The organism is Aurantimicrobium sp. MWH-Uga1, from assembly GCF_003325955.1.
Taxonomy (GTDB): domain Bacteria; phylum Actinomycetota; class Actinomycetes; order Actinomycetales; family Microbacteriaceae; genus Aurantimicrobium.
The window spans coordinates 1538458-1593977 of record NZ_CP030929.1; the positions used below are offsets into that span (position 1 = coordinate 1538458).

Annotated in this window: 59 protein-coding genes and 1 tRNA gene (1 of these 60 running past the window's edge); 18 read left to right on the forward strand and 42 right to left on the reverse strand. The window is 52.5% G+C overall.

Going from position 1 to position 55520, the window contains the following annotated elements; translation table 11 throughout:
• Positions 1-10 precede the first annotated feature (10 nt).
• Both AURUGA1_RS07625 and AURUGA1_RS07630 read right to left on the reverse strand, forming a co-directional pair.
• The gene (locus AURUGA1_RS07625) at positions 11-109 is read right to left on the reverse strand and encodes a 30S ribosomal protein bS22 (RefSeq protein WP_003792170.1); all 99 of its coding nucleotides are present in this window, start codon (positions 107-109) and stop codon (positions 11-13) included.
• A gap of 81 nt (positions 110-190) precedes the next feature.
• The gene (locus AURUGA1_RS07630) at positions 191-664 is read right to left on the reverse strand and encodes a helix-turn-helix transcriptional regulator (RefSeq protein WP_114129590.1); all 474 of its coding nucleotides are present in this window, start codon (positions 662-664) and stop codon (positions 191-193) included.
• A 65-nt stretch (positions 665-729) separates the two neighbouring features.
• Between AURUGA1_RS07630 and AURUGA1_RS07635 the strand changes: the two genes are divergently transcribed.
• A complete protein-coding gene (locus AURUGA1_RS07635; protein WP_114129591.1) occupies positions 730-2148 on the forward strand; it encodes a TrkH family potassium uptake protein in 1419 nt (472 codons plus the stop codon).
• Positions 2141-2812 carry a TrkA family potassium uptake protein gene (locus AURUGA1_RS07640; RefSeq protein WP_114129592.1) on the forward strand — a complete coding sequence of 224 codons (672 nt, stop codon included), beginning with the start codon at positions 2141-2143 and terminating at the stop codon, positions 2810-2812. The genes AURUGA1_RS07635 and AURUGA1_RS07640 overlap by 8 nt, the downstream gene beginning before the upstream one ends.
• Here AURUGA1_RS07640 and proC read toward each other — a convergent pair whose 3' ends face one another.
• Positions 2813-3664 carry a pyrroline-5-carboxylate reductase gene (gene proC / locus AURUGA1_RS07645; RefSeq protein WP_371412358.1) on the reverse strand — a complete coding sequence of 284 codons (852 nt, stop codon included), beginning with the start codon at positions 3662-3664 and terminating at the stop codon, positions 2813-2815. It lies immediately after the preceding gene.
• A gap of 46 nt (positions 3665-3710) precedes the next feature.
• Here proC and AURUGA1_RS07650 point away from each other — a divergent pair, with 46 nt between their 5' ends.
• Entirely contained in the window at positions 3711-4673 is a 963-nt protein-coding gene (locus AURUGA1_RS07650; protein WP_114129593.1) for a cation diffusion facilitator family transporter, read from the forward strand.
• On the opposite strand, the gene tadA is transcribed toward AURUGA1_RS07650, so the two are convergent.
• The gene (gene tadA, locus AURUGA1_RS07655; RefSeq protein WP_114129594.1) at positions 4670-5140 is read right to left on the reverse strand and encodes a tRNA adenosine(34) deaminase TadA; all 471 of its coding nucleotides are present in this window, start codon (positions 5138-5140) and stop codon (positions 4670-4672) included. The two genes, AURUGA1_RS07650 and tadA, sit on opposite strands and share 4 nt — an antisense overlap.
• Positions 5141-5376: 236 nt before the next feature.
• Here tadA and AURUGA1_RS07660 point away from each other — a divergent pair, with 236 nt between their 5' ends.
• Together AURUGA1_RS07660 and AURUGA1_RS07665 are read left to right on the forward strand one after the other, a co-directional pair.
• The gene (locus tag AURUGA1_RS07660; protein WP_114129595.1) at positions 5377-5994 is read left to right on the forward strand and encodes a winged helix-turn-helix domain-containing protein; all 618 of its coding nucleotides are present in this window, start codon (positions 5377-5379) and stop codon (positions 5992-5994) included.
• Positions 5995-6178: 184 nt separating this feature from the next.
• A complete protein-coding gene (locus AURUGA1_RS07665; protein ID WP_114129596.1) occupies positions 6179-7600 on the forward strand; it encodes a deoxyribodipyrimidine photo-lyase in 1422 nt (473 codons plus the stop codon).
• A gap of 48 nt (positions 7601-7648) precedes the next feature.
• Here the strand turns inward: AURUGA1_RS07665 and AURUGA1_RS07670 are convergent, their stop codons facing one another.
• From AURUGA1_RS07670 to AURUGA1_RS07685, 4 genes are read right to left on the reverse strand one after another with little or no spacing between them, the layout of a single operon-like run.
• The gene (locus tag AURUGA1_RS07670; RefSeq protein ID WP_114129597.1) at positions 7649-8011 is read right to left on the reverse strand and encodes a rhodanese-like domain-containing protein; all 363 of its coding nucleotides are present in this window, start codon (positions 8009-8011) and stop codon (positions 7649-7651) included.
• A 38-nt stretch (positions 8012-8049) separates the two neighbouring features.
• Positions 8050-8895: a transglutaminase family protein gene (locus AURUGA1_RS07675; protein ID WP_114129598.1), complete on the reverse strand. Its 846-nt coding sequence runs from the start codon at positions 8893-8895 to the stop codon at positions 8050-8052.
• Positions 8892-9821 (reverse strand): alpha-E domain-containing protein, encoded by a 930-nt coding sequence (locus AURUGA1_RS07680; protein ID WP_114129599.1) that lies wholly within the window; start codon positions 9819-9821, stop codon positions 8892-8894. Before AURUGA1_RS07680 ends, AURUGA1_RS07675 begins: the two co-directional genes overlap by 4 nt.
• Positions 9815-11509 (reverse strand): circularly permuted type 2 ATP-grasp protein, encoded by a 1695-nt coding sequence (locus AURUGA1_RS07685; RefSeq protein WP_114129600.1) that lies wholly within the window; start codon positions 11507-11509, stop codon positions 9815-9817. The genes AURUGA1_RS07680 and AURUGA1_RS07685 overlap by 7 nt, the downstream gene beginning before the upstream one ends.
• 113 nt (positions 11510-11622) lie before the next feature.
• Between AURUGA1_RS07685 and AURUGA1_RS07690 the strand changes: the two genes are divergently transcribed.
• Positions 11623-12201: a DUF1349 domain-containing protein gene (locus AURUGA1_RS07690; RefSeq protein ID WP_114129601.1), complete on the forward strand. Its 579-nt coding sequence runs from the start codon at positions 11623-11625 to the stop codon at positions 12199-12201.
• Between the two features lie 18 nt (positions 12202-12219).
• On the opposite strand, the gene AURUGA1_RS07695 is transcribed toward AURUGA1_RS07690, so the two are convergent.
• Genes AURUGA1_RS07695 through AURUGA1_RS07705 form a run of 3 tightly spaced genes read right to left on the reverse strand, consistent with a single transcriptional unit; the run spans position 12220 to position 13953 of the window.
• Complete coding sequence (locus tag AURUGA1_RS07695) at positions 12220-13305, reverse strand: alpha/beta fold hydrolase (protein ID WP_114129602.1); 1086 nt, start codon at positions 13303-13305, stop codon at positions 12220-12222.
• A gap of 49 nt (positions 13306-13354) precedes the next feature.
• Entirely contained in the window at positions 13355-13546 is a 192-nt protein-coding gene (locus tag AURUGA1_RS08140; RefSeq protein WP_371412359.1) for a DUF2256 domain-containing protein, read from the reverse strand.
• On the reverse strand, positions 13537-13953 hold the full coding sequence (locus AURUGA1_RS07705; protein WP_114129604.1) for a hypothetical protein: 417 nt from the start codon (positions 13951-13953) through the stop codon (positions 13537-13539). The genes AURUGA1_RS08140 and AURUGA1_RS07705 overlap by 10 nt, the downstream gene beginning before the upstream one ends.
• A gap of 117 nt (positions 13954-14070) precedes the next feature.
• On the opposite strand from AURUGA1_RS07705, the gene AURUGA1_RS07710 reads away from it, so the two are divergent.
• Complete coding sequence (locus AURUGA1_RS07710) at positions 14071-14616, forward strand: PadR family transcriptional regulator (protein WP_240187363.1); 546 nt, start codon at positions 14071-14073, stop codon at positions 14614-14616.
• Between the two features lie 39 nt (positions 14617-14655).
• Entirely contained in the window at positions 14656-16350 is a 1695-nt protein-coding gene (locus AURUGA1_RS07715; RefSeq protein WP_114129765.1) for an AarF/ABC1/UbiB kinase family protein, read from the forward strand.
• On the opposite strand, the gene AURUGA1_RS07720 is transcribed toward AURUGA1_RS07715, so the two are convergent.
• Positions 16347-17096: a DUF429 domain-containing protein gene (locus tag AURUGA1_RS07720; RefSeq protein ID WP_114129605.1), complete on the reverse strand. Its 750-nt coding sequence runs from the start codon at positions 17094-17096 to the stop codon at positions 16347-16349. The genes AURUGA1_RS07715 and AURUGA1_RS07720 overlap by 4 nt on opposite strands.
• 97 nt (positions 17097-17193) lie before the next feature.
• Between AURUGA1_RS07720 and AURUGA1_RS07725 the strand changes: the two genes are divergently transcribed.
• Positions 17194-18693, forward strand: a complete 1500-nt coding sequence (locus tag AURUGA1_RS07725; protein ID WP_114129606.1) for an APC family permease — start codon at positions 17194-17196, stop codon at positions 18691-18693.
• 8 nt (positions 18694-18701) lie between these two features.
• Positions 18702-20033 (forward strand): NAD(P)/FAD-dependent oxidoreductase, encoded by a 1332-nt coding sequence (locus AURUGA1_RS07730; RefSeq protein ID WP_114129607.1) that lies wholly within the window; start codon positions 18702-18704, stop codon positions 20031-20033.
• On the opposite strand, the gene AURUGA1_RS07735 is transcribed toward AURUGA1_RS07730, so the two are convergent.
• The 4 genes from AURUGA1_RS07735 to AURUGA1_RS07750 form a co-directional block, all read right to left on the reverse strand.
• The gene (locus AURUGA1_RS07735; protein ID WP_114129608.1) at positions 20030-20962 is read right to left on the reverse strand and encodes an L-threonylcarbamoyladenylate synthase; all 933 of its coding nucleotides are present in this window, start codon (positions 20960-20962) and stop codon (positions 20030-20032) included. The genes AURUGA1_RS07730 and AURUGA1_RS07735 overlap by 4 nt on opposite strands.
• Positions 20963-20982: 20 nt before the next feature.
• Positions 20983-21810: a DUF6671 family protein gene (locus AURUGA1_RS07740; RefSeq protein WP_114129609.1), complete on the reverse strand. Its 828-nt coding sequence runs from the start codon at positions 21808-21810 to the stop codon at positions 20983-20985.
• Between the two features lie 58 nt (positions 21811-21868).
• The gene (locus AURUGA1_RS07745) at positions 21869-23077 is read right to left on the reverse strand and encodes a serine hydrolase domain-containing protein (protein ID WP_114129610.1); all 1209 of its coding nucleotides are present in this window, start codon (positions 23075-23077) and stop codon (positions 21869-21871) included.
• A gap of 97 nt (positions 23078-23174) precedes the next feature.
• A tRNA-Arg gene (locus AURUGA1_RS07750) sits at positions 23175-23247 on the reverse strand.
• A 103-nt stretch (positions 23248-23350) separates the two neighbouring features.
• Here AURUGA1_RS07750 and AURUGA1_RS07755 point away from each other — a divergent pair.
• Together AURUGA1_RS07755 and AURUGA1_RS07760 are read left to right on the forward strand one after the other, a co-directional pair.
• Complete coding sequence (locus AURUGA1_RS07755) at positions 23351-24184, forward strand: exodeoxyribonuclease III (protein WP_114129611.1); 834 nt, start codon at positions 23351-23353, stop codon at positions 24182-24184.
• Between the two features lie 4 nt (positions 24185-24188).
• A complete protein-coding gene (locus tag AURUGA1_RS07760) occupies positions 24189-24521 on the forward strand; it encodes a hypothetical protein (RefSeq protein WP_114129612.1) in 333 nt (110 codons plus the stop codon).
• A 4-nt stretch (positions 24522-24525) separates the two neighbouring features.
• Here AURUGA1_RS07760 and AURUGA1_RS07765 read toward each other — a convergent pair whose 3' ends face one another.
• Both AURUGA1_RS07765 and AURUGA1_RS07770 read right to left on the reverse strand, forming a co-directional pair.
• Positions 24526-25128, reverse strand: coding sequence for a hypothetical protein (locus tag AURUGA1_RS07765; RefSeq protein ID WP_114129613.1), 603 nt, complete (start codon positions 25126-25128; stop codon positions 24526-24528).
• Positions 25129-25212: 84 nt separating this feature from the next.
• Positions 25213-26046: an SDR family NAD(P)-dependent oxidoreductase gene (locus AURUGA1_RS07770; RefSeq protein ID WP_114129614.1), complete on the reverse strand. Its 834-nt coding sequence runs from the start codon at positions 26044-26046 to the stop codon at positions 25213-25215.
• 127 nt (positions 26047-26173) lie between these two features.
• On the opposite strand from AURUGA1_RS07770, the gene AURUGA1_RS07775 reads away from it, so the two are divergent.
• From AURUGA1_RS07775 to AURUGA1_RS07785, 3 genes are read left to right on the forward strand one after another with little or no spacing between them, the layout of a single operon-like run.
• Entirely contained in the window at positions 26174-27532 is a 1359-nt protein-coding gene (locus tag AURUGA1_RS07775; RefSeq protein ID WP_114129615.1) for a DUF6421 family protein, read from the forward strand.
• Positions 27533-27565: 33 nt separating this feature from the next.
• Positions 27566-28618, forward strand: a complete 1053-nt coding sequence (locus tag AURUGA1_RS07780) for a low specificity L-threonine aldolase (RefSeq protein ID WP_114129616.1) — start codon at positions 27566-27568, stop codon at positions 28616-28618.
• Positions 28618-28983 (forward strand): hypothetical protein, encoded by a 366-nt coding sequence (locus AURUGA1_RS07785; protein ID WP_114129617.1) that lies wholly within the window; start codon positions 28618-28620, stop codon positions 28981-28983. Before AURUGA1_RS07780 ends, AURUGA1_RS07785 begins: the two co-directional genes overlap by 1 nt.
• 53 nt (positions 28984-29036) lie before the next feature.
• On the opposite strand, the gene AURUGA1_RS07790 is transcribed toward AURUGA1_RS07785, so the two are convergent.
• On the reverse strand, positions 29037-29618 hold the full coding sequence (locus AURUGA1_RS07790; protein WP_114129618.1) for a nitroreductase family protein: 582 nt from the start codon (positions 29616-29618) through the stop codon (positions 29037-29039).
• Positions 29619-29723: 105 nt separating this feature from the next.
• Between AURUGA1_RS07790 and AURUGA1_RS07795 the strand changes: the two genes are divergently transcribed.
• Positions 29724-30452 (forward strand): SDR family NAD(P)-dependent oxidoreductase, encoded by a 729-nt coding sequence (locus AURUGA1_RS07795; RefSeq protein WP_114129619.1) that lies wholly within the window; start codon positions 29724-29726, stop codon positions 30450-30452.
• A gap of 2 nt (positions 30453-30454) precedes the next feature.
• Here the strand turns inward: AURUGA1_RS07795 and AURUGA1_RS07800 are convergent, their stop codons facing one another.
• From AURUGA1_RS07800 to dnaK, 9 genes are all read right to left on the reverse strand, one after another.
• Positions 30455-32653, reverse strand: coding sequence for an ATP-dependent Clp protease ATP-binding subunit (locus AURUGA1_RS07800; protein WP_114129620.1), 2199 nt, complete (start codon positions 32651-32653; stop codon positions 30455-30457).
• A gap of 163 nt (positions 32654-32816) precedes the next feature.
• The gene (locus AURUGA1_RS07805; RefSeq protein WP_114129621.1) at positions 32817-36425 is read right to left on the reverse strand and encodes a carboxypeptidase-like regulatory domain-containing protein; all 3609 of its coding nucleotides are present in this window, start codon (positions 36423-36425) and stop codon (positions 32817-32819) included.
• 117 nt (positions 36426-36542) lie between these two features.
• Positions 36543-37703, reverse strand: coding sequence for a class I SAM-dependent methyltransferase (locus AURUGA1_RS07810; protein WP_114129622.1), 1161 nt, complete (start codon positions 37701-37703; stop codon positions 36543-36545).
• A gap of 9 nt (positions 37704-37712) precedes the next feature.
• The gene (locus tag AURUGA1_RS07815; RefSeq protein ID WP_114129623.1) at positions 37713-38084 is read right to left on the reverse strand and encodes a nuclear transport factor 2 family protein; all 372 of its coding nucleotides are present in this window, start codon (positions 38082-38084) and stop codon (positions 37713-37715) included.
• A 28-nt stretch (positions 38085-38112) separates the two neighbouring features.
• Positions 38113-38355: a hypothetical protein gene (locus AURUGA1_RS07820; RefSeq protein ID WP_371412360.1), complete on the reverse strand. Its 243-nt coding sequence runs from the start codon at positions 38353-38355 to the stop codon at positions 38113-38115.
• Positions 38356-38467: 112 nt separating this feature from the next.
• Entirely contained in the window at positions 38468-38884 is a 417-nt protein-coding gene (locus tag AURUGA1_RS07825) for a heat shock protein transcriptional repressor HspR (RefSeq protein ID WP_096382989.1), read from the reverse strand.
• 29 nt (positions 38885-38913) lie between these two features.
• Entirely contained in the window at positions 38914-39891 is a 978-nt protein-coding gene (locus AURUGA1_RS07830; RefSeq protein ID WP_114129625.1) for a DnaJ C-terminal domain-containing protein, read from the reverse strand.
• Positions 39892-39923: 32 nt separating this feature from the next.
• On the reverse strand, positions 39924-40547 hold the full coding sequence (locus tag AURUGA1_RS07835) for a nucleotide exchange factor GrpE (protein WP_114129626.1): 624 nt from the start codon (positions 40545-40547) through the stop codon (positions 39924-39926).
• A 2-nt stretch (positions 40548-40549) separates the two neighbouring features.
• Complete coding sequence (gene dnaK / locus AURUGA1_RS07840; protein WP_114129627.1) at positions 40550-42421, reverse strand: molecular chaperone DnaK; 1872 nt, start codon at positions 42419-42421, stop codon at positions 40550-40552.
• Positions 42422-42651: 230 nt separating this feature from the next.
• On the opposite strand from dnaK, the gene AURUGA1_RS07845 reads away from it, so the two are divergent.
• Positions 42652-44028: an MFS transporter gene (locus AURUGA1_RS07845; RefSeq protein ID WP_240187364.1), complete on the forward strand. Its 1377-nt coding sequence runs from the start codon at positions 42652-42654 to the stop codon at positions 44026-44028.
• Here the strand turns inward: AURUGA1_RS07845 and AURUGA1_RS07850 are convergent.
• Genes AURUGA1_RS07850 through AURUGA1_RS07880 form a run of 7 tightly spaced genes read right to left on the reverse strand, consistent with a single transcriptional unit; the run spans position 44025 to position 50249 of the window.
• Entirely contained in the window at positions 44025-45116 is a 1092-nt protein-coding gene (locus AURUGA1_RS07850; protein WP_114129629.1) for an NADH:flavin oxidoreductase/NADH oxidase, read from the reverse strand. The genes AURUGA1_RS07845 and AURUGA1_RS07850 overlap by 4 nt on opposite strands.
• A gap of 23 nt (positions 45117-45139) precedes the next feature.
• Positions 45140-46024 carry a prenyltransferase gene (locus AURUGA1_RS07855; RefSeq protein WP_114129630.1) on the reverse strand — a complete coding sequence of 295 codons (885 nt, stop codon included), beginning with the start codon at positions 46022-46024 and terminating at the stop codon, positions 45140-45142.
• The gene (locus tag AURUGA1_RS07860) at positions 46021-46344 is read right to left on the reverse strand and encodes a lycopene cyclase domain-containing protein (RefSeq protein WP_114129631.1); all 324 of its coding nucleotides are present in this window, start codon (positions 46342-46344) and stop codon (positions 46021-46023) included. Before AURUGA1_RS07860 ends, AURUGA1_RS07855 begins: the two co-directional genes overlap by 4 nt.
• Complete coding sequence (locus AURUGA1_RS07865; protein WP_114129632.1) at positions 46341-46652, reverse strand: lycopene cyclase domain-containing protein; 312 nt, start codon at positions 46650-46652, stop codon at positions 46341-46343. The genes AURUGA1_RS07860 and AURUGA1_RS07865 overlap by 4 nt, the downstream gene beginning before the upstream one ends.
• 5 nt (positions 46653-46657) lie before the next feature.
• On the reverse strand, positions 46658-48271 hold the full coding sequence (crtI, locus tag AURUGA1_RS07870) for a phytoene desaturase family protein (protein ID WP_114129633.1): 1614 nt from the start codon (positions 48269-48271) through the stop codon (positions 46658-46660).
• A complete protein-coding gene (locus tag AURUGA1_RS07875; protein ID WP_114129634.1) occupies positions 48268-49182 on the reverse strand; it encodes a squalene/phytoene synthase family protein in 915 nt (304 codons plus the stop codon). Before AURUGA1_RS07875 ends, crtI begins: the two co-directional genes overlap by 4 nt.
• Complete coding sequence (locus tag AURUGA1_RS07880; RefSeq protein WP_240187365.1) at positions 49179-50249, reverse strand: polyprenyl synthetase family protein; 1071 nt, start codon at positions 50247-50249, stop codon at positions 49179-49181. The genes AURUGA1_RS07875 and AURUGA1_RS07880 overlap by 4 nt, the downstream gene beginning before the upstream one ends.
• Before the next feature lie 34 nt (positions 50250-50283).
• Here AURUGA1_RS07880 and idi point away from each other — a divergent pair, with 34 nt between their 5' ends.
• Complete coding sequence (idi, locus tag AURUGA1_RS07885; protein ID WP_114129635.1) at positions 50284-50829, forward strand: isopentenyl-diphosphate Delta-isomerase; 546 nt, start codon at positions 50284-50286, stop codon at positions 50827-50829.
• Between the two features lies 1 nt (position 50830).
• Here idi and AURUGA1_RS07890 read toward each other — a convergent pair whose 3' ends face one another.
• The 7 genes from AURUGA1_RS07890 to rplI all read right to left on the reverse strand — a co-directional run.
• Positions 50831-51103 (reverse strand): response regulator transcription factor, encoded by a 273-nt coding sequence (locus AURUGA1_RS07890; RefSeq protein WP_162784097.1) that lies wholly within the window; start codon positions 51101-51103, stop codon positions 50831-50833.
• Between the two features lie 43 nt (positions 51104-51146).
• Positions 51147-51818, reverse strand: coding sequence for a TetR/AcrR family transcriptional regulator (locus tag AURUGA1_RS07895; protein WP_114129637.1), 672 nt, complete (start codon positions 51816-51818; stop codon positions 51147-51149).
• 11 nt (positions 51819-51829) lie between these two features.
• The gene (gene dcd, locus AURUGA1_RS07900; RefSeq protein WP_114129638.1) at positions 51830-52435 is read right to left on the reverse strand and encodes a dCTP deaminase; all 606 of its coding nucleotides are present in this window, start codon (positions 52433-52435) and stop codon (positions 51830-51832) included.
• 75 nt (positions 52436-52510) lie between these two features.
• Positions 52511-52765 carry a hypothetical protein gene (locus AURUGA1_RS07905; protein WP_114129639.1) on the reverse strand — a complete coding sequence of 85 codons (255 nt, stop codon included), beginning with the start codon at positions 52763-52765 and terminating at the stop codon, positions 52511-52513.
• Positions 52762-53322 carry a hypothetical protein gene (locus tag AURUGA1_RS07910; RefSeq protein WP_114129640.1) on the reverse strand — a complete coding sequence of 187 codons (561 nt, stop codon included), beginning with the start codon at positions 53320-53322 and terminating at the stop codon, positions 52762-52764. The genes AURUGA1_RS07905 and AURUGA1_RS07910 overlap by 4 nt, the downstream gene beginning before the upstream one ends.
• 39 nt (positions 53323-53361) lie before the next feature.
• A complete protein-coding gene (gene dnaB, locus AURUGA1_RS07915; RefSeq protein WP_096382952.1) occupies positions 53362-54729 on the reverse strand; it encodes a replicative DNA helicase in 1368 nt (455 codons plus the stop codon).
• Positions 54730-55179: 450 nt separating this feature from the next.
• Positions 55180-55520, reverse strand: partial view of a 50S ribosomal protein L9 gene (gene rplI / locus AURUGA1_RS07920; RefSeq protein ID WP_096382950.1) — the 3' portion only. It continues 112 nt past the right edge of the window; only the last 341 of its 453 coding nucleotides appear in the window; its start codon lies beyond the right edge, outside the window; the stop codon is at positions 55180-55182.

The window sequence follows — 55520 nt, forward strand, 5'->3', positions numbered from 1 at the left end:
AGTAGGCTGACTACTTCTTGTTGCGACGCTGGTGACGAGTCTTACGAAGCAACTTACGGTGCTTCTTCTTCGCCATACGCTTGCGGCGCTTCTTGATGACTGAACCCACGGAAACCTCACAAAAATCGGGTTAGACCGCAACGGTGGCGGTCAGAGCAAGGCAATTAATGCCTCGTGGAAGTCTAGCGGATTACTTGCGACCCTTTTTACGCAAGCCAGAAGTAAGTTTGTTCACAGCATCTTTGGTGCTGTTTTGAAGATCACCAAATGCCTGAGTTACCTGGAAGACCGTCGTTGCAGCAGCGCTACCGACAGAGCTTCCTGCTGCTGTGACAGCTTCGCTTGCAAACAAACGCTCATCATATTCGTCGCTCGAAGAACCAGGGAAGTTCACGCTCAAGAACGGGATTACCCAATCCTCAAGCTCTTCTAGTGGGGTTGGGTCAAGGTGGTAAAGACGGTGCTGGCCATCTTCACGAACACCCACAACGCCTGCTTCGCGAAGTACCTTCAGCTGTTTGGAGACGGTGGGCTGGCTGAGGCCGGTGCGAGAGACCAGTTCGGAAACACTCATCTCACCTGTGGAGGTGCTCAGGTTTTCCAGCAAGATTTGCAGAATCTCGCGACGAGTTTCGTCCGCAACAACGTCAAATATGTCAGCCATATATCTAGGTTAGCGTCCCTCAACACCGCGTAGCATTGGAGAAGTTAATCAGAGAGGGAAACAGGTTGGCTTCTTCACCACAACTCTCTCTGCCTGCGCGCATTCGTGAAGGGCTTGAAGCATTTGCGTCGAGGTCACCGTCTCGTTTTGCGATTCTGATCTTTGCGTCATTGATTATGGTGTTCACGCTTCTTTTAGCTCAACCATTTGCCAGCGCAACGGGTGAGCCCACTGCATTTGCAGATGCATTCTTTAACGCCATGTCGACTATTTGTGTGGCAGGTTTGAGCACAGTTGATATGGCGACGTATTGGTCGCCCCTTGGAAACGCCATCATCTTCACAGGAACCCAGGTGGGTGCGCTCGGTGTTCTGACGTTGGCCTCCATCTTGGGAACAATCATCTCTGGTCGCCTAGGATTGCGTGCTCGACTGATGGCAGCCAGCGACACCAACCCGATGCGAATTCACTCTGGTCCCGTAGCCGAAGGTCAAGCCATTCGACTTGGCGAAGTCGGTGGCCTGCTAGCCACTGTTGCCCTCAGTTTGATCATCATTGAAACCACCATTGCTTTGCTCATGCTTCCTAGCGTCCTCTCTGCTGGTTATTCGCTCGGTGAAAGCTTGTGGTACAGCTTCTATTACTCAGCAATGGCATTTACCAACACCGGCTTCACCCCCAACGTTGGCGGACTGGCACATTTTGCTCATGACTACTGGTTTCTCACCTTGATCATGGTTGGGGTTTTTCTCGGAAGTGTCGGTTTTCCCGTCATCTATGCGCTCAGTCGTAACCTCAGACACCCGCGGAGATGGTCACTGCACGTGAAGCTGACCCTCGCAACCTGGGCCATTTTGTGGTTTGGGGGAATCGTGGGATACCTCATTCTGGAGCCAGGTAATTCTCAAGTGTTCACGGGCATGGGCCCAGGTGAACTGACGTATCAAGCTGCATTCCTGTCCACCATGTCACGTTCTGGTGGTTTTAATTTGGTTGATATCTCACAGCTAGATTCTTCCACTTTGCTGTTCACTGACATGCTCATGTTTATTGGTGGTGGCTCGGCCTCTACCGCCGGTGGTATCAAAGTGACAACGTTCGCCGTCTTGATTCTTGCTGCCATTGCTGAAGCTCGTGGACGTTCCTCGATTGAAGCTTTCAAACGTCGTATTCCTGGAGACGTGCTACGTCTAGCTGTGAGCGTAGGTCTCTGGGGTGCAACCACAGTTGCTATCGGCACACTGATCATCAGTGAGCTCACGGATGCGCCACTGGAGTATGTGCTTTTCGATGTCATTTCTGCCTTTGCCACCGTGGGAATGTCCACCGGAGTGACAGCAGAATTGTCAGATCCTGGTCTCTATGTTTTAGCACTTGTCATGTTCATGGGTCGCGTCGGTACAGTGACTATGGCGGCAGCTTTGGCTGCAACACAAGTGGGACAATACTTCACCCGCCCCGAAGAAAGGCCGATCGTTGGTTGATCACAAAAAGAAGAACAATGCCGTACTGGTTATCGGCCTAGGCCGTTTTGGTGCTGCAACTGCCGGGCAACTCGATCGCCTCGACCGGGAAGTTCTCGCCGTGGACACAGACATGGAACTTGTCCAGAAGTGGTCCGAGCGTGTCACTCACGCAGTGCAAGCCGATGTGACCAACATTGATGCCCTCAAGCAAATTGGTGCCGAGGAGTTCTCAACTGCAGTTGTTGCCGTGGGCTCTTCTATCGAGGCAAGTGTCCTCATTACCGCAAACTTGGTTGACCTCGGCATTCCAGATATCTGGGCGAAAGCAATTAGCAAATCTCACGGACAGATTCTCACGCGCATCGGAGCGATGCACGTGATTTACCCCGAAGCAGAAGCTGGTGAGCGTGTTGCTCACCTGCTTTCAGGGCAAATGCTCGACTTCGTTGAGCTGGACACTGACTTCGCCATCGTAAAGATGTATCCCCCGCTGGCTATTCAGAACAAGACTCTGGCTGAGGCGGCACTGCGTCGCGACTACAAGATCACCGTCGTGGGCGTAAAGAAGCCTGGCGGTTCATTTGTGTACTCCACGGCTGACACGTTTGTCGAGGCACGTGACCAAATTATTGTTTCTGGTCACCCCGACGACATTGAGAAGTTTGCTGACTTAGTAAAGTAACTATTCTCCGCGAGCCATTTCCTCAGAACGAGCAATTGCCGCTTGAGTTCCCTTGAGCATTATTGCTTCGATATTTGCGTCATCAAAGACCGCAATGGCACGTTCGGTGCTTCCCTTGGGGCTGGTTACTTGACGGCGTAACTCCTGGGGTTCCTCACCGGATTGTGCAAGTAGTTCAACAGCGCCACGGAAGGTGCCCTGCACCATTGTCTGTGCTTGCTCAGCACTAAATCCGTGGGTAATGGCCACTTTGGTGAGTTGTTCGATGAAATAGAACACGTAGGCAGGACCAGAGCCCGAGATTGATCCCAGTGCATCAATCATGTTCTCCGGCAGGACGATGACTTCCCCCACGGTGGAGAACATGTCACAAATAAGGTCGAGCTGAGCTGGGGTGGAGCGTGTTCCAGCAGCAATGCCAGTCACACCCAAGCCGATCTTGGAGGGTGTGTTGGGCATGGTTCGAATAACAGAAACATGTTCAGGAAGGTGAGCTTCCATGGTTGCCGTCGTCACTCCGGCGGCAACGCTGACGACGATTGCACCCTCGGCGAGCGCGGGAGATATTTCATCTAACAGATCTGGAACCATTGCTGGCTTGACCGCCACAAGCACTATGGACGCACCGCTAACTGCCTCGAGGTTTGCTTCGGGGTTAGTCGCGGTTGCCCAGGCTTGCACCCGTGGTTCGTTATCGAATGTCGCTGCGTTGTCGGCACTTCTGTTCGTCACGCGAATTGCTTCCTCCACACTGACGTGTGGAGCAAGGAGACCGGCAAGAATTGCTCTGGCCATGGATCCGGCACCAAGCATTGCGATAGTGGGCAGGGTTACCTGTGTTTTTTCACTCACCCGCTCATTCTAGGATTGACTCAAGACGATTGAGGGAGATACGTCCATGAGTGCAACCGGTGGTACCAAGGCAATCATTGCTGCACTGCTCGCAAACCTGGGTATTGCTGCCACAAAGTTCATCGCTTGGGCGCTCTCCGGCGCTACCTCTCTTCTTGCTGAAGCAGTGCACTCTCTCGCCGACTCAGGTAACCAGGTGTTGCTCCTCATCGGCGGTCGCAAAGCTAAACAGCGCGCTGATGGCAAGCACCCTTTCGGTTACGGTCGCGAACGCTACGTCTATGCCTTTGTTGTCTCCATCATCTTGTTCAGCGTCGGTGGTGTCTTCTCTCTCTATAAAGGTTTCCACAAGCTCCAGCATCCTGAACCACTCGAGATGTGGTGGCTTCCTCTGCTTGTTCTCTCCATCGCAATTGTTTTAGAAAGCCTTTCTTTACGCACAGCTATTCGGGAATCTAACCCTCACCGAGGTGATGCCTCGTGGATTCAATTTGTTCGTCACGCCAAAGCTCCAGAGCTTCCTGTGGTTCTTCTGGAAGATACGGCTGCACTGGTTGGTCTTGTGCTCGCGTTTTTTGGTGTGAGTCTCACGGTGATCACCGGCGATAGTCTCTTCGACGCTCTGGGCACCATTGGCATTGGAATTCTTCTCATCGTGGTGGCCATCATCCTGGGCATTGAAACAAAGAGTTTGCTCATCGGTGAAGGTGCAAGTGTCGAGGATGTACAGGCCATTGAGAAGGCCATCATTTCTGGTGGAGAAACCGAGGGCATCATTCACATGAAGACCCTCTACCTGGGTCCCGACGAGTTTCTCGTGGCAGCTAAGTTAGCGTTCCCGGCAGAGCTTCGCTTCTCTGAGGTAGCCAAGGCCATCGACACTATTGAGAGTCGTGTACGCGAAACCGTACCGGCTGCTCGGGTTATTTATCTCGAGCCGGACGTTGCACGGGTTGACCGTACTGAATCACTAGCAACGGATGCCATCGTGATCAAGGGAACTGACTAACCTAGTTTTTCTCGGAAAAACTCAGTCAATAACTGTCCGCATTCTTCGGCGCGGACACCAGAAATCACTTCAACTTGATGGTTGAGCCGGCGGTCACGAAGCAGATCAAAAACAGATCCAGCTGCGCCTGCTTTTTCATCCCAGGCACCATAGACAACGGTGGGTATGCGTGCGGCAAGTATTGCTCCGGCACACATCACACAAGGTTCTAGGGTGACAATGAGTGTGCAGTCATCCAATCGCCAACTTCCCAAACTGGCAGCTGCTGCTCTAATGGCCATCACTTCAGCGTGACCGAGTGGGTCCTTATCGCGCTCTTTAGTGTTTCTTCCAGTGGCGATCACCTCACCTGTGGCGTTCACAATAACTGCTCCTACAGGAACATCATCGGAGTGTGCACAGGCACGTGCCTGCTCAAGAGCAAGCTCCATCTGAGCCTTGCGCTCTGCAGAGGTGGGGACAGCCATGCATTCAGCCTATATCGGCTTATTTGACAGGGTTTAGCTACGTCCGGTTAACTTATCTGTATGACATACGGAGCTCACACCACCTGTGGTGACCGCGGCATGATGCCCGCGATGAGCTGTGCCTGCCGTCGAATGTGTTGCAGCAACTAATCTTCCTCGCTCCATTTCTCGACTTTCAACACATCGCCCGTATTTAGCTGGCTCGATGTTTTTCGGCACAACAAAGGATTCCCCAGATGTCTACTCCCCACGAACGCCCACAACCTAAAGGCTTTGCCTTGTATGTCGGGCTGGATGAAGCAAGCGCGGCTGAGCGTGGTCTCGATCTTGGCAAGGTTGTCGAAGCGCTCAAGAAGCTCACGAACGAACTCGTCCCTGGTACTGAGACCTACGCCGCTGTTGCGTTAGCGCCCGCAAGCGCCAAAGGCCGCCAGGTTGATTTAGTCCGTCTGGCCCTGCAGGAGCCTTCTGCGGTAGCGAAATACAAACCTGAAGATGAGTTTGAACCTTCCGACGGTGACGGTGGTGTTGTCGTAGACATCTCGCGCAAACGTGTCCTCATCGACTACCAAGCAGCACCGCTGACGTTTAAGGAATTTGAACTGCTGCAGTTCCTTGTCGTCCATAAAGGCGAGACCATCAGCCGTGAAGAAATCATCAAAGCCCTGTGGCGAGAAGATGATCTCGATATTCCTAACGAACGAACAATTGACGTTCACGTGAGACGCCTTCGCTCCAAGCTAGGCCGCTTCGAGGACATTATTCGCACCGTTCGTGGTGTGGGCTACCGCTATGACCAGCACGCTGATGTCACGGTCATGCACGCAGGAACCCCTAGTCCAGATCTTTTCTAAATCATTCACAGGGAACACAAAGAAAAAGTTCTTCCCTGCCGTTACCTTTTCGTTATAAAGTGACTATACGAGCGTTACTTGCTGTGGTGGCCTCGTGAATGTGATTGCAAAACTCTTGGTGTAAAACAAGGGCCGATTGGATGCCTCTTCCGATCGGCCCTTTCCCATTGCCTAGGCTGTACCTATGACCTGCACAATCGTTTGGCTTCGAGATGACCTCCGCGTTGCAGATAACCCTGCCCTAGCTGCCGCCGTTGAACTCGGCGAACCTGTTGTTGTGGTTTACATCCTCGACGAGGTTAGCCCGGGCATTCGGCCGTTAGGTGGGGCGACCAAATGGTGGCTTCACCACAGCCTCGTTGCGCTCGCGGACAAAGTGCGCCGCCTAGGTGGCGAGCTCATTCTCAAGCAGGGTGCCTCAGCAGACATTATTCGAGGTCTCATTCGCGAGACCAATGCCAGTGCGTTGTATTGGAACCGCCGCTATGGCAAACCAGAACGTGATCTAGATGCCAGCATCAAGGAATATGCCAAGGCGTCAGGAGTTGACGCCCACTCTTTCCAAGCGAATGTTTTATTTGAGCCGTGGACAGTCCGGACAGGTAATGACACCCCATACACCGTCTTTACTCCGTTTTGGAAGTCATGTCTCAACCGTCCTACTCCGCCACGATTACCCATCCCTGCACCCACAGAACTCATTCCACCGGCAACCCAACCCGCTAGTGATGAACTGAATTCCTGGAATCTGCTGCCGACTTCCCCAAACTGGGCTCTTGCTTTCGACCACCGCTGGAACGTGGGAGAAAACGGAGCGCATCAGGCACTCGAGCGTTTCTTTGATTCGCGCATCACCAGATATGCCAAGGGTCGTGACTTCCCTTCGGAGTACTCAACCAGTGAGCTTTCTCCTCATCTTCGGTGGGGTGAAATCAGCCCGTTCCAGATTTGGCATGCCACAGATGAATTCCGACGCAAGATGGGAAATACCGGCGAGATCACAACCAATGCCACCAAATTCCTCTCCGAGCTGGGCTGGCGTGAATTCAGCTACCATCTGCTTTATCACTGGCCAGAGCTAGCCACCGTAAACTTTGATGCCCGCTTTGATCACTTCCCTTGGGGCCCAGCAGACCCAGACATTCTTGATGCTTGGCAACAAGGAAGAACCGGAATCCCTCTCGTGGATGCAGGTATGCGGGAATTGTGGCAAACCGGCTACATGCACAACCGCGTCCGGATGGTGGCTGCTTCATTCCTGATCAAGAACCTGCTGATTGATTGGCGTATCGGTGAAGCTTGGTTCTGGGACACCCTGGTTGATGCGGACCCTGCCAGCAACGCTGCCTCGTGGCAGTGGGTAGCGGGCAGCGGTGCTGATGCTGCACCCTACTTCCGAGTTTTCAACCCCATGCTTCAAGCCGAAAAGTTTGACCCCAAGGGTGAGTATCTCCACCGCTACTTAGGTGACTACGAGCACCCCATGCTCAGCGGATACCCCGAACCAATTATTGATCTTCTTGAAACTCGAAATCGTGCCCTTGAGGCGTTCAAGACTCTCGGTGATATTCCTCGTCAGATTCGTCCACCTGTCGTGGACCTGTGACACAAGAACCCCACCAGTGGTGGGGTTCTTGATGAAATGTGCGTGAGACTACTGAACGATTGGAATTCCTGTAGCTGCCGAAGCATTTTCTTTTGATCCACCATCTGTGACATTGGTGAATCCTGCTGCTTTCATTTGTGCAACCGCAGCTGCAGAGCGGTTACCGGAGCGGCAGTAGACGTAGTACTCGCCATCAGTCGGAAGCTGACTCAAAATAGAGGCGAAGTCCGGAGACTGGACATCAATGTTCACAGCGCCTTCGAGGTGACCTTCAGAGTATTCAGATGGTGTGCGAACATCAATCACGATGGCATCTGGGCCTAACGTGACGGGTTCAGCTGAGGGGGCACATGCCGCGAGAGTAAACACCGCTGCAAAGGCGAGGGCAAGTATGGCGAGAATTTTCTTCATGTGCACAAGAGTAGCAGATACCCCGGGGGGTATTATGATTAGGCCTCTCTCGTAATCTCAACTTTTACAAAAACTCCGGAAGCGCTTGCTCCGGCATATACGCCCCTCAAGGGTGAAACGTCTTTATAGTCGCGACCGCGCGCAATAAGCACATGTCGCTCTCCGATGTGCAGCATGTTGGTGGGATCGTAACCAAACCAATCTCCCGTGAACCACTCAACCCAGGCGTGAGATTCCCCCACGATTGTCTCCCCAATCTCCGCATCTGCTTTTGATTGCAAATAGCCAGATACATAGCGTGCAGGAATACCCACGGATCGCAAAGCTCCCAGTGTGACGTGGGCGATGTCTTGGCACACCCCTTTTTTGTTCTCCCAGGCGTGGGCAGCTGTAGTTTGAACGCCGGTAACACCCTTGGTGTATTCAATGTTGTCGTACACAGCTGCTGCAATTGCCATGGCAGTGGCCGCAGGATTGTCATGTTTATCAGCAAGTTCCCGCGCCAGGTCAACAACACCTGCAGGTGGTTGTGTAAGCCTGGTCTGTTCGGTGAATTCCACAAACTTAGTCGTGCTTGATCTAACCATCGCTAGATCATCCCAACTCATATCTGGTGCCTCACGAAGAGAAGGTCGAACCTCAACAACGCTGGTAGCTGTGACAGATAGTTCCGTGTGAGGTGTAAGAACTTCAAATGTGCTGACTTGTGTGCCCCAATAATCAACGTATCCGTGCTGGGCTGCCGCAGGATGAATCTGAAGATTAGCCTGTAAGACAAACTGCTCGTTGCTGTTTACTGGCAACATACGTGCTTCGTTGTAGGAAGCAGTTGCGGGAAGCTCGTAGGAGAACCCAGTGCGGTGAACGATGCGGAGACGACTCATGAGCTTTCTCCAATCCACACCGGTACTGCACTGGTCGGGAAGTACTTCAAGCGAATCTGGTCACTGGCCGCACTGGTGACAACCTGCACTTCTTCCATATGAGCTGGAAGATCATCCATCAGTTCGATAATCGGACGAAATTCAAGTTCACTGCGTATAGCGCCTAACAGACGAAGTGCTTCGTCAACAACCCCCGCACGACCTTCACGTGGATCAATCTCGCGCAAACACTCTTCGGCTTTTGTAACCGAATACAAAATGGAGCGCGGGAACAATCGATCCGTCAGCAAAAATTCAGCTGCATTATGTGTCGAAGGAACTCCACGATACGTACGCAAATATGCTTCATAAGCTCCACAGCTTCGAAGAATGGTCGTCCACGACGGGCCGCTGGCGTCCGTAAGCGACCTTGTCGCCAACAAACGGGCGGTCATATCTGCTCGCTCGAGTGCTCGACCGAGTGTGAAAAATTGCCACGCTTCGTCGTGACTCGTAGCTGAATCTACAATTCCGATAGCAAGGGCTGCCCGCTCGCGAACCCAACGAAAATAATCGTGTGTTTTCTCGGCAGCAAGTTTTTTGGGAATTCGAGCATTGGTACTGTTCAAACACTCCCACAATTCCGTAGACACAATCTCGCGAGCGCGTCGAGCATTTTCTCTTGCAGATGCGATAGCAAAAGCAATAGAGCCAGGATGCTGACGATCTACAGCGAGATCATTGATTACGTCTTCACGAGTGACAAGGTGCCCCAAAGGAACATCGGTACCCATCACGGAGAGCAGTGCGCGGCATGCAGAATCTTCATCGATCCATGGATCTTCCAGAAGTAGCTGCAGGTGGACATCCAAAATTCGGGCTGTGCCGTCTGATCGTTCCACATAGCGACCGATCCAGAACAGAGACTCGGCAATACGGCTTAACATGCATCCACCTCGTCTCGCTTTTGCTGTTGCTGCTCCTGTTGCTGGTGGCGCTTAGTCTCATCATGGTCTTGAGGCAACACCGATGGCAGAGATGCTCTCGATTCATGCGGGGTGGAATATGAGATTTCAGTCTCGGTGGTTTCTTGAGCAGCCTGGTCAGCAACCAAATCAGACACACTGACGTGCTCACGAATGGTTCCCTTGCCGGGGCGTTCTTCAATCGGGCCAACAACCCATGTGTCTTTTGATCCACCCCCCTGACTTGAGTTCACAACAAGTTCACCCTCTGGAAGGGCAACTCGAGTGAGTCCTCCGGGTAGGACAAATACGTCCTCCCCGTTGTTGACAACAAAAGGCCGCAGGTCAGCATGACGAGGTCGAATACCCTCCTCCACCAGAGTGGGAATCGTAGAAAATTGCACTACGGGCTGAGCTATCCATCCTCGCGGATCAGCAATCAGTCGTTTCCTCAGCGCTTCAAGTTCTTCCGGAGAAGCATCAGGCCCGACAACTAATCCCTTTCCACCAGATCCATCGACAGGTTTCACTACCAGTTCATCTAATCGGTCTAGAACTTCCTCGAGCGCCTCCGGCTCTTCGAGGCGCCAGGTATCCACGTTGGGGAGTATGGCTTCTTCCCCGAGATAGTACTTTGTCAGTGCTGGAACGTAGGTGTACACCAACTTATCGTCGGCTACTCCATTGCCGACTGCGTTGGCGATGGTGACATGGCCTAAGCGGGCCGCAAGCAGCATTCCGGGTGAACCCAAAATGGAGTCCGGGCGGAACTGGAGAGGGTCGATGTATTCATCGTCTACTCGACGGTAAATCACATCTACACGCTTGGGACCAGCTGTCGTTCTCATCCATACGCGGCCATTGGAACAAAACAGGTCACGGCCTTCGACCAGTTCAACCCCCATCAGGCGGGCAAGAAGTGTGTGCTCAAAATACGCAGAGTTATAAACACCGGGAGTGAGAACAACAATGGTGGGCTCATCAACTCCCTCTGGCGCAGATGCTTGGAGTGCTTGAAGAAGTTTGTAGGGATAGTCTCCTACTGGACGTACGCTCATCTCCACAAACAACTCAGGCAATGTTTGTGCCATTACTCGTCGATTAGAAATGACATAACTCACGCCTGAGGGAACACGCACATTGTCCTCAAGGACGCGCCAATCTCCCTGCTGATCGCGAATAAGGTCGATACCGGCGACGTGAATGCGGACACCATTTGCGGAACGGATACCTGCAGCTTGGCGGTGGTAGTGACTCGAGCTACTGATGAGCTGTGCCGGGATAATCCCGTCCCTCACGGCATGTTGTGGGCCGTACACATCAGCTAGGAACATCTCAAGAACTTTGACGCGCTGTTGAACACCGCGTTCCACGTTGTTCCAGTCATCTGTTTCGATTACTCGAGGAACTGCATCTAATGGAAAAGGTCTTTCTTCACCCGCGAAGTCAAAAGTCACACCCTGAGCAAGGTAGGAACTTGCAAGAGCTTCCGTGCGGCCACGTAGCTCTTCTTGCGTCATTTGGGCAAGCGCGTTGTAAAGATCTTTGTAGGGAGGACGTGGATTACCTGGTTTGTCTATCTTGGGGAACATTTCATCCCAAGCCGAGGCACCCTTGCGCACTCGGTGAGTTTCCCGAGTGTTTCCGTAACCGTCAAACAGGGTTGCCATCTTCACATCCTGCCCGTCTTTGGTTACAAGAAGATTACAGCGCGAAATGTAATGGTGGAAAGAGTGTCTGCAGGCTTCTTCTGAATTGGGAACTAACTCACTAGCGTGGAATCATGAAAGTTGCTGACATTTCCCAGGGAACATGGCTGAACGAACCCGAGATGGTGAAGGCCTCAGCAGAGGGTTTGTTCGTGACCGCGAAAAATCACAGCGACTTTTGGCGCACCACCTCATATGGGTTTATTCACAACTCAGGGCATGCTCTGCTCAACGAATTTCCACAGAATACGTCAGTGGAAGCGAGCTGGGTTTTAGATTATGACCAACAGTTTGACCAGGCAGGATTGATGATCTGGTCGGATGAAGAGAACTGGATTAAAGCAGGGGTTGAATATGCCGACGGCGCACCGCAGCTCGGTGCCGTCGTCACGCGAGAAGTATCAGACTGGTCCGTTGCTCCGGTAACGGACTGGATGCACAAAGAGGTGCACCTGCGCATGAGTAGACAAGATGATGCCCTCACAATTCGTGCACGTTGTGCTGGACCCTGGCAATTGGTCAGAGTTGCACCATTAGATCCTCAGCGCTCCTGGCAAGCCGGTCTGCACCTTGCTAGTCCAACTCGTTCAGGCTTAACCGTCAGATTTACTTCTCGTGCGGTTGGGCCTAGGGATGCTTCACTGCACGATTAGATCTCTGGAGATACCTCTTTAGAACTTGGAGTCCAGCCACGTTCGCGCTTCATCAATTGATGCCTGCGGTAGTGAGAAGTGATCATCGTTGGGATAGGTCGACGACGTAATATCGCCACCAAGCGCTGTGATGGCATCGATGTAGCCGAGCTGCCACGGCAGCGGGCATGGACCGTTAGGGTCCTGCCCATCAATCAAGACGAGGATGGGGCACACTGGCTTCTTTTGTGCGGCGGAAGCCTCCTCAAATGCGGCGAGCCAGGTTGGAAGTTTTTCTTTGTTGACCTGAATCATTGCACCGCTGAGGTGGAAATTCCGGGTGAGGATGTCGCTGAAGTGATGCACAGGAGCGGTGTTCCAGTTCTCTTCAAACATCTTGATACCCAGCGGGGTAAAGACATCTTCGAGAGAAAGTCTGTCGGGAAATGCCGCAGGCATCGCTCCCAAAATCATGAATAAGTGTCCATCAGGTGGGGTGGGTGTACCTGATCCGGCAAGAGCTGAGCCGATGCCAGGAAGCTTGAGTGCGATGGACGGTACACCAGGTGACATTCCTACGGCGCCAACAATTTCCAGATCGCCATAGTCTGCAGCATCCAATTCAGCCGCAGCGAGCGCACCGCCACCTTGAGACCAGCCGACCAGTCCAAACTTGGTTCCCGCGCCGACGGGAAGTTCCCTCGCTGCCTTCACGATGTTCACTGCATCCAAGGCATTGGTTCGGTTCACGGTGTACTGGTGAATTCCTGGTGTGCCCTGTCCTTGGTAGTCAGTCGCAACGACAACCCAGCCTTCATCAATGAACTTCTGTTGACCGGGTACTCCGTAATCAATAGAGGTGACAGAACCCGATTCAAAGTACAGCGTGAGTTCCCTGGCAGGGTCTGGTTGTGCTGAAGGGCACGCCGCATCTCCCATACCGGTGGTGCCATGGGCCCACGTCATGACCTTACGGTTTTCTCCCGGAGCAGCTGGGGCAACAACGATGCCCGTGGACTCGGTGGCGTTACCGTGCAGGTCTCCGGAGCGATAACGGATGCGATAGGCCTGAGCTCCTGCAATCGAGGTATCAATCTTCTCGTGGTGGACTAAAACAGTGCTCATGATTGCCTTCCTTGACGATTGCTTCAGTATATGAAGGGGTTGCTGAAAGCTATCTGCCTGACTTGCACTTCTGCGAGCAATACTTCACGTTCTCCCAATCTCGCGCCCACTTCTTTCGCCATTCGAAAGGCAAACCACAACGCTCACACACTTTGGGGGCGAAGCCGTTCTTGGTTTGTGCAGTGCGCATCACACCTCTAACCCAATCAGAAAAATGAAAAGTGGTGTGATTTATTGGCATACCTGATCAAGAAGTTGGCCGGCAGACCGAGCAGCTTCTTTCGTATCAATGATGGCGGGATCATCAACCCCACCACCGTTTTCGATTGACTGTTGTAAATCATTCAAGAAGGCAGTGAAAGATTCAGCCACTTGTCTGGTTGCATCAGTAAAGCTGGCATCCTCTGAATTGATTGCTCGCAAGGATTGAAGTGCCGAGCGTGAAATGTCTAGATGTTCTTGTGCGTTGGAAGGATCGTCCTGAGCTAAGCCAATCCCCTCCGCTAATTGGCTGGTGATTCCCGATAGGGAAGCGCAAGATTCTTCGAGGGATAAACCTGCGGGCTCCGGCGCAGCCGAACAGCCCGCTAGTAGTGCAACGACAGGAACGAATGTGGTCAGAGCGCAAACCGTTTTGGGTGAGTTCATGAATGGCAAATTACTCCTAATGGTGAGGGATTCATAGTTTTTTCACAGCGAACAGTCAGCACTGGGTGGGCTAAACGATATATCGTTAGGTGTTCGAAAGAAACAAAGGAGAGCAACGTGAAAGACACTTGGACTAAGAATTCCGGCGCAGACTGGTCACTTTCTTCCGCGTTGCAAACCCTCGAAGACCTCGGTGGGCAGTTCAAGCGCAACGTTGATATGCGTATGAAGCGTGGCGACGTACGTTCTGCTGTCCTGAGACTGTTGAACGAATCACCGATGCACGGCTACCAAATCATGAACGAGATTGAGACTCGGAGCGGTGGTGCCTGGAAGCCCAGCCCTGGTTCTGTTTACCCCACCCTCCAGCTCCTCGTCGATGAGGGATTACTTGAGGTCAAGGAAACCAAGGGTCGTCGAACATACTCCCTGACCAAAGAAGGCGCAGATGTTGCCGCCGCCGAAGCTGAATCCCCAGCACCCTGGGAGACCGGGTTTGATCGCCCTGCAGGCCCTCGTGGCTCTCTGGCACGAGCCGGCGTTAGTGTCGCAAAAGCAGCTGCAGATGTTGCCCGATTAGGCAATTCTGCCCAGATGGAGGAGGCAACTGCACTCCTCGAGGAAACTGCGAAAAAACTTTTCGCCATTGTGTCGCACAATTAAGGGGTGGGTACCCCAAGCACAGGCGTCGCCAGCGTGCAGATGACTGCACGACAATCACGAGCGCGCTATCGCAGAATTCTTCGCTTTGCCGCCAGGCATTTAGCTTCGCTGTGGTGGTATGAACTGGTTCTGCCCAGGCTGGGTCTGGTTAGTGTTGCTAACCGCACCCGGACCAACAGGCTCAAAAACATCGCGCGCAGCTTCCAAAAGCTGGCCCTAGATCTCAGCGGCTTACTGATCAAGCTGGGGCAATTCATGTCCACGCGCCTCGATGTCTTACCGCCTGTCATAACCAAAGAGCTCGAAGGGCTGCAGGACGAAGTTCCTGCTGTGCCCTTTGACCTCATTCGTGCCCTAGCGGAGAAAGAACTCGGCATGCCACTGGAGAGCATCTACAGTGCCGTTGATCCTGAACCCTTGGCAGCTGCATCACTGGGGCAAGTTCACCGAGCGACACTGTCTACTCAGGATGCCGAAGACACAGGAATTCTCAATGTCATTTTAAAAATTCAAAGGCCGGGAATTGATCAAATCGTTGAGGTTGACCTCAGTGCACTGCGGAGGGTAGCTGGATGGCTTAGCAGAATCAGTCTGGTCAACAAGCGTGCTGACGCACCTGCGCTGATGGATGAGTTTGCGCAGACCTGCCTAGAAGAAATCGACTACCTCAACGAGGCAGCTAATGCTGAGCGCTTCGCGGAGAACTTTGCTGACAACCCTCGCGTTCGCGTACCTCAGGTGGTGTGGGAACGATCAACACGTCGGGTGCTTACCCAAGAAGACGTTACCAACATCAAAATCACCGACCTCGATGCGCTCACTGCAGCTGGAATCAAGCCCGAAGCTGTAGCTAATGAGTTTGCCGCCATCATGTTTGACCAAGTATTCATTCACGGCTTCTTCCACGCTGACCCACACCCTGGCAACATCTTCATTCAGCCTCTGGCAGAGCCTGATGAAAACGGCCTGACATGGAGAATGACCTTTATCGACTTCGGCATGATGGGTGAAGTCCCCAGCAGTCTTGGTCGCGCACTGCGGACAACCGTCATTGCTGCTGCCTCTCGAAACGGCGCAGGCATGGTGGAAGGAATGCGAGAAATTGGTGTTCTCATGCCTTCAGCCGACACCGTCGAACTTGAGCGTGCACTCACCAAAGTATTTGACCGTTTCGGTGGAGTGAGCTTCGTCGAACTTCAAACTATTGACCCCAGAGAATTCAAAGCCTTCGTCAATGAGTTTTCTGAGATTGTGCGCGCACTTCCATTCCAGTTCCCAGAAAACTTCTTACTCGTCATTCGAGCAATCTCGCTCACCTCTGGGGTGTGTAGCTCGGTCAATCCCCAGTTCAACATTTGGAACGCTATCGAGCCCTATTCAGCCAAGCTCATCCGGGCTGAGGGTGGGAATGTGGTTCAGTCATTCCTTCGCGACGGGCTGAGCTCACTTGCCCTGCTAGCTCGGTTGCCTAAAAGTGTGGATTCGCTCATCACTCGAGCAGAACTTGGGCAACTCACGTTGAGAAATCCTGAGCTAGAAAAGAGAACATCTGCTTTGAACCGGGCCGTGCGCAGAGTCGTTTCCGCCGTGATCTTCGGTGTCTTCTTTATTGGTGGGCTGATGGTGATAGAAAGAGATGAAACTCTTGGCACCATCTTGATGATTACTTCAGCGCTACCACTTTTGCATGCGCTGTTTGCGGACGTGATTGCTCGACGAGGTCCGCTACCTTAATCGCTGTCCTGCACCACAGAAGCAAGAGTGCCCTGAGGAAGAGAAATCCATCCTTCAGCGTGTGCGAGCTCTCGCTGCTGCGGTGAAGGCGTGAGATACCTCCCCGTTGCTACTGCGCGAGTTGTGAGCGCTGCAATCACTGCATCAAAGGCGTCACACGATTTCACCATCACTGTCTTGTGGCCTCCCAGATCGAGCCACGGCGCCTCGTCACAAATGAGATTGAGAAGTTCTTCGCGTTTTAGCTCAGAGACTCGGTAGCCGGTCGTATCGAAACCCCACAGCCTCAGAGCTGCTCCGGGATAAACCTCCGCGACTAACCCTTCGCCGGCGCGATCAATTGTGATCCCCGATGCAGACACCTTGGACAGTAGACCCGAACACCTCATTGCGGTGAGACCGAGTCGATCCGTCGAGACACTCAGCGGCCACCGTCCAGTAATGGCATGAACGTGACGATCGGTCTCCCGATATGCCAATCGTCTGCGCCAATCCATTCCACCGTCAAAATCTTGCTGCTTCTCGTGCAGTGCCTGCTGCTCCGTGAGAAATTGGATAAATTCTTTCGGCCAACCAAGCGCACAATCAATGCCCATTTTGTTCACTCGGCCTGCGATATCAACAATGACGTCATCGCTTACCCCGAGATGCACCTCGCGGATCACAGCGGTTCCGGCGGACCATTCGATCACAGCGACTGCGGTACCCTTGGGCTCCGCAGCAAGGTCAACACCGGCAGTAAACATGAAGTAAGCCTATTCACCTAGCGTCACAGAAGTTTATGGCTAGCTCCAATTGATTCGGTTAGCATGATGACATCTGCAGCGTTGGAGAGGACACCCCATGAGCGCACCCACACAGGCACCACCTTCTGGCAAAGGCCTCCAGGCGAATACTCTCGGAGTTTTCGGATCTACTGTCATTGGTCTTGCCTCCACTGCGCCACTGTATTCACTGGCGGCGACACTGGGCTACGTGGTTCTTGCCGTAGGAGCACAAGCTCCCTTGGTATTCATCATTGCTGCAATCCCCATGATTTTTGCTGCGTTTGCCTATCAGGAACTCAACCGAGAAATGCCGGACTGCGGCACGACTTTCGTGTGGGGCACCAAAGCCTTCGGTCCGGTTACTGGGTGGATCGGCGGCTGGGCATTGGCTGTTGCCAGCGTGATGGTGTTGGCGAATGTGAGCGAGGTTACCGCGATTTACTTCTGGTACCTCGTGGGTAACCCTGGATTCGCAGAAGATCCCGTCATTGTTGTCTGGACGGCAGTGGCATTCATCGCTCTGATGACATTTATCAGTGTGCTGGGCCTGCAAGTCGGCGAGCGCATGCAAACCGTTCTCATGATCTTTCAGATGGGGCTCTTGGTTGCCTTTGGAGTTCTTGCATTTATCAACGCCACCTCTGGAGCAAATGCGGACTCCGTGAACTTTTCCTGGTCATGGTTCAACCCAGCTGAGCTGGGTTCCTGGTCCGGATTCATGCAGGCAGTGTTACTTGCACTATTCATCTACTGGGGTTGGGACACTTGCCTAGCACTCAACGAAGAGACGCGTAATCCGAAGAAGACTCCTGGTCGCGCTGCCTTGATGACCATCGTCATTCTCATCGTTGTCTATGTAGGCGTCACCGTCGCTGTCATGATGTTTTCTGGTTTTGGAGAAAGCGGCTTTGGTTTAGCAAACCCTGACAACCTCGATGATGTGTTCACAGTTCTTCGAGACATCTTCTTTGGGCAGTGGGGATGGTTGCTCATCCTGGCTGTCATGATCTCTGCAGCCTCGTCAACGCAAACAACTATCTTGCCGACAGCACGTGGGACATTGTCCATGGCTGTCTATAAGGCACTGCCTGCAAAGTTTGCACAAATTCACCCCCGCTTCAAAACCCCCTGGTTCTCCACCGTGGTCATGGGTGTGGCAGCCATCGGCTACTACGTTGTGATGTCATTCCTCTCAACAGACATGCTCGCTGACTCACTGTCTTCGATGGGTCTTGCCATTGCCTTCTACTACGCCATCACCAGCTTCTCCTCGTTCTGGTATTTCCGGAAAACACTGCGCGAGAGTGCACGCAACCTCTGGATGCGTGGCATTTTCCCAGTGCTAGGTGGACTGCTGTTGACATACGCATTCATTCAGTCCGCGTTTGACATGATCAATGTGGATTACGGCTACACCGTCCTGTTAGGTGTTGGTGGTTCCTTCGTCATTGGTGTTGGTGCCATCTTGCTCGGCTTTGTATTGATGGGCCTCTGGGGGCTTCGTCCCGGATCAAAGCCCTTCTTCCGCCGCGAAAGCCTCAACAGGGAAACCCCTGTTCTTGTTCCTGACGTGTGAGAAATGCAATGAGTTCTCACGTCAACACACTCGTTATTGGTGCAGGAGTTTCTGGGCTCACGGCATCACGCCTGTTGCAACAACAGGGCAACTCTGTCATCGTGCTTGAGGCGCGAGACCGACTTGGTGGCAGGCTCCATTCCGAGCATCGTGATGGCTACGTCACAGATCTAGGGGCGTCCTGGATTCATGGCATCGATGACAGTCCTGTTGAGCGCATGTGTGCTGCGCTGGGGATGCCCATGATCGAATTCACGGTAGGGAGCTTCCAGCCAGATGGAAGACCTATTGTGTACTTCGATCCTGAAGGAAAGCGCCTCAGTACGGAACACGCACGTGCTTTCACCCAAGACATTCACTTTTTCGACACCGTGCTCGCTGGAGTCATCGAGACCATCCCCTCGGGTAGTTCTTATGCCCAAGCAGTCGATCGTGCTCTAGAGACAATCGGGTGGGATAAGGAGCGCTCTGAGCGTGTGCGCGAATACATGCAGCACCGAACTGAAGAACAAGATGGTGCCCACTTCACTCTTATCGATGCGCATGGTCTGGATAACGAGGAGGTTGACGGCGACGAAGTCGTTTTCCCCGAAGGGTATGATGCCCTCGCTCATGGCTTGGCTGCTGATATTGATGTGAGATTAAGCCATGTGGTCTCTGGCGTGACCTGGAGCGGTGATGGCGTTATCGTTCACAGCGATCAGGGTGACTACAGTGCTGATCAGGTCATCATCACAGTTCCCATCGGAGTAATCCAGTCTGAGGACTTCCGCATTCAGCCTGCGCTTCCTCATGAAGTTCACAATGCGGTGAACAGTTTCCGAATGAATAATTTTGAAAAAGTCATTCTTCGTTACGATGCCAAGTTCTGGGACGAGGGCATTTATGCCTTCCGCAGGCAAGGTGCTGCAGGCGACTGGTGGCACTCTTGGTATGACCTCACCAGCTTGCATGGCACTCCAGCACTATTGACTTTTGCTGCAGGGCCGTGCGCCATTGAGACGCGAAACCTCTCAGATACCGAGGTAACTGGTCTGATCACCAATTCATTGCGAGAAATCTATGGTGAGGACGTTCCACTTCCTCACACAATTCACCGCACGGCCTGGAAAGACGATCCTTTTGCACGAGGGGCTTATTCCTATTTGACCGTGGGCGCTGACACCTCAGAACACGACATCCTTGCAACACCAGTTGGAGGTGTTCTTCACATAGCTGGCGAGGCCACCTGGCGTGATGACCCAGCAACTGTCACCGCAGCACTGATGTCCGGACACAGGGCTGCACAGAATGTTCTAGGTAAGCAGATCGACATCAGCGATCTGTGGTCTGGTCTTTAGAAGCTGGCCCGTCTCAACCGATCGACGATAGCGACCGCAATATCGTCACCATCTGGAGTGATGGCCACAACTCGTGAAAGACCTAACTCATCAGCTTTTCTCAAGGCCGCGTAAAGCTGCTTGGCATAGTCAGCTGTGGTTTTAGGTGCTGCAAGGCGCACGACTCCCTCTTCAGTTGCCTCAGTGCTCAGCGCAATGAGTCCATCTCCAGGCAGAGCCTTTTCATTCAACACAACAGTGGCCCGTGGGGCGTAGTGAGAATCCAATGATCCACTCACCCGAATGGTTGTGTCAGCGTCCTTTACTCGCAATCCGGTTGAGCGCTCAATCATCTCTGCGGTGATGGCACCGGGGCGAAGAATGCGTGGGGCTTCAGCTGTGCAGTCAATGATGGTGGATTCAATTCCCACCTCAGATTGCTCCCCGTCGAGAACAATGTCTGAGAAGTCAAGATATTCATTCAGTTCTTCTCTCACCGCAGCAGCGGTCGTGGGAGAGACTTTTCCAAACCGGTTTGCACTCGGTGCTGCAACTCCAAAACCCCCGAGCCGTTCAAACTCAGCCAGCAGATTTTGAGCAATCTCATTACTCGGAACTCTTAATCCCACGGTGTCTTGGCCACCGGTAACACAATCGCCTGCTCGAGAAGAACGAGAAAAGATGAGCGTCATCGGGCCAGGCCAGAAATCGTGGGCGAGGGTGCGTGCATAGTCAGGAACTTCACGAGCCCATTGATCCACCACCTCCGCTGTACTGATGTGCACAATCAATGGGTGATCTGCTGGGCGGCCTTTGGCCCGGTAGATTCTGGCAACTGCTTCAGGATTTTCTGCGTCAGCACCGAGGCCGTACACGGTCTCGGTGGGAAACGCCACGAGCCACCCCTGCTTCAGCGCAGCAGCAGCTTGGACAATCTCAGCAGAAGTCACATTTAATCCTGGGTGAAGCTCTAGGGGTTACAGAAATCGCAGCGGGCAGGATCAATACTGTCTTGTCCACGTGAGATAACTTCAGAATAGTCACAGGCAACGCAACCAAACTTTTCCGAGTGAGGTACAGAAGCAACAAGCTGCCCGCAACCACTGCAGGGCAGTCCAAATTCATAGCCAACTTTGCCCCAGCCAATTTCATTGCAGCTAAGGCACGTGGTGGATATCCGTTTCACAAGTTTCTCTGCGCACGCGCTGATGTTCTTCTGGCGTGAAGGCGAGCTCATCGCACGAAAATCACTCTCCACGCGAATGTTTTCAACCGGACTGCTCAGTAATTTTCTTAACTCAGCAACAAAAATTTCTGGATCATGAATCCCTTTGTGGATGACCGTTTCGTTATCTTGGCTAAACAGTATGTTTGCTCCGTGAGTGGGTAAATCAAGACGTGTGACTAGGAGTTCGAGATCTGTCTGTTCATTCACAACTTCTTTGTGTGCACGAATTTCGGCAGAAAGATAACTTTCTACGATGACAAAATCTTTACTCACACACACCAAAGCTAATAGTTCATGGTCAGAGGTGACCCAGGGCATCTGGGGGTGGGAGCCGATGCTTCCTTCACTGGCAAGGCCGTAGTCCGTGCCCAAAAATTCTGCACCGGCGCGTGCCTTGGCGATAGCGGCATCACGAGGGCTGAGGGTGCGAGGGATCTCACCACTGAAAGTTCCGAACTCATCGGTATCAATCTCTGCCAGGGTAAGGCCCCAGTCTGGAAGACATGCAAAGGCAGGTGCAATTTGAGCAAGTTTGCCGTGCTTAGTTGCCAGCGCAATGGTGGAAGCCATAAAAATCAGGCTAAGGGGAAAGGGTGAAAAAACTCTGAAAATGAGTTGGGGTCAATCCCTACCCGATTACTTTTTTGAGAGCGTCAATAAGTTTGGGTGCGCGATGGTCATCAGTGAGCTCCATTCGGTTAGTGATGTATCCAAAACCAACCCGATTGATGGGATCTGCAAAGCCAACCTGACCACCAGCCCCGTCATGCCCGAAGCTCTTGGGCGTCAAAAATGTGCGTCTTTCTGAATTCAACATAAAGCCCACGCCCCATCTGGGGTGGGGAGGAATTTCACTCGAGAAAACAGCAGGGCCTTCAGATTGAACTGTGGTTGCCGCCGCAATAACGTCATCGTTGAGCAATCGCAACCCGTCCGTCTCCACAACTGTTGAAGACCAGATGCTTGCCAATGCACGTGCGGTGGCGATTCCTCCCCCGCCAGGAATCTGTGCCATCTGAATTCGAGGGTCATTAAAGTCAGGTTTATCTGATGAAACCAAACCAGATAGGGCACCACCGAGAGTCATCGCGCGGTCCATCCACTGCTGGTCAGTGAATTGATCAGACACTGGACCGCCGACAGTTGGGCTTGGTACAACAGTGGGCTCATTTTCAGGGATCAATACCTGCAAATGTGCTGGGGTACCAATATGGTCAGCTGGTAAGCCAATCCAAGCCTCTGCGCCAAGAGGCTTCGCTAAGACTTCTTGAAAATAATCCCCGACATTGACACCAGTAATTCGGCGGATGACTTCTCCGTTGAGCCACCCATGTGTCAACGCGTGATATCCCCAGCCAGCACCAGGTGTCCATATTGGCTCCTGTTCTTGGAGAACTCGAACCATAGTTTCCCAGTTGATGACATCTTCAAACGTAAGATCTCGCCGAGGCGCTGAAAGGCCAGCTCGATGAGAAAGAAGGTGCCTGATAAGCGTGTGTTCTTTTCCTGCAACCCCAAATTCTGGCCAATACGTAGTGACCTGTGCGTCGTAGTCAAGACGACCCTCGCTCACAAGGTGGGCAGCAAGAATAGAAACAAGGCCTTTGGTACACGAAAAAATTGTGCTGGGTGTCGAGGCTTCCCACACACGTCCATCTCGTTTATCGGCAACGCCGCCCCAGAGATCAATCACAATGTGGCCGTCTACACGAACTGCTAACGCTGCACCGCTGTACTGGTCATGCAGAGTGGAGCCAAAAACATCAGCAACGCGCTCAAAACCGGGAGCTACATATCCTTGTGGTGTGTGTCCAGCAAAGGATGAAGTTGTGTTCATACTGCGGGTCATCTCCCCATTGTGGCCTAGCCATTCGTCCACAGCCAGAGTGAAACAAAAAACGGAACATCTCCCAGAAGAAACGTTCCGTTACTTGTGCGCCCGGAGGGATTCGAACCCCCAACCTTCTGATCCGTAGTCAGATGCTCTATCCGTTGAGCTACGGGCGCAGTGTTGAAAACCAACTGAGCAAGCATAGCAGGGCATGCGCTGAGCTAGAAAATCGCGTGTAATTGGCAAATCCTTGTTGAGTCCATTCGATACCTTAGAGATATGCGCATCGCCACCTGGAACGTGAACTCTATTCGAGCTCGTGTTGAGCGTGTAACGGACTACCTTGTTCGTGAGGACATTGATGTTCTGTGCATGCAAGAGATTAAGTGTCGAGACAACCAATTCCCCTTCGATGCCTTCACTGCAGCCGGTTATGAGGTTGTTCTCCACGGTTTGAACCAGTGGAATGGGGTTGCCATCGCCTCTCGTCTGCCACTCGAGGATGTGCAGATAACTTTTCCTTCACAGCCTGGTTTTGGTGAACCGGACGCTGACGGCAAAGCTCCGTTAGAAGCGCGTGCGATTGCCGCCACCGTTGACGGTGTGCGCTTGTGGAGTTTGTATGTTCCTAATGGCCGTGAGCTTGACCACCCGCACTACTCCTACAAACTGGAGTGGCTCCGTGGTCTCGCTCGTGACACTGCCGGCTGGTTGGCAGACTCCCCTGATTTGCCACTGGCATTACTGGGTGACTGGAATGTTGTTCCCTATGACCACGACGTGTGGGACATCGCTGAGTTTGCTGGAAGCACTCACGTCTCTCCTCCAGAGCGGGAAGCTTTCTTTGCCTTTGAGACAGTTGGGCTCAGAGATGTTGTTCGTCCCTTAATTCCTGAGGGTTATACCTATTGGGATTACAAGCAACTGCGCTTCCCCCGCAACGAAGGCATGCGGATTGATTTCATCCTGGGATCTCCAGCTTTCGCCGACATGGTTGACAGTGCTCATATTGATCGTGACGAACGAAAAGGCGATGGTCCTAGCGACCACGTTCCTGTCGTGATTGACTTAGTGCGCGACGGCGACGAAGACGACCGCCCCATGATTTGGTAAAGATATGACTGCAACTAAAGGATCAAACATCACCAGCATTGTGTTGCTGGTCGTAGCTGTGCTCAGCGACCTGGTCCTTTTTGTTCCTGCGCTGATGCTGGCGATGGTCAGCGATAACTGCGGGCCAGATAGCTGCAACATGGCAGTATTCACTTTGGGCTACTACATCGCCGTTGCCGGTCCAACCTTGGTCACAATTACCGGAATTGTCTTCACTGTGCGACAGCTCATAAAGAAACAAGATGCCGTTACCTATGCACTCATTGGCTTAGGCGGAACGTACGGGGCTTTCATGCTTGGGTTAGCAATCACCTTTATTACAGTCTCGCTTAAGTAAACGGCTAATACTCCGGAGTTTGCTCTTCGATGAGCTTCGCTAAATCTAGATTGATGAACTGGCGGAGCCGATCAGATCGCTCCTGCTCATAGTTCTCATCGCCAAACTCACTCACCTCTTTGCGGTCGAGATTGCGCTCCATCTCGCGGGACAGTTCTGCCCAGGCAAGACCATGGGCCTCCGTGATGAGTACACGAAGCCATTGTTCATCCTGAAGCTTGTCTTTTAGTCGTTGTGCAACTTGCTCAAGTGAGCCCAATCGAATGGTGAGATTGTTCACGTCACCACGACGGTAATCATTGCGCGACAGTGCTTCACCGCGAAGTTTGCGTGCACGCTTGAGATCCGCAGAAACAATGGATGCAGTTTCGAGAGACTCCACCGCGAGGGTCGTGATCACTTCACGTGCCGGGGCAAGATAAATGCTCGCGTCAAAGGCATCCGGCTGAGTGATGGCTTGAACAAGAATCTTGTTTTTGATTGCCATAATGGCGCCCAATCGAGCCATGGCAAATCCATCGTCGGCTGAAGTGTTGATGCTTTCGAGAATCTCCGGGGAAGGCTCACCAATGGATGCGTCCTTGCGCCACAAGCGCCAGCCAGCCATGCGTTTCTCCCGAGGTTCCTTACTCTAAGGATACCCAGCGAAAGTTCAGAGAATTCTGAGCAAACAGGTTAGTTTTCCCTCTGTTTACTTTCTTCCCGTGAATTTATCCATGGTGTTGTAGACACCAAAGATGTTGTCTGCGATGGCATCAAACCACCTCTGCGGAAGAATTCCCTTGAGGACTTTAGAGAGGTGAACCGTCCAGGGCAACATCAACATGGGTTTACCCGCGAGCATGGCTTTCCAGACTTTGTTCACCACATAGTCCGGCTGCATGATGGGAGTCATCAACGGGCCCTTGACTCCTCCGAACATACCGGTGGCGATATAGCTCGGGCAGACCGTCGTGACTTTGACATTGTCAATGTGTTGTTGTTTGAGCTCGAGTCGAACGGAGTCACTCCAGCCAATCAATGCCCACTTGCTTGATGCATACACACTCATCTTCGGATTGGAAAGTGTGCCGGCGGCGGAGGCAATGTTCACAATTCTGGAGGGGCGCTTTCCTTTCATCATTCCTGTCAGGAATTCGTGAGTGATAAACATCGGCGCCAGTGCGTTAATCTTCATAATGAACTCAGTGTCACGTTCGTTTTCGTGCTCCCAGAAGTAGGTGCCACGCACAACACCCGCATTGTTGATGATCACATCAACACCACCGTGATTGGCAATCACATTTGCTGCAGCTTTTTCAATTGCGGTGCGCTCACCAATATCGACGAGCATTGGCACGATTTCTTGGCGGTTATCCGCGTGCACGCGCAAAGCCTTGGTGGTGTCGGCTAATGCTTCTTTGCTGATATCCCAGAGGATGACGGTCTCCGCGCCTTCGGCTACTGCTCGCTCGGCATAGAGACGCCCCATTCCCATGGCGGCTCCGGTAATGAGAATTCTGCTTCCAGCAACATTGAAGGTCATGGTTAAACTCTACACACACAAGTATTTTGCGCTTGAGCGCTAATTTAGTGCGTATACTAAGCAAAACTTGCTGTTTTCACGCAATATTTCGCTGAAACGTGCGCACATTCTCCGTTACCGTTGATGTATGACACAACTACTCGACATCACAGCCGCAGCAGATATCACCGAAACCACTCCTGCATGGGTTGCTCTTAAAAAAGCAGCCACCGCCATTCAGGCGCTGCAGGTGAAGGATGGTTCTATTCCTGATGCTGCCAACCATGCTGCCGCTCGCGAACTTGTTGCTGTGATTGTGGAGTCCATCGAAGAATTGGCTCCCTCCTTCCCGCACGACGCTTCCTACCTCGAGGCCGTCGTTGCTGACTTTGGTCGCTGGGTTGATGGCGGCTTTGCCGAACCAGACTTCCTTGCATCGATCCTCGAGTTTGCACCTGCTGCGCACCGCGTCAATGGTGTTCGTCACCTCGTTGTCTTTCCGATGTACACACAGAACGGAAGCACCAATCGTTTCGTGGAGGCAGTCCTGGTCGAAGTAATGTGGCCAGACTTCATCGCTGAGCTCGAAGCGGGCGACTACGGCAACAAGTTGTTTGTTCCCCTGCGCTTTATCGACTTCACCCCTGGATATGACACCAACTCTGCTGTGCTCTTCCCCGAGACGGTAGGTATGCGTGAAGTTCCCGCGTTCACATGGGGAGCTATCTTCCAGGACCGCGAAGCAGCACGCTTCGCGGTTGTGACAGAAGCTGCGGCTGAGATCACCGGGCTAGAACTTCCCGCAGACGCAGCTGAGTTGCTGACCAACCAGAAGCTCTCTGAAGAAACCTTCATCATGTGGGACTTGATCCACGACCGTACCCACATGAGTGGTGACCTCCCCTTCGACCCCTTCATGATTAAGCAGCGCATGCCCTTCTTCCTCTACGGACTTGAAGAACTACGTTGTGACCTCACCGCATTCCGCGAATGCGTGAAGATTGAACGCGGTGGATCGGCAGACCCCGAGACTCGTCACCACGCACGTCTCGTTCAGTACGCTGTGGTCTTCGACCGCATCTTCCGTTTCGCTATGACCGGAACCCGCAATCGTAACTATGACGCGGTTGCAGGTCAGCTCATGTTTGCCTGGATGCACCAGCACGGCGTATTGCACTGGACCAACAACAAGCTCTCCATCGACTGGGCCGCTCTTCCAGATGTCGTTGTTGAACTCGGTGACGCAATCGATGAGCTCTATTGGCGCTCCATCGACCGTCCCAAGATTGCTCACTGGCTTGCAGCTTATGAACTGGTTGCCAGCACTCTCACCCCACACCCTGCTTCCACCTGGGCTAAGGGTGCAGATGCTCTTCCTGTTGCCGGAGAACCTGGCGAGCTCACCGACCAGCTTTTGGACGACGAGTTCCCCCTGTCCATGTTCTATGAGGCACTGCAGCGCAAGATTGCTCCGGTGATTGAGTCCACCAAGGGAATCCGCGCTTAGGCGCGGACCCTCCCACGGCGTAGGCTCAAGGGTATGCAGCGAGTACACGATGCCGCTTGGCGCGGCTTTGCCTCAGATAACTATGCCGGTGTTCACCCTCGGGTTCTCGAAGCTCTCTCAGCGGTGAACGGTGGGCATCAGATCGCCTATGGCGAGGATGTCTACACTGAACACCTGCACCAGGTCATGACGACCCATTTTGGAATGGGCATTGAAGTATTCCCGGTATTTAACGGAACCGGTGCAAACGTGATGAGTTTGCAGTCGTTGCTGCCTCGCTGGGGTGGAGTGATCTGTGCTCAAACTGCACACGTGAACAATGACGAATCCAATGCCCCTGAAGCTGTGGGTGGAATCAAGTTGCTCACGGTGGAAACGCCCGACGGCAAACTCACCCCTGAGCTCATTGACCAACAGGCACACGGTCGTGGAGATGAACACCGTGCCCAGCCATTGGCTGTGACCATTACCCAGTCGACTGAACTGGGAACGGTGTACACCCCCGAAGAAGTCAAAGCAATTGCTGAGCACACCCACTCTTTGGGGATGAAACTGCACATGGATGGAGCTCGGATCTCTAACGCAGCTGCCTCCCTCGGTGTTCCTTTCCGTGCATTCACTCGTGATGCTGGAGTAGACATTCTCAGTTTTGGTGGAACTAAGAACGGCCTCATGGGTGCCGAAGCAATCGTTGTGCTCAACACCGATGCCGTGGATGGGCTGATCTATTCCCGAAAGATGAATATGCAACTGGCATCCAAGATGCGCTTCACCTCCGCACAGCTCATCGCATTACTCGAGGGTGAGCTCTGGCACCACCTTGCTAACCATGCCAACCAGATGGCTCAGCGTTTGCGCTCAGCTCTAGAGGGCACCCCCGGCATTACTTTCACACAGCAGACCCAAGCAAATGGTGTCTTTGTCATTTTGCCTCCAGGCGTAGCGGACGAACTACGCAAGGAATTCCGCTTCTATGACTGGAATCCTGCAACCGGTGAAGTTCGTTGGATGTGTGCGTGGGACACCACCGAAGATGACATTGACTATTTTGCTGACGCAGTAAAGAAAGCGCTCGAAAGCAAGTAATGCCCGTCGTCACTCTCACCAATTCCACTCTTCATGTTGAGATGTCATTTTGGGAACGTGTTGGTTCGCTCTCTTCCAACATTTCAATTCCTTTGACGTCGGTGGTGCACGCAACCGATGACCCCACTTTCATCCGTCACGGTCTTGGCTTCCGGGTCGGTGGAACCGGAATGCCTGGTTTCATTGCCGAAGGTCACTTCCGAAAGAACGGAAACCGCATTTTTGCTAACTGGCGCCGGGGGGAACAAGTGATTGTCATTGAGCTCCAAGGGCAGAAGTGGGACAAACTTGCCATTGGGTGCACTGATGCCAAAGCCCTAGCAACCGAGATCAACACTGCTATTGCCGGTCTCGCCAACAACTAGATCCAGACATGAAGAAAGCCCCCGATTTTTCGGGGGCTTTCTTTCTTGAAGGCTTAATCTTCAAATGCGTCGTAACGAACAATCTCTGCAAGTTCGTGACGGACACGTGGTGCCTTTTCGCGCTCGGCAAGAGGTTCTGGAAGTAGGTCTGCTGGAGCGAGCTTGCCCACAGCAATTGCGACAAATGCCTCAAAGCCGGCAGGGAGATTGAAGATCTCCTTGAGCGCCTTCACATCTGTTCCGGCAACCTGGTGAACATAAAGTCCATCGGTTTGTGCCTGAATCGAGAAGTGAGCAACAGACTGACCCAGGTCATAGATTGCATAGGGGTTGGGGGTTCCATCAGCGCCTGCAGTCTGAGCAATCGCAACCACGATGGCAGAAGCATTCGGCATCCACGCAGTGTTCCAACCTGCGAGGGTGGGAACAATCTTGTTGAACGTGTCATCTCCACGGAATCCAACAATGAAACGCCAGGGCTGACTGTTGTTAGCTGAAGGAGACCAGCGAGCTGCTTCGAATGCGGGGGTGAGATCTGCTGGAGTCAGCACTGCGGTGGTGTCGTAAGAACGAGGACTCCAACGGGCTGCAAGTACGGGGTTAATGGGAACACTGGTGTGCGCGGTGCGAGACATTTTCATCCTTGTATCGAAAGTAAACATAGGTATTCCGTAGCGAAGCACGGGCATCCATGAGAGATAACTCCTCCGGACTCAATCTATTCCCGAAATAATAGAAAAATGTCTCACTCTGTCGTATTGGTCACCGGCGCTGCCGGTGGTGTTGGTTCTGCCGTCCGCGCACGTTTTGAAGAAGGCGGATGGCAGGTTGTTGGAGTTGATGTGCGGGAAGGTCCTGGCGTTGACATTATTGCCGACCTGAGAACGGCAGCAGCCTGTCACCAAGCCGTGCGCGAGGCCATCTCTCTTCACGGTCGTCTCGATGGTGTTGTCCTTGCTGCCGGACTGTGGACGGAAGGTCCCACGAGTGACACTTCTGAGGAAGAGTTTGACCTCGTTTTCGACGTGAACGTCAAAGGCAGTTACTTTGTCCTCTCAGCCGCCCTACCTGAACTAGCAAAAACCTCAGGTTTCGTGACCGCACTATCCAGTGACGCCGGTATTCAAGGAAATGCCGGCGCTGCGGTTTATTCCGCAAGCAAGGGAGCCATCAGCAACCTCGTGCGAGCGGTCGCTCGCGAGGTTGCGCCTCAAGGAATTCGTGTGAATGCCGTCTGCCCAGGAGATATCGATACTCCGATGCTTGCGGGACAAGCAGCAAATTTTGGTGGAGGTAACCCCGAGCAATACTTAGCAGACTTGCTCTCTGCTTATCCTCAAGGCGAGCGTGCTCGTTTTGTTCAGCCTGCTGAGGTTGCAGGGTTAATTTGGTTTCTGGCACAAAAAGAGGCCGAAGCCATTACCGGGGCAAACCTCAGTATTGACTTCGGCCTCTCAGCCGGAATCTAGCTCTAGCTTTCGTCTTCCATTAATTCAGCCTCGATGAAGGGGTCTTCGTCCCCTGCGTCGAAGACAGGATGAATCTTGTCTGAGCTCACGGTGAGGTGATCACCGTCGAGGTCAACGCGAACGAGGTCACCATCACGCACAGCTCCTGCAAGGATTGCTGTTGCCAGACGATCATCGATTTCGTGTTGCATGAGGCGTCGCAATGGGCGAGCTCCATAAATGGGGTCGTAACCACGCTCTGCCAACCAGGTTCGAGCGGCTGGAGTGACGGCTAGTTCTAGTCGTCGCTCTGCCAAACGCTTCTGGAGACGGTCGATATAGAGCTCGACGATTTGTCCGAGGTCTTCTTGGCTCAGAGCCGAGAACACCACGATGTCATCCAAGCGGTTGACGAACTCAGGCTTGAATGCCTGACGCACGGTCTCGTTAACTGCGCGTTCCTTCTCGTCCCAGCTCAGGTCGGGATCAATCAAGAACTGTGAACCGAGGTTCGAGGTGAGAATCAGGATGACGTTACGGAAGTCCACCGTGCGGCCCTGACCGTCGGTCAGGCGGCCATCGTCGAGCACCTGAAGCAACACATCGAAGACTTCAGGGTGTGCCTTCTCAACTTCGTCGAGCAATACAACCGAGTAGGGGCGGCGGCGCACTGCCTCAGTGAGTTGTCCACCTGCCTCATATCCGATGTATCCAGGAGGAGCACCGACCAGACGGGAGACGGAGTGCTTCTCACCGTATTCGCTCATGTCGATACGGATCATGGCCTTTTCGTCATCAAAGAGATACTCGGCAAGTGCTTTAGCGAGCTCTGTCTTTCCGACACCTGTGGGCCCCAGGAACAGGAAGGATCCTGTTGGGCGATCGGGGTCAGAAATTCCAGCGCGCGAACGACGAACAGATTCGGAGACAGCTTGCACTGCCTTCTTCTGTCCAATGAGGCGCTTGCCAATTTCGTTTTCGAGGTTGAGCAGTTTTTCTGTCTCACCTTTGGTGAGACGATCAACAGGAATACCGGTCCATGCAGCAATTACTGACGCGATGTCTTCGCTGGTGACCTGATCGTTGACCATCCGCTCGGTGTCTGTTTGTTCTGCTGATTCAGCATCAGCTAACTCGCGTTCGAGTTGAGGAATCTCTGCATAAAGCAAACGGCTGGCTTGTTCGAGCTGACCTTCACGCTGTGCACGTTCTGCTTGAATACGAGCGGCATCAAGTTTTGTCTTGAGTTCACCAACACGGTTGAGCGCGCTGCGCTCTTGTTCCCACCGACGTTCAAGGTCTTCGAGACGAGCGTTACGTTCAGACATGTCTTCACGCAATTTTGCAAGACGTTCCTTGGAGGCGTCGTCCTTCTCTTTCTTGAGAGCTAGCTCTTCCAACTTGAGGCGGTCCACGCTGCGGCGCAGCTCATCGATCTCGACAGGAGCCGAGTCAATTTCCATACGCAGGCGGCTTGCCGCTTCATCGATGAGGTCAATGGCCTTGTCAGGAAGCTGCCGGCTGGTGATGTACCGGTTGGATAGTGCTGCGGCAGCAACGAGTGCGTTATCGGCGATAGCTACCTTGTGGTGTGCTTCGTAACGCTCTTTGAGACCACGAAGGATTGCCACTGTGTCTTCAACACTGGGCTCACCTACGAATACCTGCTGGAAACGACGTTCGAGGGCGGCGTCTTTTTCAATGAACTCACGGTACTCATCCAGAGTGGTGGCACCAATTAGGCGCAGCTCTCCACGAGCAAGCATGGGCTTGAGCATGTTGGCTGCTGCCACGGAGCCTTCGCCTCCGCCAGCACCCATCAGGGTGTGGAGTTCATCAATGAAGGTGATGATCTGGCCATCAGAGTCATTGATTTCTTTGAGGACCGCCTTGAGGCGTTCTTCGAATTCACCACGATACTTTGCACCGGCAATCAGGGCAGAGATATCGAGTGAGACAAGCTGTTTATCCTTCAGACTGTCGGCGACGTCTCCAGCGACAATACGCTGGGCGAGTCCTTCAACGACAGCGGTTTTTCCAACGCCTGGTTCACCGATCAGGACGGGGTTGTTTTTGGTTCGACGAGTAAGTACTTGGCTTACTCGACGGATTTCGGCATCACGGCCGATGACAGGGTCGAGCTTGCCGCTCTTTGCAATTTCGGTGAGGTTAACACCAAATTGTTCGAGCGCGCTCTTGTTTTCTTGCGGCTCTTGTTGCATGTTTTCTTTCTCCTTGTGTGGATTTCATCACTTAACAAAGTTGAGTGATGATGACTCAAGTTTACTCTTTTGGCCCTATTTTCTCTAGGCATGAAGCTGAAAGAAAGCTGAAAATCAATTCAGGCCCGACATTAGCCGGGCCTGAATTGAAAGGTGATTGAATCTAGCTCTTTCTTGATCGAATGAGCCAGACTCCACCCGCTAACCCTGCCGCTAGAAGTGCGGCAAGCCCACCAAATATCCATAGATTGGGCTGGTCAGTTTCTAATACTGCTGCCGACTCAGCTTCTTCTCCAGAAGTGCTCTTTGAAGTTGAAGACTTCTTGGGAGAGACAAGTACAGGGGAATCCAATCCAGGGGCAACAGTGCCGATGTTACTTAATGCACTCACAGATTTGCGAGCAAGGCCTCCAGTAGAGGACGTGCCTTGAACAGATGCCGCAACAGTGGTTCCTGTCCATCCGACTACCTTGTTGTCGATGTCTTGTACAACAATTCTGTGTTGACCAGCAGGAAGTGCTTCTGAAACGGTCGCTGTTACCGTTCCATCAGCCCCGACCTGAACCCAATCACCAAGTGATGTTGGGGTTGAATGTGCCCAAACTGAAACCCATTCGCCTGCCATGTCTTGACCTACGTCAACAGTTATTGTCTGGTTCGATTCAACTGTTGAAGGTGCTTCAATCATGTCCTGCGTGGAAGGTGTTAATTGGCTTGAATCCACCGAGCTCGGGTCGCCTGTTGGGACTTTATTCACTAATTCATTTTGTCCTATATGAATTCTGCGGCCAGCAGTAATTGTAAATACTTCGGCGTCCGAGAGGCTTGTACCGCCAACGTACTGAGTTTCAAATCCTCGAGTTGAGTTTGAAGGATCTGAGATTTTTAATTTGTATGAACCTGCTGGCAGGCCATTGATGCTGAACTCTCCATTTTGTCTTCCGGAAGTCCACTTCGATAGGAAACCCTGCGGCTGGTAGGTCCCAGCAACATTTTTATAGACAGTAATGGTCACGAACTTTCCTTGGGAGAGCGGAGCTGTTCCAGAAATTGTCTTTGACACGACAGTACCTGTGATTTGGCCACCATTAGCACTGACGGTGAAGTTCTTGCCGTCGACAGTCTGACCTGCCTGGACAAGAATTTCCGATGTCGGTAAATCTGTTCCAGAAGCAGAACTTGAGCTCCAGAATGCGCTAGCGAAATCAACAATCACCTTTTCACTGTTGTTCCAACAATTTTGCGAAACTCTCAAATAATAGTTTCCGTCTGGAACAGAAAGTGAGTAAGCACCACTACCTACGCCGTTAGAGCTTGTATATTGCGCTTGATCCGCAGATACAAGAGATCCTCGCGTGCCATCAACATTTTTTCTATAAGCAGAGACAACAGCACAAGGAACACTGTTGCCTGACTGATCCAACACCCTTCCCGTTATATATCCGAGGGGTCTTATGATCACGTCTTGGCTAACACTTGAGTTGGTAACTGTTACTTTTTGCTGGGTAGAGCCCAGGCCCTGAACCGACCCATTAATGAAATACGAGCCAGGTGAAAGGTTGACGAAATTGAATATCCCATTTTCATCGGAAATTACGCTCCCCGACCACTGGCCACGAGAGTCCTCCAGCCAGAGCCACTGATCTGATAGCAATCTTCCTGATGAGGTTTTGAGCGTGCCGGTAATTGAAGCATTTCCAGTAACTAATGGAGCTAATTTGGCTGCAAGATACGCTTGTTCACCCTCTAGTAGATCTACTTCACCTACTAATGGGCCACCCCCTCCGGAGCCCATCTCGGCATCCTCTTCTGGATTAGTCAATTTGATTTCGACGAATCCATCTTTTTCTGCCCAGATTGTGTATGTTCCCGCGGGAAGACTTCCAAAGGAAAACTCGCCTCTGGAATTGGTAACAACGGGTTCAATGTTGTAGCTCCAAGCGCCAGTCAAAGATGCACTCATTGACGCACCACTGATTGGTTCGTGAGTCACATTGTTCTTTAAGATTCCATAAATGCGCCCCGTGCCGGCAACAACTGATCTAAGTTCAATGTTCCTGACGACATTTGAACCCTGTACAGAAATGTCAGGTAATAAGGGTGACTCGTAGACTGTTGCCTGGTTTTGTGGGGGATTCACATTCACGATGTAATTGCCGTCTACAACTCCACCAACAGACCATGAACCGTTTGCAGATGAAGTTGCGGAATAGTACCTTCCAGAACCCCATATGTGAATCTGAGCCCCTTGCACAGGCGTATTGATTCGAGAGTCGATAACAGAACCGCTAATTGTTTTGTTTCCTATAGCCAGTGAGGTTAGAGAAAAGTTTTCAGTTGCGTTGCCTGAAATTACAACTCTTCTTGATTGATATTGATAATCAGAGCTATTTACATGAACCCAATAAGTACCGTTGGGGAGGTTGGAAAATGAATAATTTCCGGAACCATCTGCTGATGTTGAACGTGAAACGCCAGATGTAAAGTCACTCAGATTTACCCACGCTCCGCCGAGCGGAGCACTACCGTTTTGAGAAGTTACCTGTCCAGTTAGTGCGTTAGAGCCGGTAGGTACCGGAGTTAGGTAGATGTCCTTTGTTCTGGTTTGACCGGAAGAAATCACCAAATTTGAATAGCTATTTACAAAGAGATTTTGATACGTTTGTGAATCTGTTTTTGTTGCGCTGATACTGAACGAGCCCGCGTCAAGACCCGAAATTGAATACGTTCCATCATTTGCTGCAAGCGTAGAAAAACTCAGGCCATTAAGTGAGCCCGAAATTCTTGCACCCGGTACTACTGGGTTGTTAGAGGCTTCGGATCGAACGGTTCCAGTTACCGAGGCAGAACCAATTGCCATGGTGACATTAAGCGTATTTCCAGCAGGTGTGACAGACCTGTAAGAGGTTATTTCTGTAGTTCCAATAGTTTTTGACAAATTTAATTGAAAAGTGTTTGCGTTAATTCCATTTAGGAGATATTGGCCCTGACTATCTGTAGTAGAACTACACAGATTTCCAGAACATCCAGATCCTGTGATGGATACGGCAACGCCTGCGATAGGTGCTCCTGAGTTATCACGAACCACACCACCGAGTTGCGAGGTGGGATTTAGGGTTGCAGAGACTGAAGTGACCGCTGTTGAGCCAACTGTAACTTGAAGTGTAGATGAGGCAGAACTATCCGCTGAAAACACTACATTCCATGTGCCGGCGGGTAAATCTTCGATTGTTACATTTTCAGATGTGCCTGGGTTACTGATTGGTGAGACGCTTGAACCGTATGATCCCATTCCAACTGAATTTACTTGGGTACTTAGAGATTGTGTTCCAGCAGGAATTCCAGAAATACTTGCAGTGACCGTATAAACAGGCCTGAGTGTGATGCTTCTGGTTACTGTTTGATTATTTACGTCGATAGTTGATGGTGACCAGTTTACAGTTGTTGGTGCATATGTGTGATGTCCACCTGAAGAAACATAAGCTACTGGGTAGTAGGAGCCATCAGAGAGCCCAGTAAATACTGCAGAAGCAGTGCCACTTCCATCGGTAGTTACCGTTTGAAAAGACCCTCCAACATAGACGTCAACGTTACTGTTAGGAGGGCCAGAGTTTATGCTGACCGTAATTTGGCCAGAACCAGAAGCATATGCAGGCATGACTAGTTGCGGAGAAAGCAACATCGTAAATGCAATGAACATTACAAGCAGCTTAGGTAGAGCTAATCTGCCCGTAAAGAAACCGGCATCAATAGTTCGTGTTTGTGAATTCATTTATCCCCCAAAAGGGGTACAGCCCAATAAACAAAAGGGTTACAGGCCGATTCCCCCAACCTATATTCAGTACAACACATGGTACAAACTAAGTCAACCGGGCGGTAAAGCACTGATTTAGGGTTTGACTGATTTCGTCACCGTGAACTTTGGAGTCCTGCGAACCTCACGGGTTTCTCCCACTAGTTTTCGTAATGCGGGCTTGTAACTCAGGTGACGATTAGCTACGACCCACAGCTCCCCGCCTGGTTTGAGAACTCTTCCAGCCTCGGCAAAAAGCCTGAGGCTCGTGCCCGCATGAACGGCAGCACCGGAATGAAACGGTGGGTTGAACAAAATAAGGTCAGCTGAGCTGTCTTCTTGTGAAGACAGTCCATCATCTCGAACCACGGTGACTCGATCACTGAGGTTGTTTGCCGCCATGGTTGCTTTCGCGGATTCGACAGCGGCGGCCGACTGGTCGCTGGCAATCACTGTCGCTGTTGGTCGAAGCTTTGCTATCTGGGCTGCCAGAACACCTGTGCCACAACCAAAGTCAATGATGCGCATGCCCTGTCGACCCGAGACTCTATCCAACACGGCGAGCAGGTCATAGGTTCCGATGTCGATAGAGATTCCCGCAAAAGCACCGCCCTGAGCACACACCGTCAGATCAACATCCGCGTGGTATTCACTCTTAGGCCATGTAGTGAGGGCATCCAAGGCTGCTTGTTTCTTCGGCCCTCGGGCGCGAAGGACTCGTGACTTTTGTTCGGCAAGACTCGCTTCAACCTGAGTGAAAAACTTCCCCAAGGTCTCATTCATGCTCAGGGTCATGTGTTTGATGCGGCCACCGGCCAACACGAGAACATCGTCAGCGGCGTGGGTCGCAATGAGTGCCGCCCATTGCTCTAATTGCTCCAGCGAGCGCGGTAGACGCAACACAACAATTCGTGAGGAATCAACTAGTTCACTGCTTAGTGGAAGATTCTGAAAGGTCGACGAAGGCGGATAGAAATCAGAAAGTTGCTTCGCGTTATTCATCAGCGCTAGTTCACCTGACCGGGCATCTTGATGAACAAGTACCTCAGCAAACTCTGCCTCCGCTAAGGCGCCTAATGTCAATGCTCCGTGAGTGTCTCCGATGATGGATAGCGGGCCTGCAAGCAGGGTTGGATCAATCTCAACAGCGTGCTGAAGTTCAGTTAACAGGAGACGGTCGGCGGCATCAACGGCAACGAGTTCGGGGGACTCCAGATCAGGCCAACGCCTGAGGGATTCGAAAGGAAATGAACTCACCCTTTGAGACTATTCGGACTTGCCAACCTGCTTGTACAACTTGGAGATAACAAACCAGGAACCATCAACACGAAGCAGGCTGAGATAGTCCTGCATTACTCCGCCAAACATCTCGAGCTGGACTTTTGCGAGTGCAACTTCTGGTGAAATCTGGTCGACGAGGAGGACCTTGTCGCGACGGACATTACCTGAATCTTGTGGTGATGTACGAGCTTCCATTTGTTCGCGATAAATATCGCGAGGACGAATCACGATCTCATCGTTCTCTGACGAGTAGAGGTTGCTGTCTTTGTGAAAGACCTTGTCAAAGAGAGACATGTCTTGCGTGTGCATGAGCTCGAAGTAGTTATCGAGCAATGTTTGTATTCCTGCGTCAGTCATGACGTTGAGACTATTCGAAAAAGACGAATTAAGCCCGATCCTCAAGCTCGCGCTTCATCAGAAACTGAACATCACGATCCAAGTGGTCAATTCTGCTCGAAAGTAAATCAAATCGAGCATTCATTTCGCCCCGGAGAGATCCCAGTTCATTTCTGACAGACCCAATTTCTGCTCTCACAGTTCGGGATATTGACGTAGTTACAAAGCCAAGCATCCCAAAGAGTGCCGTGGCAAAAACACCAATGACAGTCCATACCTGGGGTTCGTTCAAAGTCAACACCTTTCTATTTTCCCCTGGTAAAGAAAGAATGCCAACAATCCCACTGAAGAATGAGCGAACTTCAGTGAAAGAGGATAAACAACTGGTGTGCCTGTGTGGGGGACTAGTTGCGTCCAAAAGGGCGCCACACAACTACATCTGTTCGGCGGCGAGCGCGTGTTCCAGCCCGCAGGCTTTCCACGTCACCTGCAGGTCCTGCGGCGAAGACGCGACGACCTGGCTGGTTGAGCAGAGCGTCAGCGAGGGCGGCTTCGAGTTCTCGGACCCTGGCACGAAGTGCGTCATTTTGATTCTCTAAATCAAGTACTCGGCGGATGCCCTCAAGGGAGAGACCTTCCGCGCTCAGCCTGGCAACTTCACGAAGCTGAGCTACATTTCGCATGGAGTAGCGGCGAGATTGTCCCGCTGTTCGGCCTGGCTGAACCAGGCCGATGCGGTCATACTGCCGAAGAGTCTGCGGGTGCATTCCCGCAAGCTCTGCAGCCATCGAGATAGTAAAGATGGGCTGGTTCTCGTCCATTCTTTTCCTTATCTCTTGAGAGGTGATTGTTAGCGCTTTGCTTCTGCAAGTAAGTCTGCGCGAGGGTTCTCACTTGGCGCAACAGATGCGAACTTTTCGAGGGCTTCTTTAGCAGCGTCGTCGAGGTGGCTCGGGACAGCAATTTGAACAACAGCAAGAAGGTCGCCGGTTCCCTTTGCTGTCTTGATGCCACGACCCTTAACGCGCAGCGAACGTCCGCTCGGGGTGCCCGGAGCAACTTTGAGTTTGACGGTTTCACCCTCAGGCGTGGGAACCTCAATGGTTGCCCCCAACGCTGCCTCCGTGAAGGTAACGGGAACATTCACTTTAATGTTGAGCCCGTCTCGCTCGAAGACAGGGTGCTTCTTCACCTTGACAGTGAGAACAATGTCTCCGGCTTCGCCGCCGTCAGGGCTGGGATAGCCCTTCCCGCGAAGACGGATCTTCTGCCCATCTGCAACACCAGCAGGGATCTTCACCTTGACGGTGCGGCCCTCACTGGTCTGCAAGCTCATGGTGTCGCCATGGAAGGCTTCAAAGAAGTCGATAGTGACAGAGGAGACAATGTCTTGTCCCTTCTGCGGGCCACCGAATCCACGGAAACCGCCGGAGGACTGACCGAATCGGCCACCTCCGCCACCAAACATTCCGCCGAAGATGTCTTCAAAGCCACCTCCTTGTTGGAAGGTGTACTGCTGGCCGCCACGGCCAAACCCACTGAAGGCATCTTCGAAACCACCTTGAGGTCCGCCGGCACTAAAGCGTGCTCCGGAACCCATGGCGCGAATCTGGTCATACTCCGCACGTTGCTCCTTATCAGAGAGCACCGAGTAAGCTTCAGAGATTTCCTTGAACTTTGCTTCTGCCTTGGCGTTTCCCTGATTGGAGTCAGGGTGATATTCGCGAGCGAGCTTGCGATAGACCTTCTTCAGTTCAGCTTCCGAAGCGTCTTTGGAGACGCCGAGGACTTTATAAAAGTCTTTATCGAACCAATCTTGACTGGCCATATGCGCCTCCTTTCTTTACGTCGTTTCGGATACTAGTTTGCAGGAACAGCAACAACAACCTTTGCTGCACGAACCTGCGTGGTGCCGATCATGTACCCGGTCTCCACAACGTCCAACACAGTCTCTGCTGTGACATCTGGTGAAGGCTGCTGCAGAATCGCTTCATGCAGGTTCGGGTCAAAAGGGTCACCAGCTGCACCATAGGCAACGAGACCTAGGCGCTCGGTTGCACCGCGCAGTTTGCCGGCGATGGCGGCGAGGGCAGAGCCCTCCGCCAGGTCGCCGTGCTTTTCTGCACGGTCGATGTCATCGAGAACAGGAAGAAGAATCTTCACGGTGTCTCCGATGATGCGCTCACGCTCAATCTCTCGGTTGGCTTCGGTGCGCTTACGGTAGTTGGCGTATTCAGCGGTTACGCGCTGAAGGTCAGCCAAACGCTCTGCCGCCAGATCACTTTCTGCCTGCTCGAGGAAAGAAAGGTCGGCATCTGTCAGCGAGGTTTCTAGGTCGGCGTCTTCAAAGGAAGCGTCTTCAGTAGGTCCGTCGTAGCCAGGGTCTTCAGCAAAGCCGGCGTTCTCGCCAACCTCACTGGCGTCCCCTGCGGAGGAGCCCCCGTTGAGGGGCTCCTCTACTGGGTTCTCGTTCTGGTCGGACATTCTTACTTAGCGTCTTTCTCAGACGATCCGTCAGCCTCGTCGTCTTCGACAACTTCAGCGTCGACAACATCTTCGTCAGAAGCAGCTTCGCCTTCAGGTGCACTTTCCGCAGATGCTTCTGCCTGGCCTGCAGCGTAGATTGCTTCACCGAGTTTGCCCTGGCTTTCGACGAGCTTGTCGTATGCAGTCTTCACGGCGGCATCGTCATCTCCAGCGAGAGCGGTCTTGAGTGCGTCAACATCGCCCTGAACTTCGTTCTTCACGTCTTCAGGAAGCTTGTCTTCGTTCTCTTTGATCAGCTTCTCGATGGAGTAGACCATCTGCTCAGCACCGTTGCGGGTCTCTGCAGACTCGCGACGTGCCTTGTCTTCAGCTGCGTGCTCTTCAGCTTCGCGCACCATGCGCTCGATGTCTTCCTTGGGAAGAGATGAGCCACCGGTGATGGTCATCGACTGCTCCTTACCGGTGCCCTTGTCCTTAGCGGACACGTGCACGATACCGTTTGCGTCGATGTCAAAGGTGACCTCTACCTGAGGAACTCCGCGAGGTGCTGGTGCGATACCGGTCAGCTCGAAGTTTCCGAGTGACTTGTTGTCACGAGTGAACTCACGCTCACCCTGGAACACCTGAATGGATACCGATGGCTGGTTGTCATCAGCTGTGGTGAAGGTTTCAGATCGCTTGGTGGGGATCGCAGTGTTGCGCTCAATCAACTTGGTCATGATTCCACCCTTGGTCTCGATACCGAGGCTGAGGGGGGTGACGTCGATGAGCAGAACGTCCTTGCGCTCTCCACGCAGAACACCTGCCTGTAGTGCTGCACCAACGGCAACAACTTCGTCAGGGTTCACGGTCTTGTTTGCTTCCTTGCCACCGGTGAGGCTCTTGACCAGTTCTGCTACTGCAGGCATACGGGTTGAACCACCAACGAGGACTACGTGAGCAATGTCGCTGACTTTGACGCCTGCTTCCTTGATGACATCCTCGAATGGTTTCTTGGTGCGAGCGATAAGGTCTTCGGTCATCGACTCGAACTGTGCACGAGTGAGGGTCTCATCGAGGTTGGCTGGGCCGTTCTCAGTCAGAGAGAGGTAGGGCAACTGAATGCTCGTGCTCATGGAGGAGCTGAGCTCCTTCTTGGCCTGCTCAGCAGCTTCCTTCAGACGCTGGAGTGCAATCTTGTCCTTGGACACGTCGACACCAGTGGTCTCCTTGAACTTCTTAATCAGGTGATCCACGATGCGCTGATCCCAGTCGTCACCACCGAGGCGGTTATCACCCGAGGTTGCACGAACCTGAATAGTTGAGAAGTCATCATCCTTACCCACTTCGAGCAGAGAAACGTCGAACGTTCCACCACCAAGGTCGAATACGAGGATGAGCTCGTCTTCCTTACCCTTGTCGAGTCCGTATGCCAACGCGGCAGCGGTGGGCTCGTTGATAATACGCAGAACGTTCAGACCTGCGATCTCACCCGCATCCTTGGTTGCCTGACGCTCAGCATCGTTGAAGTATGCGGGGACGGTGATCACTGCGTCGGTGACGGTGTCACCGAGGTAGGTCTCTGCGTCGCGCTTGAGCTTGCCCAAAATTCGGGCAGAGATTTCTTGTGGGGTGTACTTCTTTTCGTCAATAGATACGGTCCAGTCAGTACCGATGTGACGCTTGACGGAAGCAATAGTGCGGTCCACGTTGGTGACTGCCTGGCGTTTTGCTGGCTCTCCAACGAGTACTTCGCCATCCTTCGTGAAGGCGACTACCGAGGGGGTAGTGCGGAATCCTTCAGCGTTGGCGATAACGGTGGGTTCTCCACCTTCAAGTACGGAAACAACCGAGTTGGTGGTTCCGAGGTCAATGCCTACTGCACGTGACATATGTGTGTTCTCCTTCTTCATTCCAGTGTGAGCTGGAAATTCCTTGTGTTTATGCGGTTTTCACCGAAGCTTGTTCAAGACTTGAGTCGTGATATATCAAGTTTGCCACGGAGAGTGCCCGGCGTCAAGCACTCACAGCAAATCTTGAGCTTTCTCGACTCAAGTTTTTGTTTTGGGAGTGTTTACCCCAGGTTCTTCCTGAAGAGATGCGGGAGGGGTACCCTAAACACATGCCAAGCACCGGTGCTGTTGAACTCAAGATTCCTCGCAAACAAGTCATTTCCTGGGCTTTATGGGACTGGGGCACCTCCGCCTTCAGTGTGCTGATCACCACATTTGTCTTTGCGCGCTACATCGTCTCCAGCTACTTCATCGATCCTGAAATCGTCAAGGCTTATGAAGCAGCAGGCGGCGAAGGTGTTGCCACCGGCCCTGCTCTGGAGAACTTTCAAGCCGCCGAGGCCAACCTCACCAGCTGGGTGGGATGGGCGCTGGCAATCGGTGGAGTTGCGGTGGCGCTTGTTGCTCCAATTGTCGGTCAACGCACCGATGCCGGCGGTAAGCGCAAGCTGTGGCTGGGAATCAACACGGGTATTGTCATTGCGGCAACCTTTGGCATGTTCTTCGTAGAGGGCACCCCGCAATTCTTTGTCCTAGGTATTGTTCTGCTGACCGTAGGTAACGTGTTCTACGAAATGGCGAACGTGAACTACAACGCCATGCTGCTGCAGGTGTCCACACCAAAAACCATGGGTCGTGTCTCGGGCTTCGGCTGGGGAATGGGATATTTCGGTGGCATCTTTGTTCTCCTGATTGCTCTCATTGGTTTCGTGCTCGGGGACCCTCCCTATTGGTTTGGAATCACTACAGAGGCCGGCATGAACATTCGCGCCGTCACGGTATTGGCCGCGGTGTGGGCATTAGTTTTCTCACTTCCGGTTTTGTTCAACGTTCCAGAAAACACGGCAACTACTCCCGGTCACAAAGCGGGAATCATTGAGTCTTACAAAATTCTGTTCCGAAAAATTGCTGATCTGTATAAGAACACTCGTCCCACCTTCTACTTCCTTCTCGCCAGCGCCGTATTCAGAGATGGGCTTGCTGCCGTCTTTGCATTTGGCGGCATCCTGGCAGGAACGGTCTTTGGGCTCAGTTTCACCGAAGTGATTCTCTTTGCCATCGGCGGCAACCTCGTTGCCGGTATTGGTGTTCTTCTCTCCGGTTGGATCGATGACAAGATTGGCTCCAAACGTGTCATCGTGATTGCGCTTGCCGGCTTGGTTATTACAGGTATTGCACTGTTCTTCTTCCACGATGGCGGGGCAACCGCCTTCTGGATCGGCGGTCTGATGCTGACGTTCTTCGTGGGACCCGCACAAGCTTCAGCTCGTGCCTACCTTGGACACCTTGCACCAGAAGGCCAAGAAGGTGAAATCTTTGGTCTCTACGCCACAACAGGTCGTGCGGTGAGCTTCCTTGCTCCCACGCTCTTTGCACTGTTCGTCCTGCTCGGTGGTGCCACCTACTTCGGCATCCTCGGCATCGTGGTTGTGCTCCTAGCTGGACTGTTGCTCATGTTGCCCTTACGAGCAAAGTTCATTCGCTAACGCGAATAAGGAGCTCGCCCATACTGCTCAGGGGCATAGTCAATATCAACCCCGAGCTGCGCTGCCGCCCGGAGGGCAAAGTGGGGATCACGCAGGTGTTCCCGGCCAAGCATGACGGCGTCAGCACGACCTGAAGAAATAATGTCATTTGCTTGTTCAGGAGTGGTAATCATTCCTACGGCACTGGTGGGTAGGTGAGCATGTTCTTTCACATAGTGCGCAAGAGGCACCTGATATCCGGGGCCAACAGGAATGGTGGCACCAGCGACAAGTCCGCCGGTTGAAATATCAACGGTGTCTGCGCCCAAGTCTTTAACCCAGTCCGTGACGATGCTGGTCTCTTCTTCATTCCAACCACCCTCAACCCAGTCAGTTGCTGAGAATCGAACAAACAACACCGTCTCTTCGCCCACTTCTGCGCGCACTGCTCGAACAATTTCGAGCAGCAGTCGCGCACGGTTCTTCAACGGGCCACCGTAGTCATCCGTGCGCTCATTCGTGAGTGGGGAAAGGAATTCGTGAATGAGATATCCGTGTGCAGCATGAATCTCCAGAACCTGAAACCCCGCTTCCACAGCACGGCGAGCTGCTGCAGCAAAATCAGCCACAACCCGCGAGATCTGCTCCGATGTCATCGCTTGAGCTTGGGCGTACCCCTCAAATGCATTAGCTGAGGGACCTAAGGGAATCCAGCCCCCCTCTTCCACGGGTACTGTGCCATCAACCCCGGGATATCCCCAGCCGGGATAGGTGGAACCTTTGCGGCCTGCGTGTGCTAGCTGAATTCCAGGGACAACACCGTTTTCCTTCATGAAGGACACAATCGGCGTAAACGCTGTGACCTGCTCAACATTCCAAATACCTAGGTCGTGGAAAGAAATACGGCCTTCAGGGTTGACTGCCGTTGCTTCAACAATGATCAGCCCGGCGCCTCCGAGAGAAAGCGCTCCGTAGTGAGCGCGGTGGAAGTCTGTGGGTACACCGTCTTTGCCCAGCGCGCTGTACATACACATCGGTGGAACCCATATCCGATTGCGGATAGTGAGATTGCGAAGCGTAATCGGAGTGAACAAAAATGGTGTGGTCATAGCTCCACGCTACTCTTCTACAATCACGACCCCTGTTGCAGCGCAGTGATCAACAGCATGCAGATGACAAACCCGGCAAAGAAATTGATTCCTAAGAACTTCTTCCAGCCTCGGTTAGCCTGCTCACAGTCGGCATCCTTCAAGTTCCTAAATGGCCACACCATCACGACATAGGGAATGGCGGTCGCAGCCGCGACCCAGTAATACCACGAGGGCTGGGAGAAGAAAGCGCCTGAAATAATCAGGACTCCCGCCAGCGCATAACACCCCAGCGCAAACCGAGTCGTATTGGCCGCGCCAAAGACTGTTGCAATAGAGGAGAGCTGTGCTTCGCGATCAGCTTGAATGTCTTGAATAGCACCGAAAGCATGTGAGGCCATACCCCACAAAAAGAATGCATTCAGGATGAGCCACAGTGACGGGGTGAAAGCAACACCAGCCACAATCACGCCATACACGGCTGGGCTCACAAAGTGGGTCGCGCTCGTCATCGAATCCAGAACAGGAATCTCTTTGAAGCGCAAACCTTTAACGGAATATGCCACGACAGCAAACATGCTGATAGCCAGCGTGATGTTCGCTTCGAAGTTCCCAATCGACACAAGATAGATCAGAAAGGGGACGTTCGTGATGACAACAGCCCACAACGTCACCTTGTGAAGGCTGCGATCCAAAACGGCACCCTCAACCCCGCCCTTGCGAGGATTACGCAAGTCTGACTCATAATCAAAGACATCGTTGATGCCATACATCGCAAGGTTGTAAGGGATGAGAAAGAAAATTGTCCCCACGATCAACACAGTGTCAACGCGTCCAGTTGTGAAGAAGTAGGCAGCCGCAAAAGGGAAAGCCGTGTTTACCCAAGAAAGTGGTCGCGAGGAGACGAAGAGTTGTTTGAGGGTGTTCATCTCTTCTTTCCCGTTCCCAACAAAATCCACAGTGCCGGCAAGATCATGACCCCGGCGAGTGTGTAAGCGAAGTCTTCAATAGGAGCAATCCCTATGTAAGCCCCCAACAACGTGCTGGGATCATAGGCGACGAGGCCAACCCCAATAATGACGTTGTCGAAAATCGCAGTCGTGATGAGCATCACAGCCAAGGTGAGACCGAGGACCTTATAGAGCTTGCGTCCAACCTCAACCCCTCTGCGAGCGCTAACCACATAAGCAATCACCATGAACCACAAGGCAATGCCAAGAAAAACGGTGTTGAGCAGAGCGTATGTCACTTTTTCACCACCTTGCTGAAGGCGGAGAAGACGTTCATCGTCATGTAACACAGCAGTGTCAGGAAGAACACTTCTTCAAGAGGGAGCTCCGGAGCAAGCAGGATTCCTGTCATCCATGGTCCTTCACCGCGGAAGAAGACTCCTGCATCGATGCCGACAAGATCCCAGCTGAGGAAGAACACCAACCCGGTGGCCAGCACGACGGTTGCGCGGCGAGCATCGTTCCAAAAGAACAACGTGTGGCGTCTATCCAGCAAAATCATGCCGGTGATGGACACCAGCAATGCTGCGAGATAGAGAAAACCCATGAGTACTAGGCGGTTTTATCTACAGTGGGAAACAGTGGCTCTGGCAGTGGTTCAGTAGAAGTGTCGCCGCGCAAGCGTTTGACCAAGATTTCTGCACTGATCAAACACATCGGCAAACCGATACCAGGAATGGTTGTTCCGCCGGTGTAGTACAGGTCTTGAACTTTCTTGGAGATGTTGCCCGAACGGAAGAACGCGCTCTGGGAAAGGATATGGCTGGGGCCCAGAGCTCCACCCATCCACGAGTTGAGCTCGTTGGCAAAGTCTGCGGGGCCCACCGTTCTCCGAACGACGATGCGCTGTGCCAGATCAGGAATTCCTGCCCAGACAGAGATTTGCTCGATGACCTTATCGGCAACTGCTTCGACCTGCTTGCTACCTTTACCGTCAAGGCCACCCTTGCCAATGGACACATCGGCTGGAATGGGAACAAGGATGAAGAGGTTGGTGTCGCCCTTGGGTGCTACACCGTCGTCGGTTGCACTGGGCTTACACACATAGATGTTGGCTGGGTCGGGAACAGAGGTGGGCTGGTCAAAGATTTTTGCAAAGTCCCCCTCCCAGTCATTGGTGAAGAAAAGTGTGTGGTGTTCCAGTTCGGGAACCTCACCCTTGACACCCAAATAAACCAGAACGGCGCTGGGGCCTGAAACCTTCTTCTCCCAGTAACTTTCTCCATAGGTTTGCAATGCTTCAGGGAGCAGCTGAGTTTCAGTGAAGTGAAGGTCAGCAGCAGAGACAACAATGTCGGCCGGAATTGTCGTCACGCTCTTTGATTTACCTTTGGTGTATTCAACACCAACTGCCTTTGCCTTAGTTTTGTGTCCAGCAGGGTTGACGGTGGTGAGAATCTTGCTCACATTTGCTTCAGTGATGAGGTTCACGCCTTCAGCAAGTGCAATGTCCTTAATGCTCTCAATCACACGGTGGAAACCACCCTGTGCATATAGCACGCCGTCTTCAAGGTCGAGGTAACTCATCAAGTGATACATCGACGGGGTGATGTAGGGGCTGGACCCAAGGAACACGGCAGGGTAGCCAAGCACCTGCTGCAGTCTGGGGTCGCTGACGTGACGAGCAGCAAACTTGTGCAGTGACTCATTCAAGAGCTTGGCGAGTTTGGGGGTGCGGCTCAGAACATCCGAGCGCAGCAGTGGGCTGTACTTCTCAAAGCTGGTGTATAAGAAACGCTTCTTGGCAATCTCGTAGGTGTCTTTGGCGGAGTCGAGGTAGCGCTCCATCGCTGGACGTGAACCTGGCTCAATTTTTTCAAAAAGCTCCAGGTTGTCTTCACGATTATCGAGAACATCGATGGGGCGAGCTGGATACACACCGTCGTCTTCACACAGCACGCGGTAGCCCGGGTTCAACTTTGTGAGAGTGAGCTGTTCCTCACTCGAGGTGCCCATGAGCTTGTAAAAGTGATCGAAGACTTCGGGCATGAGATACCAGGAAGGGCCAGTATCGAAGCGGAAGCCGTCCTTCTCCCAGTTACCAGCACGGCCGCCAACGTTCTTGTGCTTCTCAAGCAGCGTCACCTGATACCCGTCGCGGGCAAGAAGTGCTGCCGAGGCCAGGCCGGCGATACCGCCACCAATGATCACTACGGATTTGGTCATGAGGTTTTTCCTAACAGTGCTGCAATTGCGAGGCGGGCCTTGACGAGTGTCGGCACGCTCACGCGGGTGTGCTTGAGTTCAGAGGCAGGAGTGCGAGCAATCCTGCGGTTGAGTTCAGCAAAAAGATTTTGAGCCAATGCAACAGCCTTGCGACTTGTTGAGGGCAGGAACGGGACGATTGCTCCCGAGATCGCAAGATCAGAATCGATGTCTGCAACCAGGCGATCCTTGTCTTCTTCGCTAAAGGTCGCGATGTTTATCCCAGGGAAATAGCTGCGGCCAAGTGCGTCAACATCGGCGCTAAGGTCGCGCAAGAAGTTCACCTTCTGGAACGCGGCACCGAGTTTTCGTGCCCCCGTGACAAAAGTGTCGTTTTGTTCGTCGGTGATGTCCTGGCCGCGCAGGAAAGCTTTCAAACACATCAAGCCGACAACTTCTGCAGAGCCATAGACATACTTATCGAAGCTTTCCGGGGTGTGGGTGACCCGAGTGATGTCGACCCTCATGGACGTAAAGAAAGGGCGGGTGAGATCAGGTTCGATTCCTGTCCTGCGAGCGGTCAAGGCAAAAGCATGGACCACGAGATTTGTGCTGTAGCCGCGTTGCATGGCCGCTTCAGTTTCTGCTTCGAGGTCGTCGAGGAGGAGACGTATGTCTTTCTCGCTCACTCCCGCATACGCAGCGACGCCGTCGACAATCTCATCGGCTAGGCGAACCAAGCCATAGATGTTCTCAACATCTTGGCGAACCCCTTTGCCTAGCAGCCTGGCTGCAAGACCGAAGGAGGTGGAGTATTCGCGAATAATCATGCTTGCGGTTTGTTCTGCAACACGGTCGTAGAGTGCACTTTGCCTGGTTGGCTGTTCGCTCACGGGCACAGAAGCATCCTGGACGAGCTTGTCGTGGCTCATCGCACACGCTCCACAACTGCCGTGACCAAAGGAGTCAACTGGTCAATGAGTGTCTGAGGAATACCCGCCCCATGAAGTGCAGCGACGGCTTCGTCTGCGTAGTCCGACGCAAGACGTTGCGTATATTGCTTAGCTCCGGTTCGCTCCAAGACCTCACGCACAGTTGCAGCTTCTTCATCAGAGAGAGTGCTGTCGCCGACGAGATGGGAAATGTTTTTCCACTCTGCTGTTTGTGAAGCAAAAGCAATCAGCGCCGTGCGCTTTCCTTCGCGCAGATCTCCCAGAGTTGTTTTTCCAGTAGATGCCTCGTTACCGAAGACTCCCAACAGGTCATCAACGATTTGGTAAGCGATACCAATATTGCGACCGAACTCTCCCAGCGCCGCAATGACTTCATGTGTGGCGCCAGCCAGCAGTGCTCCTGCTTGCAGCGGTGCTTCAAAGGAATACACCGCGGTCTTGAGACGCTCCATATGAACAATTTCTTCGATGCTCGGCATTCCGGAATAGAGCGAGAAATCCACGTCAATGAGTTCGCCAGCTGCCGAATCAAATACAGCGCGGTCAAGCAATTCAACGAGTGCGTCGCGAACCTGCGGGTTTGCACTCGCTCTTTCCATAAGCCGGAACGACCCGGTCAAAGCAAGATCTCCTGCGATGACCGCAACAGACATTCCACGATGCTCTGCTGTGGGAAGCGACAGACCCGCGGTCTGTGCCACATCACGGTAGCTTCCTGAAACGTTGGGAATTCCCCGACGGACGAAGTCCCGGTCGACAACATCATCATGAACAATGAGCGCGGTATGAAGCAATTCGAAGGAGGCGCCCACGTGCGCAGCCGAACGAAGATCAGATCCGCCCAGTGCGGTGTAGGCCGTCATGACCATTTGTGGGCGGAAACGCTTTCCACCTGACGCATTAGAACGTAATGTCTTCCACAACGCTTCATAGGCAGGTGCGAGTGTGGCAGCCCGTTGAGTGGATAGGCTAAAGAAGCGATCGAGAACCTCTTCAACGAGCGCAAGGTGGCGCGTCATCTCGGCTTCTTGGCTGGGAATGCTCACCACTCCAGACTAACTGACCGAACAGGAGCAAAACATGGGTGAACCCCGTGAACTTGTAGTTCTCCTGTCGGAGGATGGAACAGCCATCGGAACAGCCGACAAGGCTGACGTGCACACAGAAGACACTCACCTCCACCTAGCTTTCTCCTGCCACGTCTTCAACCCGGAAGGCAAGATTCTTGTCACTCGTCGCGCACTGGCAAAAAAGACGTGGCCTGGTGTGTGGACTAACTCTTTCTGTGGCCACCCAGGTCCTGGCGAAGATTTCGTTGAAGCCATCCGCCGCAGAGCCCATGAAGAACTGGGGCTGACTCTTGACTCTGTCACAAGTGCACTGCCCGATTTTCGCTATCGCGCCGTCGATGCTTCTGGCATTGTCGAAAATGAAATCTGCCCTGTTTATATTGCCTTTACCGCTGGTGAACCGCATCCCAATCCAGCTGAAGTAGAAGAATACGCCTGGGCAGACCCTCAAGCTCTTCTCGAATCGGTTGAAAAATCAGGGTTTGCTTTCAGCCCTTGGTTGACATTGCAGTTGCCCCGTCTGGCTTCTGCCGGATTTCTGCAGGCGAGTTTCTAATTCAACGCAACACTTTGTGGAACATCAGTGCCGCCACAACTCTTTGGTTTTGGTCTTCTGATATTTCCAAATCTCGGTAAATCGTCAATAGGTGATTTCCCACCGTGTTGGTTTTTATACCGAGCTCTTGCGCAATCGTCTTATTGCTTTTCCCCTGCGCAATGCCTCGAAGTATTTGAAATTGACGCCGGGTAAGTAATTCCAGCTTGGAGGCCTCTTCGTAACCAAAACGGGTGGTGTCATCCTGGCTGGAGATTGGATTAGGGGTGGACACTGTGCTCCTAGTTTTTTGCAACTAGAGACAGTGTAATTACAAATTAGTCAAAATTGTAATTATTTAATACGGCGTTCAACCCCAGCTCTCTGGCCTGCTCCTGAAATTGAACAATCACTTCTTCGTTAAGGAAGTCTGGTAATGGGTAAAAAGCAGCAGACAAAAAGATCATTTGAAGAGAGATCCATTCAGGGGTACCGTATTTTCCTTCCATGATTGTGGGGATAGAGATTTCAATGAGACAGTCTGCGCACGCTTTTGCCAAAACAGATGCATCAATATCCTGTCTGACTATGCCTTTCTCAGAAGCAAGTTTCATTTCTGCAATAAAACTCTCTTGCAAAAGTTGTGTGCTTATACAGGATTTCACTACAGCTTGAATAGCACTTTCTTTTGAAAGCACTGCTTCTATGGCTAATGGGTGGCTGGGCAGTAACTCGATAAGGATGAGCCAAACTGCGCCAGCAAAAAAGGGTGCAGGAATTGGTGCCAATCTTCGAAGCAACTGAAAAAATAAGTCTTCGACATCCGCCCGGATCGCTTCGAGATAAAGCTCATCCTTGTTTGAAAAGTATCGATAAATGCCCTGGCTCGTTATCTGAGCTTCTTTGGCAATCTCAACCAATGACGCAGATTCTTTGCCGGAGTTCGCAAAAACGTGGACAGCCGATTCAACGATGCGACTTCTAGTGAGCTGTGACTTTGTAGTCATCATGAGCCCTAACTTTAGCCCCCGACGGCTCCAGCATCTGTTGCACTGACATCAGTGCGGTGGAAGTTCAAGAATGAACGCGATGCCGTAGGGCCGCGCTGTCCGTGGTAGCGAGACTTGTATTCGGCAGATCCATATGGCTTTTCTGCCGGTGAGGTCAGTTTGAAGAAGCAGAGCTGGCCAATCTTCATTCCAGGCCACAACTTTATGGGAAGAGTCGCCATGTTTGACAGCTCCAAGGTGATGTGACCGGAGAAACCAGGGTCAATAAACCCGGCAGTGGAGTGCGTGACCAGGCCAAGGCGGCCGAGCGAACTTTTACCCTCTAGGCGCGCTGCGATGTCATCGGGCAAAGTAACTTGTTCATAGGTTGCACCGAGAACAAACTCTCCAGGGTGCAGGATGAACGGTTCGCTGGGGTCAACTTCGATCAAACGAGTGAGGTCAGGCTGATCTTCTGCAGGGTCGATGTAGGGATACTTGTGGTTATCAAACAAGCGGAAGTATCGGTCGATTCGAACATCAACGCTCGAAGGCTGAATCATGTCGTCAGCTGAGGGGTCCAAACCAATACGACCAGACTCGAGTTCAGCACGAATATCTCGATCAGAAAGAAGCATGGTTTCAGTCTAGCTGAGGGAAACTCTGGGTTTTGGGCAGGGGCTCGGCCTTGCTAACGCTGTTGTGTTGAGCAGTTAGTGGGCTGATTTCTCAGCAGAGCCATCGAGTTCTTCGATGTCCAATAGCTCACGTTTGTTGGGCTTGATAGCTAAAACAAACATGGCCATTGCCACCAGGGCAACAATAAAAGCGATTCCAAAGCTCACCGCGCTCAAAATCCAATCGCGGGAAACCATCATCACAACGAGGCCTGTAAAGAGCCCTAATACTGCGGACACAACAATGAGCTCGAAGGGCTTGAGTCGGTCACGGAGCGTGGGGGTGGTCATGAGGCAACCTCGTTCTTGAGTGGGGAATCGGTGCGCAGAGAAATACCTGCAATAACTTGGAACACGCCAACCATGGCAGCGTAGGCTCCAAAGAGACCCACCGCATAGACATCGTTGAGTGGAACGGCTGCTTCAATAATGGCTAAGACAGCTGTGAAGGCGCCGATAGTGAGCCATTCTTTAGCAATTGTTCGGTTCTGCTCACGATATCCGGCATACAACTCAAGTGCTGCAGTCAGCGCGGCCCAGATGCTGATAACCAAGATGAGTGTGGGAAGCCCACCGTTGAGGCTGGCTGCAGCAACGGCTGCAGCCACTGCTGTGACAATCGCGTGCGCCCCAAAGAGTTTTTTGTTGAGCCCTTCAAGAGGAACGCTCATGACAGTGAACAGCATCACCGCGGCGAGAAGGAAACCAAAACCAACAAAAACAGCAAGCCCGACTACCGGCGCGTGGTTCCGCGAGAAGGTAATGACCAGAGCGGCGATCAGCGTGGGGATGGCGCGCAGAATCAGTGCATTGCCCAAGCGGGGCGCAGAAGTCTCAGCGATAGCCACGCGTCAATTCTACGGGCGAATTGTGGAAGTCTTTTTCGGCTAAACCTTAGGCATATCGGCAAAGCGCGAGAGGTGACCCTGGAATCCAACCGTGATTGTTGCGGTTGGGCCGTTACGGTGCTTGGCAACAATGAAATCGGCCTCACCTGCACGAGGATTTTCTTTTTCGTATGCACTTTCACGGTGCAGAAGAATCACCATGTCCGCGTCCTGCTCCAACGATCCAGATTCACGCAGGTCGCTAATTGCTGGCTTCTTGTCGGCACGTTGTTCCGGTCCACGGTTGAGCTGCGAAAGCGCAATCACAGGAACCTGGAGCTCTTTAGCCATGAGCTTCAGCGCACGAGAGAATTCCGAAACTTCCTGCTGACGGTTTTCTACCTTCTTGCCGGAGGTCATCAGCTGCAGGTAGTCAATGACAACCATCTTCAAACCAACTTTTTGCTTGAGACGGCGGCATTTCGCACGAATCTCAACCAGAGTGAGGTTGGGGCTGTCGTCGATGTAGAACGGGGCATCATTGATGCGGCCACGCGTGCTGGCAATAGTGGTCCAGTCGCGATTATCAACGGTTCCCTTACGCATGTTTTGCAGTGGAACGGATGCTTCTGCCGAGAGAAGACGCATTGCGATCTCTGACTTACCCATTTCGAGGGAAAAGAAAATTGCGGGGAGGTTGTTCTTAATTGATGCTGCGCGGCAGAAGTCCAGGGCCAGTGTTGATTTACCCAGCGCAGGACGTGCTGCGACGATGATGAGCTGGCCGGGGTGGAAACCGTTGGTCAGCTCGTCAAGATCGGCGAAGCCGGTGGGAACACCGGTCATCTGACCGTCACGACCCTTGGCAGCTTCAATTTCTTCAATGGCTGTGTCCACTGCCTCGGTAAGTGGTACGTAGTCCTCAGCTTCAACTGAACCGGTGACTTGGTAAATCTCAGCCTGGGCGGTGTTGACGAGGTCAACAGCTTCACCTTCTCCGGCATATCCCATCTGAACGATTCGGGTTCCTGCTTCAACGAGACGGCGAAGAAGTGCTCGTTCCGAAACAATGTTGGCGTAATAACCAGCGTTAGCTGCGGTGGGAACGAGTGAAGTGAGTGTGTGCAGGTATTCCGCGCCACCTGCGCGACCGAGTTCGCCGGTCTTTGTCAGCTCGTCTGTGACAGTAATGACATCGGTTGGCTCCCCATGCGAATACAGGGAGAGGATTGCATCAAAAATGACTTCATGCTTAGGAATGTAGAAGTCATTTCCACGAAGTATCTCGACGACGTCTGCAACAGCGTCTTTGCTGAGCAGCATGCCGCCAAGAGCGCTTTGCTCCGCAAGAAGATCATGCGGAGGAGTCCGTTCACCCTGCCAGTTTTCACGAGAGTCGGATGGAGAACCGAGGTGCGCAATCGACATGATCACGGTCCTTCCTGTTGATACTAGAGGGGATAGTTCAGTTGTATCGCTCCCCACCGACACTGGCCTGGAATTGAAGCCTATTAAGGGGTCTCTACCAAGAGTATGAACAGCACAAGAACCAACCAAATAAGCCTGTGGATAACTCTGTGTATGAAACCTGTGAAACGCCGGAGAGTCTGTTCATAAGCTGGGGATAACGCTGTGGGTGAAGGAAAAAGTTTACCCAATAAATCTAATCTGAGCTGGGTTTTTAGTTATACACGGGTGTGAACATTAACTTCCTTCAAGCATGTGTTTAAACTTGGGGAAAATCCATGAGTTTGTGCATAAATATGACCCCACTAGGTCTTGCGTTGTACCCCAAAAAGGAGTACATCATCTGGCGAAATCAATAAAAAAGAGGGCGAAAAGCCACGGCTTTTCGCCCTCTCGGGTTCTAATCAGAAGTTACTTTGCAGCAACAACCTGAATGGTGATGGTTGCAACGATGTCGTCACGCAGACGAACGGTTGCTTCGTGCTCACCAGTGAACTTGATGGGGTTCGCGATTTCGATCTTGCGCTTGTCGATAACGCCAACACCGGCGCTCTCAACTGCAGCAGCAATGTGATCGGTCTTGACCGAACCAAAGAGACGACCGTCACGGCCTACCTTGACAGCAAGCTTGACCTTGTTGCCTTCGATCTTTGCCTTGAGTGCCTGTGCCTCTTCGAGGGTTGCGAGTTCGCGTGCGGTGCGAGCAGCACGAATCTGCTCAACCTGCTTCTCGCCACCACGAGACCATGCAA

Bases quoted from the DNA above. Each gene is read 5' to 3' on its own strand.
- AURUGA1_RS07795 (WP_114129619.1), top strand. From the start codon at position 29,724: ATGTCTCACTCTGTCGTATTGGTCACCGGCGCTGCCGGTGGTGTTGGT.
- AURUGA1_RS07680 (WP_114129599.1), bottom strand. From the start codon at position 9,821: ATGTTAAGCCGTATTGCCGAGTCTCTGTTCTGGATCGGTCGCTATGTG.
- AURUGA1_RS07875 (WP_114129634.1), bottom strand. From the start codon at position 49,182: ATGAGCCACGACAAGCTCGTCCAGGATGCTTCTGTGCCCGTGAGCGAA.
- AURUGA1_RS07895 (WP_114129637.1), bottom strand. From the start codon at position 51,818: ATGATGACTACAAAGTCACAGCTCACTAGAAGTCGCATCGTTGAATCG.
- AURUGA1_RS07825 (WP_096382989.1), bottom strand. From the start codon at position 38,884: ATGGACGAGAACCAGCCCATCTTTACTATCTCGATGGCTGCAGAGCTT.
- AURUGA1_RS07725 (WP_114129606.1), top strand. From the start codon at position 17,194: ATGAGCGCACCCACACAGGCACCACCTTCTGGCAAAGGCCTCCAGGCG.
- AURUGA1_RS07650 (WP_114129593.1), top strand. From the start codon at position 3,711: ATGAGTGCAACCGGTGGTACCAAGGCAATCATTGCTGCACTGCTCGCA.
- AURUGA1_RS07685 (WP_114129600.1), bottom strand. From the start codon at position 11,509: ATGGCAACCCTGTTTGACGGTTACGGAAACACTCGGGAAACTCACCGA.
- AURUGA1_RS07755 (WP_114129611.1), top strand. From the start codon at position 23,351: ATGCGCATCGCCACCTGGAACGTGAACTCTATTCGAGCTCGTGTTGAG.
- AURUGA1_RS07770 (WP_114129614.1), bottom strand. From the start codon at position 26,046: ATGACCTTCAATGTTGCTGGAAGCAGAATTCTCATTACCGGAGCCGCC.
- AURUGA1_RS07805 (WP_114129621.1), bottom strand. From the start codon at position 36,425: ATGAATTCACAAACACGAACTATTGATGCCGGTTTCTTTACGGGCAGA.
- AURUGA1_RS07775 (WP_114129615.1), top strand. From the start codon at position 26,174: ATGACACAACTACTCGACATCACAGCCGCAGCAGATATCACCGAAACC.
- AURUGA1_RS07675 (WP_114129598.1), bottom strand. From the start codon at position 8,895: ATGAGTCGTCTCCGCATCGTTCACCGCACTGGGTTCTCCTACGAGCTT.
- AURUGA1_RS07905 (WP_114129639.1), bottom strand. From the start codon at position 52,765: ATGACCACCCCCACGCTCCGTGACCGACTCAAGCCCTTCGAGCTCATT.
- AURUGA1_RS07765 (WP_114129613.1), bottom strand. From the start codon at position 25,128: ATGGCTGGCTGGCGCTTGTGGCGCAAGGACGCATCCATTGGTGAGCCT.
- AURUGA1_RS07760 (WP_114129612.1), top strand. From the start codon at position 24,189: ATGACTGCAACTAAAGGATCAAACATCACCAGCATTGTGTTGCTGGTC.
- AURUGA1_RS07695 (WP_114129602.1), bottom strand. From the start codon at position 13,305: ATGAGCACTGTTTTAGTCCACCACGAGAAGATTGATACCTCGATTGCA.
- dcd (WP_114129638.1), bottom strand. From the start codon at position 52,435: ATGCTTCTTTCTGATCGAGATATTCGTGCTGAACTCGAGTCTGGTCGT.
- crtI (WP_114129633.1), bottom strand. From the start codon at position 48,271: ATGACCAAATCCGTAGTGATCATTGGTGGCGGTATCGCCGGCCTGGCC.
- AURUGA1_RS07790 (WP_114129618.1), bottom strand. From the start codon at position 29,618: ATGTCTCGCACCGCGCACACCAGTGTTCCCATTAACCCCGTACTTGCA.
- tadA (WP_114129594.1), bottom strand. From the start codon at position 5,140: ATGGCTGTCCCCACCTCTGCAGAGCGCAAGGCTCAGATGGAGCTTGCT.
- AURUGA1_RS07845 (WP_240187364.1), top strand. From the start codon at position 42,652: ATGCCAAGCACCGGTGCTGTTGAACTCAAGATTCCTCGCAAACAAGTC.
- AURUGA1_RS07855 (WP_114129630.1), bottom strand. From the start codon at position 46,024: ATGAACACCCTCAAACAACTCTTCGTCTCCTCGCGACCACTTTCTTGG.
- AURUGA1_RS07830 (WP_114129625.1), bottom strand. From the start codon at position 39,891: ATGGCCAGTCAAGATTGGTTCGATAAAGACTTTTATAAAGTCCTCGGC.
- AURUGA1_RS07815 (WP_114129623.1), bottom strand. From the start codon at position 38,084: ATGACTGACGCAGGAATACAAACATTGCTCGATAACTACTTCGAGCTC.
- AURUGA1_RS07690 (WP_114129601.1), top strand. From the start codon at position 11,623: ATGAAAGTTGCTGACATTTCCCAGGGAACATGGCTGAACGAACCCGAG.
- AURUGA1_RS07800 (WP_114129620.1), bottom strand. From the start codon at position 32,653: ATGCAACAAGAGCCGCAAGAAAACAAGAGCGCGCTCGAACAATTTGGT.
- AURUGA1_RS07730 (WP_114129607.1), top strand. From the start codon at position 18,702: ATGAGTTCTCACGTCAACACACTCGTTATTGGTGCAGGAGTTTCTGGG.
- idi (WP_114129635.1), top strand. From the start codon at position 50,284: ATGGGTGAACCCCGTGAACTTGTAGTTCTCCTGTCGGAGGATGGAACA.
- AURUGA1_RS07850 (WP_114129629.1), bottom strand. From the start codon at position 45,116: ATGACCACACCATTTTTGTTCACTCCGATTACGCTTCGCAATCTCACT.
- AURUGA1_RS07630 (WP_114129590.1), bottom strand. From the start codon at position 664: ATGGCTGACATATTTGACGTTGTTGCGGACGAAACTCGTCGCGAGATT.
- AURUGA1_RS07670 (WP_114129597.1), bottom strand. From the start codon at position 8,011: ATGAAGAAAATTCTCGCCATACTTGCCCTCGCCTTTGCAGCGGTGTTT.
- AURUGA1_RS07660 (WP_114129595.1), top strand. From the start codon at position 5,377: ATGTCTACTCCCCACGAACGCCCACAACCTAAAGGCTTTGCCTTGTAT.
- AURUGA1_RS08140 (WP_371412359.1), bottom strand. From the start codon at position 13,546: ATGCCAATAAATCACACCACTTTTCATTTTTCTGATTGGGTTAGAGGT.
- AURUGA1_RS07835 (WP_114129626.1), bottom strand. From the start codon at position 40,547: ATGTCCGACCAGAACGAGAACCCAGTAGAGGAGCCCCTCAACGGGGGC.
- AURUGA1_RS07740 (WP_114129609.1), bottom strand. From the start codon at position 21,810: ATGGCTTCCACCATTGCGCTGGCAACTAAGCACGGCAAACTTGCTCAA.
- AURUGA1_RS07745 (WP_114129610.1), bottom strand. From the start codon at position 23,077: ATGAACACAACTTCATCCTTTGCTGGACACACACCACAAGGATATGTA.
- AURUGA1_RS07865 (WP_114129632.1), bottom strand. From the start codon at position 46,652: ATGGGTTTTCTCTATCTCGCAGCATTGCTGGTGTCCATCACCGGCATG.
- AURUGA1_RS07780 (WP_114129616.1), top strand. From the start codon at position 27,566: ATGCAGCGAGTACACGATGCCGCTTGGCGCGGCTTTGCCTCAGATAAC.
- dnaK (WP_114129627.1), bottom strand. From the start codon at position 42,421: ATGTCACGTGCAGTAGGCATTGACCTCGGAACCACCAACTCGGTTGTT.
- dnaB (WP_096382952.1), bottom strand. From the start codon at position 54,729: ATGTCGATTGCGCACCTCGGTTCTCCATCCGACTCTCGTGAAAACTGG.
- AURUGA1_RS07715 (WP_114129765.1), top strand. From the start codon at position 14,656: ATGACTGCACGACAATCACGAGCGCGCTATCGCAGAATTCTTCGCTTT.
- AURUGA1_RS07705 (WP_114129604.1), bottom strand. From the start codon at position 13,953: ATGAACTCACCCAAAACGGTTTGCGCTCTGACCACATTCGTTCCTGTC.
- AURUGA1_RS07665 (WP_114129596.1), top strand. From the start codon at position 6,179: ATGACCTGCACAATCGTTTGGCTTCGAGATGACCTCCGCGTTGCAGAT.
- AURUGA1_RS07720 (WP_114129605.1), bottom strand. From the start codon at position 17,096: ATGTTTACTGCCGGTGTTGACCTTGCTGCGGAGCCCAAGGGTACCGCA.
- AURUGA1_RS07785 (WP_114129617.1), top strand. From the start codon at position 28,618: ATGCCCGTCGTCACTCTCACCAATTCCACTCTTCATGTTGAGATGTCA.